The sequence below is a fragment of the Erwinia piriflorinigrans CFBP 5888 genome (genome assembly GCF_001050515.1).
Taxonomy (GTDB): Bacteria; Pseudomonadota; Gammaproteobacteria; order Enterobacterales; family Enterobacteriaceae; genus Erwinia; species Erwinia piriflorinigrans.
In genome coordinates this window covers 286,812-344,482 of record NZ_CAHS01000006.1, presented here as the reverse complement: position 1 = coordinate 344,482, position 57,671 = coordinate 286,812, and the positions used below count along the sequence as shown (strand labels likewise).

Here is a 57,671-nt window from a genome sequence, read left to right as displayed (position 1 = left end):
GCGGTTGGTGGGCAGACTGACAATCAGGCCGATAATCGCCAGTACGCCAATTACCGCCACGCCCCAGAAAGTAGCACGCCAGCCGAACATCTGGCCGAACCAGGTGCCCAACGGCACGCCGAGCACGTTAGCCAGGGTTAAGCCGGTAAACATTAGCGCCACCGCCGATGCCTGCTTGCCCGGCGCAACCAGGCTGGCCGCCACCACTGCGCCAATGCCGAAGAATGCGCCATGGCACAGTGCCGTGACCACGCGGGCCAGCATCAGCAGGTTATAGCTATAAGCCAACGCACAAAGAATATTGCCGACGATAAAGATCGCCATCAATAGCATCAGCGTGCCCTTACGCGGTAGCCTGGCGGTCAGCAGCGCCATAATTGGCGCACCGACGGCCACGCCGAGCGCGTATCCACTGATTAGCCAGCCCGCAGAGGGTAATGAAACCTGTAGGTCATTCGCCACTTCCGGTAACAATCCCATAATAACAAATTCGGTGGTGCCGATAGCAAAAGCACTCAGCGCCAACGCCAGTAATGAAACAGGCATCTCATACACTCCCAGGAAAATAGAAAACCCGCTTTCTGCGGGTAGAAGACAATAACAATCAAGAAAAATCCAGGCTTTTGCTGTGTCACAGCGTTGATAAAAAAATAACGTTACAACACAACAATATATTTAAACATAGCTGGTGGATGTCTGATAGTTCGAGGTCAGTTAATTCGCTACGGACAAGGGCCTGCTGCCCTATAAGGATGTGGTCAGGCCAATAACATGAAATCTTAAAAAAACATGCGACACAGGTCTCATATACCCTGATTTACCGCATGATACTTTAGCTTAACGTGCCATTTGTTGATGATTTCCTCACCTTCATTAACAAGTTTACTCTTTTTTTTAGCATGTAGGCGATGGCCACCTGCCATTGGCGTCATGTTGTTAGCTTGATGGGCTGCGCAGATTTATTAAAGTTATGCGGCTCACAACCGATTAATCATTACTGACAGCATGGCCCTCCCCTGTAGCCCCTGACCGACCACCGAGGAACACCTCATGAGATACATCCTTTGCCTATTAGCCCTCTGCCTGGGGGGGTGCTCCGTTGGCGACTATCATTACAGCCGCGAAGCTCAGCAACGGGTAGACATGACGGTGACCGGGATCCCCACGGTGTTAGGTATCGGGACGCTGGGAACCACCATTCCGTTGACGGCCGAATACAGCCTTACCGCCGCCCATGTGGCGAAGTATTCCCTGTACCGCGTTAAGGCGTACAACCCTGATTGCGATCTGGCGGTGGTCTATCACAAAAATTCGTCCAACACGCAGCCAAAATTCCGCAATGGCATGATCGGTGACAAGATCAATATGTATGGCTACAGTTTTATTTCAGCCATGCCGGTGGCTTCGAGCGGGACCAATTTGATCAATACCGACCTGATAAACAAATGGAATAAGCTTGGCTGTGTGGTCGTTGCCACCAATGCGGGCGCGGTGCAGGGAATGTCAGGGGGCGCGGTATATAACGCCTCCGATGATTCGATCGCCGGGGTGATTGTCGGGTACGCCAGTAGTATTAGCGATAAGAAATCCGGTAAGAAACTGTATAAGGACGTTTCGCTGTATGTTCCTTATGCTCGTTTTAAAGACTGGCTCGATAACACGCTAAAATCCTGAACCGGTCCGTGAGGATTTAACCGAACATAAATTTCACGGCTACAGCCGTATGGATTACGCGGGTATCACCTACCGATAGCCAACTGTCTGCTGCACTGAATAACAGCCCCATAAAGGCAAAAAAAAGGCCAGCTAAAAGCTGGCCGGATAATGCGGTGTGCGCTTACTTACTGCCTGGACGCAGCGCCGGGAACAGGATCACGTCGCGGATGGTATGGCTGTTGGTAAACAGCATCACCATACGGTCGATACCAATGCCCAAACCGGCGGTTGGCGGCAGGCCGTGCTCCAGCGCGGTGACATAATCTTCGTCGTAAAACATCGCTTCATCATCACCCGCATCTTTGGCATTCACCTGTTGCAGGAAACGTTCCGCCTGGTCCTGTGCATCGTTCAGCTCCGAGAAGCCGTTACCGATTTCACGGCCGCCGATAAAGAACTCAAAGCGATCGGTGATTTCCGGATCCGCATCGTTACGACGCGCCAGCGGTGAAACTTCAGCCGGGTATTCAGTAATAAAGGTAGGCTGGATCAAATGTGCTTCTGCGGTTTCTTCGAAGATTTCGGTCACCAGGCGGCCCAGCCCCCAGCTCTTCTCAACCTTGATACCCAGAGACTGGGCGATGGCGACTGATTTATCGAAGTCCGCAAGATCGGCCAGGTCGGTCTGTGGACGATATTTCAGAATCGCTTCTTTCATCGTCAGTTTTTCGAAAGGCTTACCGAAGTCAAACTGCTGGTCGCCGTAAGGCACCACGGTGCTGCCCAGCACATCCTGCGCCAGCGTACGGAACAAACTTTCGGTCAGTTCGATCAGGTCTTTATAGTCGGCATACGCCATATAGAGTTCCATCATGGTGAACTCTGGGTTATGACGTGGCGAAATACCTTCGTTACGGAAGTTGCGGTTGATTTCAAACACGCGGTCGAAACCACCCACCACCAGACGCTTGAGATACAGCTCCGGGGCAATGCGCAGATACATATCGAGATCCAGCGCATTGTGATGAGTGATAAACGGCCGGGCAGACGCGCCGCCCGGGATCGCCTGCATCATCGGGGTTTCCACTTCCATAAAGTCGCGATCCACCATGAAACTGCGGATACCGGCCATGATTTGCGAGCGGATTTTGAACGTCTTGCGTGAATCGTCGTTAGCAATCAGATCAAGATAACGCTGACGATAGCGAGTTTCCTGGTCGGCCAGACCGTGGAATTTATCCGGCAGCGGGCGCAGAGCTTTAGTCAGCAAACGCAGCTCGCTACAGTGGATCGACAGCTCGCCGGTTTTGGTCTTGAACAACTTACCGCGTGCGCCGAGGATATCGCCGAGATCCCACTTTTTGAACTGTTCGTTGTAGATCCCTTCTGCCAAATCGTCACGGGACACGTAAAGCTGTATACGGCCACCGACATCCTGCAAAGTGACAAAAGAGGCTTTGCCCATGATGCGGCGAGTCATCATTCGACCCGCAACGCTGACTTCAATGCCCAGCGCTTCCAGCTCTTCGTTCTCTTGGCCGTCAAACTCGGCGTGCAGCTGGTCAGAGGTGCGATCGCGGCGGAAGTCGTTCGGGAATGCCACGCCGGTTGTTCGCAGAGCCACCAGCTTTTCGCGCCGTGCTTTCAGTTCATTGTTCAGCTCAAGTGCGGCATCCGGGGCCTGCGGTTGTTGTTCAGACATGTGAGTTCCTTATAAACCTGCTTTCAAACTTGCTTCAATAAAACGATCCAGATCGCCGTCCAGAACCGCCTGAGTATTACGCGTCTCTACGCTTGTGCGCAGGTCCTTGATGCGGGAGTCGTCCAGCACGTAAGAACGGATCTGGCTTCCCCAGCCAATGTCAGACTTGTTATCTTCCGCCGTCTGCTTATCCGCATTTTTCTTCTGCATCTCGTACTCATACAGCTTGGCGCGCAGCTGCTTGAATGCCTGATCTTTGTTTTTATGCTGAGAACGGTCGTTCTGACACTGCACCACAATATTGGTCGGTAAGTGGGTAATACGCACCGCCGACTCGGTTTTGTTAACGTGCTGACCACCCGCACCAGAGGCGCGGTAAACGTCGATACGCAGGTCGGCCGGATTGATTTCGATGTCAATATTGTCATCAACTTCGGGATAGATAAACACTGAGCTGAACGAGGTATGGCGACGGCCACCGGAATCGAACGGGCTTTTGCGCACCAGGCGATGCACGCCGGTTTCAGTACGCAACCAGCCAAACGCATAATCACCGATGATCTTGATGGTGGCGGATTTTGTTCCGGCAACTTCCCCATCTGACTCTTCGATAATTTCGGTCTTAAAGCCTTTGGCCTCTGCCCATCGCAGGTACATACGCAGCAGCATACTGGCCCAGTCCTGCGCCTCGGTGCCGCCGGAACCTGCCTGAATGTCCATATAGCAGTCGGCGCTGTCGTACTCGCCGGAGAACATACGACGGAATTCCAGCTCGGCGAGCTTTTTGTCCAGCCCGTCAAGTTCAGCTACCGCCTCGTTGAAGGTATCTTCGTCTTCTGCTTCCACCGCCAGCTCCAGCAGACCGGAAACATCTTCCAGCCCCTGCGTCATCTGATCGAGAGTGTCGACCACGGCTTCTAATGCGGAGCGTTCTTTACCCAGTGCCTGTGCGCGCTCGGGTTCATTCCAGACGTCAGGCTGTTCTAGTTCAGCGTTAACTTCTTGCAGGCGTTCTTTCTTGGCATCATAGTCAAAGATACCCCCTGAGCACGGTGCTGCGCTCGGTGAGATCCTGAATACGGTTTTTTACCGGATTAATTTCAAACATGATTTTGAGATCTTTTTAGGTGATCGAAAAGGGCTTAAACGTAACCATGCAGTTTAACTGAAACAGCGCACGGTTTGTAGTATTCAACGCGCTTTGCTGGCCGTGCCACCATGAAATGGAGAACCTGAATGTCCATCACCGATGCCCTGCTGGCTTTTACCTTTTCTGCTGCACTGCTCACCCTGACACCAGGATTGGATACCGCCCTGATCTTGCGCACCTCGACGATTGAGGGGACACGGAAAGCAATTCAGACTCAGATAGGCATCAATGCGGGCTGTCTGGCGTGGGCCGCAGCCGTCGCTTGCGGGCTGGGCGCGCTGATAGCCGTCTCTGAACTGGGCTATAATCTGCTGAAGTGGACCGGTGCCGCGTATCTCGCTTGGCTGGGGGTAAAAATGCTGTTCAAGCCGCGCAGCCAAATGGGCGAAGTCAGGCTGGCGCAAGGTAAACAAAACTGCTTCCTACGCGGTTTTTTTGGCAACCTGCTTAATCCTAAAGTTGGCATCTTCTATGTTTCCTTCCTGCCGCAGTTTATTCCGACCGGACATTCGCCGGTGCTGTGGACATTTGGCCTGGTACTGATCCATTTACTGCTCGGCACCCTGTGGTCGGCTCTGCTGATTGGCTGCACGCGCCGCCTGTCCAGCGTGCTGAAACGTGGAAAGGTTGTGAAGTGGCTGGACCGCTCCACAGGTGCTGTGTTTCTACTGTTTGCAGCCAGGCTGGCGCTAAGCCGCCGGCCGGGGTAATCCCGAACGGTTAAGCTACAGCGCCCAGATATGGTCGACGATCAGCTGCACGTTGCGGTTGCCGCGGAACTCATTGACGTCGAGCTTGTATGCCAGCTCAACCTGCTTCACGCTCGGGTCCGGCCACAGCGCGGTATCAATATTAAACGCGATACCGTCCAGCAGCGGACCGCCGCCAATCGGCTCAATCATCACCTTCAGGTGGCGTTCACCCACCAGCCGCTGCTGTAGTAGCTTAAACTTGCCGTCGAAAGTCGGTTCCGGAAATGCCTGCCCCCAGGGACCGGCTTCACGCAGCAGTTCCGCAGTGGGCAGTGTTAACTCCTGCGCCATCAGTTCACCGTCAGACCACACCACGCCCTGTAGCGATTCCGCATCCAGCCAGTCGCCGACCAGGTCGGCAAAACGCTGGCGGAACTCGTCAAACTTGGCCTCTTCCAGCGATAAGCCGGCCGCCATCGCGTGGCCGCCGAATTTGACGATCAGCCCCGGATACAGCGTATCCAGCCGCTCCAGCGCATCGCGCATATGCAGCCCGGTAACGGAACGACCGGAGCCTTTCAGCATGCCGTCACCCGCCGGAGCGAAAGCAATCACCGGGCGGTGAAAGCGCTCCTTCAGCCGGGAGGCAAGAATACCCACCACGCCCTGATGCCATTCAGGATGGTACATAGCAATGCCGAGCGGCAGCGCTTCGCTGGTACTCTCCAGACGGTTGCACAGCGTCAGCGCTTCCGACTGCATGCCCTGCTCAATCTCTTTACGCGTTTGGTTGAGCGCATCCAGCTCGCTAGCCAGCATGCGTGCCTGTCCAAGATCCTCGCTGAGCAGCAGCGCCACCCCAACCGACATATCGTCCAGCCGGCCGGCGGCATTTAGCCGTGGCCCGAGGGCAAAGCCTAGATCACTGGCGGCCAGCTGCCGCGCATCACGATTGGCAATCTCCAGCAGGGCACGAATACCGGGACGGCACTTACCTGCGCGAATACGGCTTAGCCCCTGCCATACCAGGATTCGGTTGTTAGCATCCAGCGGCACCACATCGGCAACGGTGCCGAGCGCCACTAAATCCAGCAGTTCCGCCAGGTTCGGTAAACTGTTCACGCCGCTGTCGCGCAGCCGGGCGCGCAGTGCCAGCATCAGATAAAATGCCACCCCCACTCCCGCCAACGCACGAGAGGGGAAGGTGCAGTCAATGAGATTTGGATTCACAATGGCGTCCGCATCCGGCAGGATCTCGCCAGGCAGATGGTGATCGGTGACGATCACCGCAATGCCTTTTTGATGGGCCAGTGCGACGCCTGCAAGCGATGAGATACCGTTATCGACGGTTACAATCAGCTGCGCTCCGCGTGCCGCCGCCTGCTCCACCACTTCAGGACTCAGACCGTAGCCATCATCAAAGCGATTGGGCACCAGATATTTGACGTTTTGACCGCCCATCCCGCGCAGCGCGAGGACGGTCAGCGCGGTACTGGTCGCACCGTCAGCGTCAAAATCACCCACGATCATAATGCACAGGCTGTCTGCCAGCGCCTTTTGCAGGATGGCGACCGCCTTTTCAATCCCGCTTAGGGATTGAAAAGGATGCAGGTTTTTTGCCCCGCGCTCCAGTTCATTGGCACAGGAGACGCCGCGATGAGCGTACAGACGGCGTAATAACGGGTGCAAATCGGCGGGGAGTGCGGCAACGTCCGTCGCCTTTCGGCGACGGAGCTCGGTTTTACTGTTCACGAAGATCAGCCACCGTTTTTCTGACCGTCGAGGAATTTCTTCAGTTCCTGCGGCCCCTGGTAGCCAGGGATCAGGTTGCCGTCCTGCAACAGAATAGCCGGAGTACCCTGAATACCGTACTGGGCGCCCAGTTTAAACTGCTGAGCAAGGTCAATCTTGCAGTCGGCCGCTTTTACTTCTTCACCTTTCATTGCCGCATCAAGGGCCTTGTTACGATCGGCAGCACACCAGATCGATTTCATCTTTTTCGCTACCGGGCCTTCCATCCCTTCACGTGGGAAAGCCAGATAGCGCACGGTGATCCCCAGCGCATTATAGTCCGCCATCTGCTGATGCAGTTTATGGCAGTAGCCACAGGTGATATCGGTAAACACCGTCACCACATGCTGCTCTTTCGCCGCTTTGTAAACGATCATCTCTTTGCTCAGCGCGTCCACTTTCTTTTCCAGCAGCTGATTGGTGACGTTAACCGGGTGGCTGCCGCTGACATCGTACAGCGGCCCCTGAATGAAATGTTTGCCGTCGTCGGTGACGTACAGCACACCGCTTTCACTCAGCACGGTTTTAAAACCGGGCAGCGGCGCAGGCTGGATCTCGGTTTGCTGTAAACCCAGTTTGCTCAACGACTGCTTGATCGCGGCATCATCGGCGTTCGCCAGACCACTCACTGCGGCCAATATCACCGAGAGTAACAGGTAATGCTTTTTCATAACTATGTCCTTATCGCCTCACATACGGGCTGTTTTAATGCTGATTCAGGCGCGTGGATGGTGCTGCTGATGCAGCAGCCGCAGGCGCTCTGTCGCGACATGTGTATAAATCTGTGTCGTTGATAAATCGCTATGACCTAGCAACATCTGTACGACACGTAAATCTGCCCCGTGGTTCAGCAAATGGGTTGCAAAAGCATGGCGCAGGACGTGGGGTGACAGTTTGTCACTGTCGATGCCTGCCAGTGTGGCGTAATGTTTGATGCGATGCCAGAAGGTTTGACGCGTCATTTGTTTCGCACGGTTACTGGGGAACAGTACGTCAAGCGTCTGTCCATTGAGCAGCCACGGGCGGCCGTACTCAATAAACTGCTCGATCCAGTGCACCGCTTCTTCGCCCATCGGCACCAGGCGTTCTTTATTCCCTTTACCCATCACCCTGACCACCCCCTGGCGCAGACTGATATCACTCAGGGTCAGACCGACCAGTTCCGTAACGCGCAGGCCCGTGGCGTACAGCAGTTCCAGCATCGCCTTATCGCGCAATTCGATCGGCTGTTCCAGAGATGGTGCCTGTAATAGTCTTTCTACCTGGGCTTCTGACAGATCTTTCGGCAGACGCTGCGGCAGTTTAGGCGAGGAAAGCAGCGCGCTGGGATCATCTTCACGCAGCTTTTCCCGATACAGATACTGGAACAGGCGTCGCATGGCGCTAAGCAAACGTGCAGAACTGCTCGCCTTGTAGCCGCCTTCCAGGCGCTGCGCAAGAAACTCCTGCAGATTGACCACTTCTGCATTCAACAACGACAGCTGTTGGTGAGCCAGCCAGTCACAAAGTGAGCGCAAATCGAGGCGATAAGATACCACGGTATTTTGCGCCAGATTGCGCTCTATCCAAAGGGCATCAAGAAATTGCTCGATCAGATCGTTGTCCTGCACTCCTTTCCCCTTTTCAGCGACTTAATACAACAACAGGATATTGAGCACAATTATAACTCAATTTCTGTCCAGATATCAGGCAGTCATGCCGACCAGTGCCTATTATGCATGATTTATGTCTCTCTCTGAATATCGTTGCTGGAAGGCTATAAGGAAAATAAAGCAGGGGGATGAGGTTAAGTGAGTGATGCGAATCACAGTTGAATATCAATCAGTAGTGGTGATGGAACTCTCATCTGTTGACGACCGTAATGTGGAGAAAATGATGCACTCCGGCCGGGCCCGATCTCCGATATATGTTGCACTGCAACAAGTCAGTATATTACTCAACTTCGGCAGAATCAGAGTTTGCGGAATAAGAACTAACGAGCAAATTTGTTCGACAGAAAAACCATGCCAGCGTCACATAAAACATAAACTATGCTTAAAAATACAGATAAAAAGATATATTGCAGTTACATTTCTATGTACCCAACTTTTATTGCAAAGCCATTTGAACTTGTTTAGCCAGCTCAGAATGTCTCCCGAAACTCACCATGGATAAATATATGACTCAAGATATGGATATTGGAAGGAGTATGAATCAAGATACACCTGTTTTCTACCAACAGGATTCAGGTGCTAAAAGCATAATGACCCTGGCTAATTTCCCCGATGATATGTTGCCCTTACTGCAGATGGAGAACATAGCAACGTATGAAGCCATGGGGCATTTCCGCTGTAATACATTGGTGGAACTGGGGTGTTATGATGGTCGGGCATTAGAGATCGCTCGATTACTGAATGCGCGTTATCAAGGTATTGATCTCAACCCCCGGGCAATTAAAGTATTACGTGAACGAGTTAAACAGGAAGAAATAGAAGATCGCGTGGATACTATTGTTGGAGATGTACTAACGCATATGAGCCGGGGTCAGCTATCGGTTGGCTCACAAACTCTTTATCTTCTTCCTTTCAATTTTTTAGGTAATTTTCGCGATCCTTTGCCGTTGCTAAAAAAGTTAGCAAAACTGGATGTGATCTCGGTGATCTGTGTGTTTAGTAACAGTCCAGAGGCTATCCGGGTTCGACACGACTACTACCTCAGATGTGGTGTGCAGGCACTGGAACTCCATTCTCATGAGGACGGCACGTTATTTACTGGGGCCGATGGCTTCTATTCCCGCTCTTACACTCGATCATCTTTTCACTCTCTTCTAACTCGGTGTGGCTTGTCTGTCATCAAGACAAGCGAAAACTTGCTAGCTTATTGCGGGACGGTGACTTCAGCTACATTAAATGCAACCGCGCCGATTCACACAGACAAAATCATCAGGTACAACAGTAATCGTTGAGATAGCCGCGTTGAATTAATCATCCTTAAGTACAAAGGCTTAGAGTCAATGTAACTCAATCGTATGCTAAATGTTATGAGCTGATAATTTAAAAAGTTACAGTTCAATATACCTGACTTGGCAGTAGGCCAATTCTATTGATGGAGTAATTATGTATATTGGCGTTCTGTTTGCGCTGGCGGCAGGCATGATGTGGGGACTGATCTTCGTCGGCCCCGTCATTATACCGGATTATCCGGCAGCACTGCAGTCGACTGCCCGTTATTTGGCCTTTGGGCTTGTTGCCTTACCGCTGGCCTGGTTAGACCGCCGCCGGTTGCGGCGTTTAACTCATGCGGACTGGCTGGAGGCGTTGAAACTGACGGTTATTGGCAACCTGCTGTATTACTTCTGCCTGGCAAGCGCCATTCAACGTACGGGTGCACCGGTTTCAACCATGATTATTGGTACATTGCCGGTGGTTATATCCGTGGCGGGCAACCTGTTTTATGGTCAAGAAGAAGGGCGGCTCTGCTGGCGCAGGTTAACCCCGGCGCTGTTGGTCATTGCCCTCGGGCTGGTAATGGTCAATATTGCCGAGTTAAAGGCGAACCTGACTCCGGTTGATCCATGGCGTTACGGCAGTGGTTTGGCGCTGGCTGTCATCGCAGTGGCATGCTGGACATGGTTTCCGTTGCGTAACGCTCGCTGGCTGCGCAAAAATCCGGGAACCCGGCCTGCCACCTGGGCCACGGCACAGGGCGTGGTAACACTTCCGCTGGCGCTGCTGGGCTATGTGGCCATTTGCGGACAACTGAGCGTCACCGATAGCGCATTTTCCCTGCCATTTGGCCCACGGCCTGAGGTGTTTATTCCACTGATGATCGCCATTGGCGTACTCTGTTCGTGGATTGGTGCGCTCTGCTGGAACGAAGCCAGCCAGCGGTTGCCAACGGTTTTAGTTGGGCCATTGATAGTCTTCGAGATCCTGGCCGGGTTGGCATATACTTTTTTGCTGCGTCAGGCGTGGCCTCCGCTACTCACCCTGGCCGGGATTGCCTGTCTGGTTGCAGGTGTTGTCGCCGTAATGCGCATAAAACCGAGACAGTAGGGCGGAAGCCCGGATCTTGCTGCATCAGGTTATCGCGCATGCTGCCATGAAAATGGCCGATTGCATGACAAACAGCAAACGGTGAGTTTAGCCAATAAATGTTGTTATATTAGCGCCCTCCGATCGGTTCGTTAGCGAAAACGGCGGAACGGGGTTTCCCCAATTTAGCCAATTTGTTCTACAGGGTTCGGGTGCTGTAAAGTATCATGCATACGACATCTGGCTGATTTAATGCCATCTACTCATTGTTAGAAAACGAATATGAACATTGGTCTTTTTTACGGCTCCAGCACCTGCTACACCGAAATGGCAGCAGAGAAGATTCGCGATTTTATCGGCGAAGATCTGGTGACGCTGCATAATCTGAAAGATGACTCCCCGGCGCTGATGGAACAGTATGATTTGCTGATCCTCGGTATCCCTACCTGGGATTTTGGCGAGTTACAGGAAGACTGGGAGGCGATCTGGACCGATCTGCCTGAACTCAATCTGCAGGGCAAAATCGTGGCGCTGTATGGCATGGGCGACCAGGGGGAATACAGCGAATGGTTTCTCGATGCGCTGGGCATGCTGCACGAAGTGCTGACGCCTTCCGGCGTTCAGTTTGTCGGGTACTGGCCGCTGTCCGGCTATGAATTTACCAGTAAAAAGCCTCTTACCGCCGACGGTAAGCAGTTTGTCGGCCTTGCACTGGATGATATTAACCAGTTTGAGCAAACCGATGAGCGTATCGCCCAGTGGTGTGAGCAGATCCTGACCGAGATGGAACAACTGCTGTAAGCGCCCTGGTGCGGCTACCCGTCAGCCTACAATTCTAGTTACCCGCTGGACGATCTGCCAAACTCTCTCTGCCAGTCATGATTTGCCGCTACACAGGCTCGTCAGAGCCTGCCAAACGGCGGCATTATTATTGATTATCCGGTTCCTTATCAATCAGCAGCTGTAGGCGCAAACAACGCCAGCTGCTGCTCTCCATGCCGTCAGCAAACAGCCACAGCTGTTCACGCGCTCCTTTGGCATCACGAAGTGACAGCAGGATCGCATGCCGGGTTAGCCACGGGCGGGAAATAATACGCCACTCGCGCTGACGCCAACGTAGCGCATGTCCACCCAACAGGGCGATACCTCCCTGACGGCGGTGGATGCGCCGCAAACTGCCTAGGCAATCCAGCAGTACCAAAGCCAGTAGCAGCATTCGCACCGGGATTGCGCTGACAGGCCATGAGGCAAACAGCAGCGCCAGCATGACCACGCCATGCAGTATCAGCGAAAGCCGCTGTGCCAGCTTTGATTGCCGCAGTTCACATTGCCATAGGACCACGTTGTTTATTTCTCTGCTGGATGAGCAACACCATCCTTTTCAGCTCTGCATCTGCCGGCTCTCCGTGATTCATCAGCCAGTTAAACAGATCGGGATCGTCGCACTCCAGCAGTCGGACAAACAGACGCTTATCACCATCGTCCAGCGAGTCAAATTCGTACTGAAAAAACGGCATGATCGAGATATCCAGTTCACGCATGCCGCGACGGCATGCCCAGTGAATACGTGATTTATTTGTAATATCCATGTCACTCAGCAACGGTTAACCAAACATGGCGCGTAGTGTAGCGCTTTTTTGCTTTGCTGTTGATGCGGCAATGATCATCATGCGAGATAGCACGCAAACAGCATGAGAAGTTGTCGGGTTATCGCGCCTTTTGTGCCGCAGCCCCCGGAAACAGGTTGCAAAGCAGGGCCGCTCTTTTAACATGAGTCTCAGATTTCACTACATTGCTTAATTTAGGACTGAATCATGCCAAGTATTTCTTTCCCGCCTCGTCAACCGGTGGCATCGACTCGTCTGCCGCTGACGCTGATTTCACTGGAAGACTGGGCGCTGGTGAATGCCAGCGGTGCGGACCATATCAGCTATTTGCAAGGGCAGGTTACGCTGGACGTGGCAGCCCTGCCCCCCAATCAGCATCGCCCTGCCGCACACTGTGATGCCAAAGGCAAGATGTGGAGTAACCTGCGTCTGTTCCACCGCACAAACGGCCTGTCCTACATTGAACGCCGCAGCCTGCGGGACAACCAGCTAAGTGAACTGAAAAAGTATGCGGTGTTTGCCAAAATTACCCTGGTCGCCGATGATGAATCCGTCCTGTTGGGCGTAGCCGGTTTCCAGGCCAGGGCCGCGCTGGCAAACCTGTTCAGCGCGCTGCCGGATGCTGAATCGCCGGTAACACAGCAGGGTGACAGTACGCTACTGTGGTTCGATCTGCCTGCCGAGCGTTTTTTACTGGTGACAACAGCAGAAAAGGCCGCAGAGATCGCGGAAAAACTGGCGGGTGAAGCCCAGCTTAACGACAGCGCTCAATGGCTGGCGCTGGATATCGAAGCCGGGTGGCCAATTATTGATGCGACTACCAGTGCGCAGTTTATCCCGCAGGCCACCAATCTCCAGGCGCTGGAGGCAATCAGCTTTAAGAAAGGCTGTTACACCGGGCAAGAGATGGTGGCACGCGCTAAATTCCGAGGGGCGAATAAACGCGCACTCTACTGGCTGGCCGGTACAGCGGGAGTCGTACCGCAGGCAAATGATGCGCTGGAGATGAAAATGGGCGAAAACTGGCGGCGCACCGGCACGATTCTTGCCGCCTGCCAGCTCGATAATGGTGACGTCTGGGTACAGGCGGTGCTGAATAACGATCTCTCCGCCGATACCGTACTGCGTGTGCAGGGAGATGACGGCGGGCAGCTGGCGATTCAGGCGCTGCCCTACGACATCACCGCCGGGTAATCACCTCGGCGTGACGTACAGATAGATGGCAAAGAAGTGGCACAGTGAGCCGCCGAGTACAAAGCCATGCCAGATAGCGTGGTTATAGGGGATGCGCTTAGCGACATAGAAAATCACCCCGAGAGAATAAATCATCCCGCCGGCAGCCAGCAGCCAGACGCTGCCTGCCGGCAGGCGCATCACCATCTGATACAGCACGATCACCGACAGCCAGCCCATCAGGATGTAGGTTACCAGGGAAAGTGCCGCAAAACGGTGGGCAAACGCCAGCTTAAAGATAACCCCAATCAGTGCCAGCCCCCAGATTATCGCCATCAGCCAGTGTGCCAGCGGCGACTTCAGCCCAACCAGCAAAAACGGCGTATAGGTTCCAGCAATCAACAGATAAATGGCTGAATGGTCGAGTTTTTTTAGCCAAAACTTTGCTCGTTCACCGGGGATAGCGTGATACAGCGTAGAAGCCAGAAACAGCAGGATAATTGTGCCGCCATAAAGACTGTAGCTGGCGATGGCCAATGCACCAGCCCCGGCATCTATGGCCTGGTTCAGCATCAGCACTAAACCAACAATGCCTAACAGGCAGCCCACGCCATGGCTGATACTATTGGCAATCTCTTCCGCCAGTGAATAGCCCGTCGTCACGACTTTCTCTTTCATCATAGTTAACTCATATCCTTACTTACCAGCCTCCGTCACCGCAGAGTGCCGTAACGGAAAATGCAACGCCTCTATCCTGGCTGAGAATAGTTTCAGTGTACAGCTGTACGCTAAAATAGAGTATTTCACCGTTATGCACACATTCCTGCAAGAAATACGCAATCGTTTACTTTACAATATTGAGCACTATTTCAGGATGATAAGTGAGATTGGTAAATGTCTGACAGGCTGGCACCCTTAGATTTTGGCACGATGACAGAGGTGGTGCAGTTCCTGATGGAGCTGGATAAGCTTAAAACCGTGGAGCGTCGTACCCGCCTGCTAAGTAATGCACGCCAGGAAAACTCGGCAGAGCATAGCTGGCACCTGGCCATGGCCGCGATGAGTCTGGCCCCCTTTGCTCGTGAAGCGGTCAATGTCCAGCATGTGATACAGATGGCACTGCTGCATGACGTGGTGGAAATTGATGCCGGGGATGTGATGGTTTACGACATCGCCGCACGCGAGGCGATCCAACAGCAGGAAGTGGCTGCCGCTGAGCGGATTTTTGGCCTGCTGCCCGATGAGTTGAATCAGCGTTTTCGTGCGTTATGGGATGAGTATGAAGCGGGGGAAAGCGTTGATGCCCGCTTTGCCAATATGCTCGACCGTGCGTTACCGATCATACTTAACCTGCATAATGAGGGCCAGAGCTGGCGCGAAAATAGCATCCGCCTGGAACAGGTCGAAGCGCGGAATGTGCAGCTGGCCAGCCAGTGGCCAGAATTGTGGTGCCATCTGAAAAAACATCTTGATGACGCACAGGCTAAGGGCTGGCTGCTGTGACCTGCCCCTTCTCAGACAGAGAGCTGGCTGCGGCCAGCCCTTTGTCTGCTAACAGCGAGGCGCTGACGATCTCTGACGGCTGACCACCGCGCTGCATCGGCATGCATCCCGGTGCCAATAAATCCCGGCCGCACGCCATTCACCCGGATGCCCTGCGCTGGAAAATATGGCTGACAGTACAGAAGCTAATGTCGCTGAGCCGGAGTGAGTAGGCTCTGCCTTCAACTTACAAGGGGTAGCCTAGCCACCGCTCTAGCGCCTCCCGCGATTGACGCAACACCAGCAGACTCGTTTCTGGTGAGACCGGTTCCGCAGCGCGATGCGGATAAGTATCGCGCTGGCGATGCATCCGCAACGGGATTTCCAGGCTGCAAGGAATGGAATGCATCTCAAGCACCTTCAGCAGCGGACGGTAGTCTAGTTCCCCCTTCCCTATAGCCGGAAAAAAGTACTCTCCATGACGTTTTAACACATCCTTGATATGACAATAACGAGAGCCCGGCAACATAGCGATAGCTTCCTCTATGGCATTCGTCCCGGAACAGAGTGATACGATATTGCCAGCATCAACGTTGAACGCGACCGCAGGGCTATTAATCTCTTCCAGCAAGGCAAAACCGTCTTCAGCCAGGCGGAAAACGTCGTTGTCAGGATCCCCCCCATTCTCTATACAGATCACACATTGGTGGTCATTAGCGATGGGTGCCAACATTTTCAGGTTAGCCACAATGCGTTGACGGTCGGCCTTTTTCCCGATACACGCGGGTAAAAAAGTAGCACCGATCATTGCGGCGAAGCGGATGCGCTGCGTAAACTGCGCTACCGCATCTTGGGCGCCCAGATTCATGGTCGCCCCCATGGCCTGCGTACGCAACTGATGTTTATCTAACATATCGCGGATATAACGGGCGTTGTTCTCACTAAATAATGCCGGGCTAAGGTTACCGGCATATCCCTGGTTATAAGCCAATTCCACATAGTGAAAACCCGCCTCGCGGATAGAGTAAAAAGCCACATCTGCGTCGAGGCCATCGAACATTGCCGTATTTACCCCCACAACGAGCTTATTCATACCGGTTTACCTTGTGCAGTGAAGCCGAATGGCCAGCCTGTTAGTAAACAACCGCAAGAGACAGGAGATGCCCGATACCAATCTGATAAATCCGCTGACTTTGTCACAGTACAGCACCCGAAATAGCGTCAACGCCGTCGGTGCGATCCTGTGCTCCTTTCGCCATTCGCAACGTCAACAGGAATGCCTGCTCGAAGGCTGAAGGCGAAGCCAGGTTTTTCCCGTAAATATTATATGCTGTACCGTGGTTGGCGGTCGCGACCGGCACGGGTAACCCTCCCTGCACTGTTACACCGCGCTCAAAACCCAACATTTTCAGCGCAGTCGCAAACTGGTCATGGTACATCGACACAACAGCATCGAGCTTTTCCGTCTCCATCGCTTTCCAGGTGGTGTCGGCGGGGTAAGGGCCAAACACTGCGATCCCCCGTTTACGCGCTAACTCCATCGCCGGCTTGATGATGGTCTGTTCCTCGTCGCCAAACAGGCCATTTTCACCACCATGCGGATTCAACGCCTGGACAGCAATACGTGGTTGGGTAAAACCCGCCTGGCGTAAAGTGCGATCCATAAGGATGATCGTATCCAACACCCCCTCTAAGGAGAGGTTGGAGACAATGTCTTTGAACGGAATATGTGACGTAGCACGCCCTGCCCAGGTGTTATCCACGATATTCACTTCACAACAGAACGCTTTCCAATCCAACTGATGCGCAAACCAATGCAGTTCGTCGCTGTATTGCAGGCCGCCGAGGTGCATAGCCTGTTTGTTGAGAGGAGCAAAGCAAATAGCCTGTGCGATACCGCTTTGAGTCAAATCCAGCGCTTTGCGGAGTGTCTCGAGAATGTACACTCCACTTTGCTCTGTGGCTTCACCATATTTGAATGGTAGCGGATGGCTACAGCGATGATGCAGCAGAAGCGTTTCGCCTGGCTGGAACTGTGCATCCTGCGGGCCGAAGATCTCCCTCCACGGAAAACAGCAGCCAGCGATATCCATTCCTTTTTGCAATTCATCGCGATCGGCGACAATGATGATATTGGCCTGTTGACGCAGTTCATCGCGAGATAACACTTTGGCCACCAGTTCAGGTCCGACACCGGCAGGATCACCGAGGACGAGGGCAATGACGGGTAAAGGCATACAGACTCCTCAATTGACTTGTATAAAAGATGGTGTTGATTACAACCCGGACAAAGTGCCTTCCAGCGCGTGATTTGCCTGTAACGGGATATCCGGACGCATAAAGAAAGTCAGCACGATGCCAAACAGCAGCAATACGATGGAACCATAGAAAGGGAGGCTCCAGTCGCCAGTCTTATCTATAATAATACCAAACAGGATCGGTGAAATAATCCCGGCTACCGCTGACCCGGCATTCATTAGCCCGCTGGCAATACCGACATGCTTAGGGGTAATATCCATCGGTATCGCCCAAACAGGACCAATGGTAAGTTCAAGACAGAAGAAGGCAACCCCCAGACAGAGCGATATGACCGTCAAAGAAGATGAATTAATTACCGGAATTAATAACAACAGCGCACTAAGAAAACTGAAAATAATCACATTACGACGCGCCGCTACAACATTGCGCGTGCGTTTGTAAATATAATCACTGACTACTCCGCCAACCATATTTCCCAATACACCGAACAAAAACACACCGGAGGTGAAAAGTGCCGATGATTTAATATCCATTCCGCGCCCGTTCATAAAGAACATGGGTAACCAGGTGAAAAATAACCAACCGGTCCAGCCATAGCAGAAATACACCCCCATGGTCGGCCCCATTCGCTTCAATAATGCGCCCCATGGCGTCGGTTCAGTGGTTTTCTCTATAACCTGGCTATCAGCTGGCGGTATCTGTTCCAGTTCATCCTTACTCAAATCATTATATTGATGTGGCGTATCGCGGAACCAGAGGATCCATAATGCCAGCCACACCGCCGTTATCAAACCCATGGCGATGAAAGAGAACCTCCAGGAATGCGCCAACACCAACAAAGCCACAATAGAAGGTGTCACTGCATTGCCAAACCGCGAGAAAGCATGGGTGATCCCTTGTACAAAACCGCGCTTCTCTTTTTTGAACCAAAAGGTGATGGCTCGTGCCTGAGACGGTAGAGCGGCTCCTTCCCCGATCCCCAGCAACAGGCGGCTGAGGAACAACGAAATGAAACCTCCGGCAAAACCAGTGCAAATAGTGGCAATAATCCAAATGCTGCCGCAAATAATAATCGTGTTTCGTGCTCCAAAACGGTCGCAGAACCAACCGCCTATTATTTGAAACACCAGATAAGTATAAGCAAAAGCGGAAAAAACAATCCCTAACTCGGTATTATCCAGACCGATTTCCTCTTTGATCAGCGCGGCTGAAGCGGAAAGGTTAACCCGGTCGACATACATTAAAAAAGATAATGCACAAAATAACGCAAGAACTTTAGTACTTTTATTTTTCATCAGATTCATAAACGTATCCTGCAGTCATTATGGATGTCCGCCTGTTGGTGCCTCAACGGCACCAACGTTCGAAATATCCGCGAAGCTAATCTATTTTAAATGAGCGTCAATCGCATTCACTCAATTGACGTTATAAATGTCCGGAGAATGATATTCTTATTCCCAGCCCCTGGCGTTTCTGTCATTAGATGATATAGGCACCTTTATGGTGACCATGCAAGATAGCGATGATCTGCCCACACTCAGCAACCACGGTGGCAATTTTTAGTTTCTCGATAAACTGCCCGTTGGTTTAGCCTGTGATCAGGAATTCACACCAGCGTCTGGGTCAGCGATATTGTCGTAATAATCGATGCGCTGGACTTTATGCGCGGATCGGTTCGCTTCAAACTCAGCGTTTAGCCAGGTATCAACCAGCATCAACGCCAACTCGGTACCTATAACGCGTGCTCCCATCGTCATTATTTGCGCATTATTGCTTTTGCGGGCACGGTCGGCAGAGTAGGCGTCGTGGCACTGTGCTGCGCGCACGCCTTGTACTTTATTCGCTACAATCGCCATGCCAATACCGGTACCACATAGCAAAATACCGCGCTCAAACTGGCCCTTGCGGATCGCTGAAGCCAGTGTGAATGCAATATCAGGGTAGATCTGCTCATTGTCAGCAATGTCATGACTAAAGTCAGTGACGTCTATATTTTTTGTTCTCAGATGTGCCTTTATCTTATTTTTCATGTCAGTGGCGGCATCATCTGCGCCTATCGCTATCTTCAACATCTCATCTCCTCCCGTTCCCGAACCCGCTCACATGTTTAAAACACAATCATATGAACAAACATATGTGAAGCCAATACTATTATCATCGATCAATAAAGTAGCAACACACCCATAGCAACTATGTCTAACAAGAAAATATGCACCATAGAAGCTTTTTTTTTGGCTGGGATGACAAATTATCGAAAACAAAGAATGTGATCACATTTTCACTAAATGAACATTTGAACAATTCAGGTGATTGCATATACTCCGTTTGATCGGCTTACCAGCCACAACCGTGCCGGACTGATGTAACGAAGAAACTTTCGGAGAGCAAAAGAATGACCTGGATATTCAATGAGTCGTCAGAGTTTGCCCAAGAGATGGTATCGGGTTTTGTTAACGTGCATTCTGCGTTAGTACGCCAGGTATCTGGAGGTGTGGTGCGCAACACCAAAAGCAAGCCAGGCAGCGTAGCTGTCATCATAGGTGGTGGATCCGGGCACTATCCGGCGTTTGCCGGACTGGTGGGTCAGGGGCTGGCACACGGCGCAGTGCTGGGTAATGTGTTCGCATCACCCTCAGCACAACAGATTTATTCCGTCGCCCGTGCCGCCAATAACGGTGGCGGTGTCTTGTTGGCATTTGGCAACTATGCGGGTGATGTGCTGCATTTTGGCCGGGCTTGCGAGCGGCTACGCAGCGAAGGAATTCCGTGTGAAACCATTGCTATCACCGATGACATTTCCAGCGCTACGCCGGATGAAATGAGTCGTCGCCGAGGTGTTGCTGGCGATCTGGTGGTATTTAAAATAGCCGCCGCCGCCGCAGAACGGGGGGACTCACTGGCGGACGTATTAGCAGTAGCGCACGCAGCGAACCAACAAACCCGGACACTGGGAGTGGCCTTTTCCGGCTGTACTTTACCGGGAGCAAAACAGCCGTTGTTTAGTGTTCCAGCCGGTATGATGGCGCTGGGTATGGGGATGCACGGCGAGCCGGGGATCAGCGAAATTCCGCTGCCTTCGGCTAAAAACCTTGCCAATATGCTTGTAGAATCGCTGCTGACCGAACTTCCTGAGGGAGTTATGCAACCGCGAGGGGCACGCATTGGCGTAATCGTTAACGGCCTCGGTTCGGTAAAATACGAGGAACTCTTTGTTCTTTGGCACAATGTTCAACAGTGCTTAGTACCGAAAGGGGTAAAAATTGCCGACGTTCAGGTGGGAGAATTCGTCACCAGCTTCAATATGGCGGGTATATCACTCACCTTTATTTGGTTTAATGATGAGTCGCTCGAAAAGTTGTGGCTGGCTCCAGCCAACTCGCCGGCGTTCTGTCGCAGCTCTGTTCTGTCTTACCAGCCACTAACCGACTTCCATCAAAGTGCAGTGACGGAGCGGTCTGTCCCACGAGGTTCACCAGCCTCACGTCAAACGGCTAATTGCATCGTGGCCATCATTAATGCCCTGACGAAAACGCTCATCGACAACGCTGAAGAATTGGGCAGAATTGATGCTGTAGCAGGTGATGGCGATCACGGCATGACCATGAAGCGAGGAGCTATCGCTGCTCAACGTGCGGCTCTAAACGCGCTGCAACAACATGCCGGTGCCGGTTCAATGTTACAAATTGTAGGGGATGCCTGGGCTAATGATGCTGGCGGTACTTCCGGTGCCATTTGGGGGGTGATACTGAATACTATAGGTTCCGCCTTGGGTAATACTGACAAGCCGGATGCTGCTGGCATTTCAAATGCTATTGTTCAATCCTGCCATGAGGTTATGCATTTCGGTAAAGCCAGGCCCGGCGACAAGACATTGGTTGATGTGTTGCTGCCTTTCAGTCAGGCATTGGTGGAAAATGTGAATCGCAAAATGCCACTGGCAAAGGCGTGGAAAGCGGCAGCAGAGGTGGCACGTCAGAGCGCCCAGCAAACGGCGCAATTGCTGCCGCGTATCGGCCGGGCACGCCCGCTGGCTGAACGCAGCATCGGTTCGCCAGATGCAGGTGCCATCTCTTTAGCATTGATGGTAGAAACCGTTAGCACCTACCTCAGCGAATGCGCGGCCTTAGAGGAATAAATGTGAAAAAAACGGTGATCCTGGGCGTCTCTCACAAAATGTATTTCGGTTGGCAGCAGACGCTGGATTGGTGCAGCGAGGTTGCCTCGGCATTACCCCCCGGGTCTGAGTCCACGGGGTTGGAGTTGTTTACCTTGCCAATGACACCAGCGTTGTCGATAGCGATAAAGACGTTTGCCGGCACGCCGATGGGCGTGGGTGCGCAAAACATGTCCGAAGAACCACCAGGTGCCTGGACTGGGGAAACCAGTGCTTCTTTTCTTGAGGAAATGGGTTGCCGTTATATCGAACTGGGTCATGCCGAAAGGCGGCGCCATTTTGGTGAAACGGTTGAAACTATAGTACGAAAGTTGAAGCTGGCTCTCATCCACCATTTAACCCCAGTGATTTGCATCGGTGAGCTGGAGCAAGTTAGCGCACAACGGGCAGCCCACATCGCCATTGCCCAAAGCCAGGAATTGCTGAATACATTGGGCAAACCACTCGAGTCGCCGATTATCCTGGCCTGGGAGCCACAATGGGCCATTGGCGCGTCAGCGCCAGCCAGCGATGGTTACATTCGGGAAGTGTGCAGCACTCTGCGCCGCCATCTGCAACAGCAATATGATATGCAGGTGCGAGTGATATACGGTGGCAGTGCCGGTCCAGGACTGTTAAGCCGCCTATGGCCCGATGTCGATGGTCTTTTTCTCGGGCGGTTCGCTCATCAGCCCTCAGCCTTTTCAGCTATCCTGGATGAAGCACTGGCCATCACAGCTTCTGGCATGCCCTCGTCTTGTCATCCGGCAAACAGCTTGAAACACAGTTAAATGGTAATCTGTTATACTGCAGAACAAATATTCGTTACTTAATATAGTGTTAGTTTCGCGGAGATCGTAACCAGATGGCTAAAACCAACTCTTCTCAGGACTATGAGTTACTTACTGAGCTTGCTATCGCCTATTACTGCGATGAAGTGACTCAAGAAGAAATAGCCAACAGGTTTGGGATTTCTCGTATCAAAGTCGGGCGTCTTCTTAAGAAAGCTAAAGAAGAAGGTATTGTTGAAATTAACGTTCGCTATCACCCGGTATTTAGCACAAACCTTGAAAAACAACTAAAAGAACGTTTTCCCGTCAGCCGGGCGTTAATTGCCCTGGACAATCAGGATGAAGAAGAGCAGCGACGCCAGGTTGCCGCACTGGTGTCTAATTATTTAGCTAATGTGCTGCGGGATAATATCGTGATCGCCGTTGGTCAAGGCAGAAATGTGGCGGCGGTGGCGGAATACTCAGGCTTAATTCAACCTAAAAACTGTCGTTTTATCTGCGGTATTGGCGGTACTCACCGACCCGGTGATGTCATTAATGCCGATCATATCAGCCGATTATTAGCAAAAAAGTTTGGTGGCAGTAGCGAATCACTCTATGCACCGGCCTATGTCGAAGATATTAACTTGAAAAAAGTTTTGCTTCAAAATGGCACTATCAATGAAACTCTGGAACGGGGCCGTAAAGCAGATATCGCGCTGGTAGGCATTGGCGATATGAATGAGGACAGCTATATGGTCAAGTTGGGGTGGTTTACACCGCAAGAAATAAACGATGCCAGCCTTAATCAAGGTGTGATTGGCGATATTGCCGGTTATGATTTTTTCAATGCTCATGGAAAACATGTCAATACTGTAATGGATAATCGCGTGATTGGATTAAATATAGAAGAGCTACGTCATATCCCTTGCGTCATTGCCATAGCGTCTGAAAACACCAAAGCCCTGGCAATTACTGGCGCACTACGAACAGGGGTAATTGATATTATAGCCACTAGCGCACGGAATGTCCGCACAATATTAAACTTCAGCCAATAATATAGCGTGATTTTTAATGCGTGACCGCCCATCGCTTTTTATATATTTCAATCAATGAGGTGCAACCCTGATTTTTAATATCATTAACACGTTACGGGCGAGCGCTGCTTTTCATCGTCCTCCCGCAGCATCAACGATCGACCCGGTAATATAAGAGGCGTTATCACTCAGCAGCCAGGCGATGGCGTGGGCGACCTCTGACGGCTGACCACCGCGCTGCATCGGAATAGCAGCCGCAACGCGATCTACCCGCTGCGGCTCTCCGCCATCGGCATGCATCTCGGTGTAAATAAATCCCGGTCGCACGCCATTAACCCGGACGCCCTGCGCCGCGACCTCCAGTGATAACCCTTTAGTCAGGGTATCCATTGCACCTTTCGAGGCGGCATAGTCGACATACTCACCAGGCGCACCCAGCCTCGCGGCGGCCGAAGAGACGTTGACAATCGCCCCGCCTCTGCCGCCGTGATGGTACGCCATACGCTTCACCGCCTCGCGGCAACAGATAAAACTGCCGGTGACGTTAGTCGCAAACACCTGGTTGATACGCGCGGCGCTTAGCTGCTCCAGCGTGGCCTGCTGAAACAGTATCCCGGCATTATTCACCAGTGCGGTAAGTCGTCCCGGCTGGCGGTCAATGCTGGCAAACATCGCCACCACTTCGTCCTCGTTGGAGATATCGGCCTGAATGGCAAACGCGCTGCCGCCCTGCCGTTCAATCTCCTGTACGACTTCATCAGCTGCGTCAGCACGCCGGGCGAAATTGACCGCAACATGCCAGCCCTGTTTCGCCAGCAGTATTGCGGTCGCCCGGCCTATGCCGCGACTGCCCCCGGTGACCAAAGCAATATTCATATCAGTACCTCACTAAGAAAAGGGTTGAGCGTAAAAATCGCTCAACCCTTATACCGCAGTTTGCATCAGCAACGATTACTGATATTCGCTTAGCGGCACACAGGAGCAGAACAGATTGCGGTCACCGTAAACATCATCCAGGCGTTTCACCGTCGGCCAGTATTTATTTGCACTGCCTGCGGGGAACACGGCAAGCTCACGCGTATAGGGATGGCTCCACTCGCCGACAATATCCTTCTGGGTGTGCGGCGCATTGACCAACGGGTTATCGGCAGCGGGCCATTCGCCGTTCGCCACGCGATCGATCTCACTACGGATCGCCAGCATGGCATCAATAAAGCGGTCAAGTTCGACTTTGCTTTCGGATTCAGTCGGCTCCACCATCAGGGTGCCCGCTACCGGGAATGACATGGTTGGCGCATGAAAACCGTAGTCGATCAGGCGCTTGGCAATATCCAGTTCGCTGATACCGGTCTGCTCTTTGATCGGGCGGATATCGAGAATGCATTCGTGCGCCACGTGTCCATCGCGCCCGGCATACAAAATCGGATACGCCGACTGCAAACGGCGGGCAATATAGTTGGCGTTAAGGATGGCCACCGAGCTGGCCTGCTTCAACCCTTCCGCGCCCATCATGCGGATATACATCCAGCTGATGGGCAGTATCGAGGCGCTACCGAACGGTGCGGCGGATACTGCGCCCTGCGCGGTCAGTACGCCTTCCAGCTGCACCACGCTGTGCCCCGGCACAAACGGCGCCAGGTGCGCTTTGACCCCGATTGGCCCCATGCCCGGCCCGCCACCGCCGTGAGGAATGCAGAAGGTCTTATGCAGGTTAAGGTGCGACACGTCTGCGCCAATATAACCCGGCGTGGTGATACCCACCTGAGCATTCATATTGGCACCGTCCAGATAAACCTGGCCGCCGAACTGGTGGACGATCTGGCAGACCTCACGAATGGTCTCTTCGTACACGCCGTGAGTTGACGGGTAGGTGACCATGATGCAGGAGAGCGCCTCTCCCGCCTGCCCGGCCTTATTGCGCAGATCGTGCAGGTCAATATTGCCCTGTTTATCACAGGCGACAACCACCACCGTCATCCCTGCCATCTGCGCCGAAGCCGGGTTTGTCCCGTGGGCCGAAGCGGGGATCAGGCAGATATGGCGAGAGGATTCATGACGACTTTCGTGATAACGACGAATAGCCAGCAGCCCGGCATATTCGCCCTGAGCGCCGGAATTTGGCTGCATGCAGAGCGCATCGTAGCCGGTCAGCTGTATAAGCCATTGAGAGAGCTGGCCGATCATTTGCAGATATCCACCCGCCTGCTCTGCCGGGCAGAACGGGTGCAGCTCGGCGAATTCTGGCCAGGTGATCGGGATCATCTCTGCCGCCGCGTTGAGTTTCATCGTGCAGGAGCCCAGCGGGATCATCGCCTGATTCAGCGCCAGGTCTTTACGTTCCAGGCTGTGCATATAACGCATCATCTCGGTTTCGCTATGATGGCGGTTAAACACCGGATGGGTGAGGATCTCGTCCTGACGTAGCATGTCCGCCGGGATGGCGTTCGCATCGGCATCCAGCGCCTCAATGCTTAACCCGTGCTGCGCGCCGAGCAGGATGGAAAACAGCGCCATCACGTCCTCACGGGTGGTGGTTTCATCCAGCGTAATGCCGACCGCATTGAGCAGATCGCTGCGCAGATTGACGCCAAAACCGTGTGCGCAGTCGAGTACCGCCGCTTTATCCGCCACCTCTACCGTCAGGGTATCAAACCAGCTGCTATGACGCAGCTTCAGCCCAGCCTGCTGCAACCCTGTGGCGAGAATATCGGTGAGACGGTGAATGCGGCTGGCAATACGCTTCAGGCCAGCCGGACCATGAAATACCGCGTACAGGCTGGCGATATTGGCTAACAGCACCTGCGAGGTACAAATATTGGAATTGGCCTTCTCACGGCGAATATGCTGTTCACGCGTCTGCATCGCCATACGCAATGCGCTGTTGCCCGCCGCATCACGCGAGACGCCGATAATACGTCCCGGCATCGAGCGTTTATGTTCATCACGCGCGGCAAAGAAGGCCGCGTGCGGGCCGCCGTAGCCCATCGGTACGCCGAAGCGCTGCGCGGAGCCGAAAACAATATCAGCCCCCTGACTGCCCGGTGACCGTAATAGCACCAACGTCATAACGTCGGCGGCCACGCTCACCACCACTTTGCGGCTTTTCAGCGCGGCAATCAGCACGCCGTAATCATGCACTTCACCACCGGTTCCCACCTGCTGCAACAGCACGCCGAAAACGTCTTCCAGCTCCAGCACTTTCTCCGCTTTATCCACCAGCACCTCAAAACCGAAGGTCTGCGCACGGGTACGCACCACGTCCAGCGTCTGCGGGTGAATATCATCAGCCACAAAGAAACGGTTGGCGTTTTTCAGCTTGCTGACGCGCTTCGCCATCGCCATTGCTTCGGCGGCAGCGGTAGCTTCGTCTAACAGTGAAGCGGAGGCGATATCCAACCCGGTCAGATCCAGGGTTAGCTGCTGGAAGTTGAGCAGCGCCTCAAGGCGCCCCTGTGAAACTTCAGGTTGATAAGGCGTATAGGCGGTGTACCAGCCGGGATTTTCCAGCATATTGCGCAGGATCACCGGCGGCGTCAGAACCGGGGTGTAACCCATGCCAATGTGGGATTTATAGCGCTGATTTTGTGCAGCAATCGCCTTTAACTCGGCCAGCGCCAGATGCTCGGTCAACGCTTCGCCAATCGGTGGTGGGCCGGGAAGCTGGATGTCGGCAGGCACAATCGAGCTAATCAAATCGGTCAGAGACGCAGCACCAATGGCGTGCAGCATAGCCGCCTGCTGCTCCTGCGACGGTCCGATATGGCGTTCGATAAAGGCTCCGTGGTGTTCAAGCTGGCTGAGTTTCTGGTTCATGGGCGGTCAATCCTGCATGGGACGGGTGAAACGGAGCGCGGGGTTCGAGCCGCGCCGTGGTGACAAAGCTATTCAGCGATCGCTGTCTGGTAAGCCGCAGCGTCCAGCAGGGTTGCCAGCTCGCTCTCATCGCTGGCCTTCATACGGAACAGCCAGCCGTCACCGTACGGGGCGCTGTTGACCCGCTCCGGCTCCGATGCCAGCGCACTGTTGACCTCGATGATTTCGCCACTGAGCGGGGCATAAATATCCGAGGCCGCTTTTACCGATTCTGCTACAGCACAGTCGTCGCCCTGGCTGTAGTGATTGCCCACTTCAGGCAAATCGACAAACACCATGTCGCCAAGCAGCTCCTGTGCATGCTCGGTAATGCCTACGCTGTAGCTGCCATCCGCTTCTTTGCGCACCCATTCGTGGCTGTCGCGGTATTTGAGTTCATTCGGTACATTGCTCATTGAAATATCTCCGGGAGACAAAATTAGTGCGTAACCGGTTTACCGGCGCGGACAAAAACAGGTTTGGTCACGGTTACCGGCATGGCGCGGTTGCGGATTTGTACCACCGCCTGTTCGCCAATACCGGCCGGGACACGGGCCAGGGCAATGCTGCACCCCAGTGTCGGAGAGAACGAACCGCTGGTGATTACGCCTTCAACCATGTTGCCGTCTGCATCGCTGAAGCGCACCGGAAGCGCGTTACGCAGCACCCCTTTTTCAGTCATAATCAGACCGACCAGCCGTTCCGTCCCTTTGGCGCGCTGCATCTCCAGCATCTCGCGTCCGATAAACTGGCGGTCTGACGGTTCCCAGCCGATGGTCCAGCCCATATTGGCGGCCAGCGGGGAAACCGTCTCGTCCATCTCCTGACCGTACAGATTCATACCGGCTTCAAGGCGCAGCGTATCGCGTGCGCCAAGCCCGGCGGGCTTGACTCCGGCGGCCAGCAGCTGCTGCCAGAGTTCCGCCGCCTGCTCATTCGGCAGGGCGATTTCATAACCCGGTTCTCCGGTATAACCGGTGGTGGCGATAAACAGTTCACCCGCCTGCACGCCAAAGAAGGGTTTCATCCCACTGACGACATCACGTTGGGCATCATCAAATACCCTTTGCGCTTTTTGCTGCGCGTTAGGCCCCTGCACCGCGATCAGCGACAGATCGTTGCGCTCAGTCAACTCAACGCCGTATGCCGCCGCATGCTGTGCGATCCACGCCAAGTCCTTCTCACGCGTGGCAGAGTTCACCACCAGACGGAAAAAATCTTCGTGGATAAAGTAGACGATAAGATCGTCGATCACCCCGGCAGAGGCGTTCAGCATCGCGGTATACAGGGCTTTGCCTGGCTGGGTCAGTTTGGCGACATCATTTGCCAGCAGATAACGCAGAAACTCACGGGTGCGTGCGCCATGCAGATCGACAATGGTCATATGAGAGACGTCGAACATACCGGCATCACGGCGTACCGCATGGTGTTCATCCATTTGCGAACCGTAGTGCAACGGCATCATCCATCCATGAAAATCCACCATCCTTGCGCCGCTGGCCTGGTGCTGTGCGAATAACGGGGTTTGCTGGGTCATATTCTTCCTGTGGCTGATATCCGGTTGCTGGCAGCGCCTGTTACCGCCATCGGCGGCCGGGCGCAAACGTTATCCTTACGCTGAACTTATCACCGAATTTGCCCATTAACCATAAGGTAAACGAGGTTGAATCCAGGTGAAGGCAAAATGCACCGCCGTTGAGTTTCTAGTTTTTTTTCACTGGAAAAACGCGAATTGACGCACATAAATGGCAAATATCCCTTTAAAAAGCAGTTCAAAAACAAAGGATTTATGCGTACCTAATAAAAAATGACTGCATGGAGGCGCTTATGACATTATTTAAACTAATGCGAATAATCAGGTAAGATTAGAATATTTCAAACGATGCTCGAAAATGGGGCTCGGATTGCACCATGTTGATTAAAGGGACGTGCGGCAATAAAAAAAGGGGCCGAAGCCCCCATTAACACGTCTGGCGCTAGCGCAGCCAGTCGGGCAAATCGTGCAGGCCCATCGCCTGTTTTAACAGCCGTGGCTTAACCCCCGGCAGGTTATCAGCCAGCGCCAGGCCGATATCACGCAGCATTTTTTTCGCCGGATGATTGCCGTCAAACAGTTCGCGGAACCCCTGCATGCTGGCCAGCATCACTGCGGCGCTATGTTTACGGCTGCGCTCGTAGCGGCGCAGATAGAGGTGCTGACCGATATCTTTGCCCTGCTGGTGCAGGCGGCGTACTTCACCGATTAATTCAGCCGCATCCATAAAGCCGAGGTTAACCCCCTGCCCCGCCAGCGGATGAATGGTGTGGGCGGCATCGCCGACCAGCGCCAGACGATGGGCAGCAAAGCTGCGCGCGTAACGCCCCATCAATGGGAAAGTTTTACGCTCGCTGGCCAGCTCACACAAACCGAGGCGCAGATCAAAGCTCACCGACAGCTGTTGATTAAACAGTGCTTCCGGCATCTCCTTCAGACGTGACGATTCCTGTGGCGGCAGCGACCAGACGATGGAGCTGAGATGCGGATCGCTAAGTGGCAGAAAGGCGAGGATACCGTCACCGTGAAACACCTGGCGTGCGACAGACTGATGCGGTTTCTCCGTGCGGATATTGGCGACCAGCGCATGATGCTGGTAATCCCAGAAGGTGAGTGGGATATCAGCTTTGTTGCGCAGCCAGGAATTGGCTCCGTCTGCCGCTACCAGCAGGCGGGCGGTCATCATGCTGCCATCCTGTAAGGTGACAAAGGCTTCTTTATCGCCAAAGGCCACCTGCTGTAGCTCGGCGGGAGCAAGCAGCGTGATATCACTTAGCTGCTGCGCACGCTGCCACAGCGCCTGATGGATCACATTATTTTCAATAATATGACCGAGATGCGCCAGGCCCTGCTGCTCATCGTCAAAGGCGATATGACCGAAACTGTCGCGATCCCAAACTTCCATACCGTGATAGGCGCTGGCGCGCATACCCAGGATCTGGCTCCACACGCCAAGATGCTGGAGCAAACGTTCGCTGGCCGCGTTAATTGCCGAAACACGCAGCGCATGCGGCGCATCGTTGGCTGGCGTGACCGGTTGTTCACGCTCCAGCACCGCCACGCGCAGTCCGCTGCCCTGTAAACCACAGGCCACCGCCAGTCCAACCATGCCGCCACCGGCGATGATCACATCATAGCTTTGCATTACTGCTTTCTCCTCAACGCTTAACCCAGCCCAGAGTGCGCTCGGCAAGCAAATTACGTAACGGCGGCAGGTTGTCCATCGCCATCAGTCCCAGATTGCGCCCAATCACCAGCGGCGCATAGCGGTTGGCAAACATTCTGACCAGCCCATCCGTAATGCCGATAGTGGCCCTTGCGTCCGGCCGGCGACGCTGCTGATAGTGTTGCAGCGTGGCATAATCACCCACGCCCCGCTGGCTGCGCCAGGCCGCTGCCAGCGTTTCCGCCAGTGACATGACGTCACGTATACCAAGGTTAAATCCCTGACCCGCAATAGGGTGCAGGGTCTGCGCGGCATTGCCGACCAGCGCCAGACGATGGGAAATATGCTGAGTGGCGGTCTGTAACTGCAACGGATAGCTGTGCCGTTGCCCAACCTGCTTCAGCCGCCCAAGCCGCCAGCCAAAAGCGCGTTGTAGACGCGCAAGGAACTCCTCATTGCTCCAGCCGTCCACCGCCGCTTTCTCTGCCAGCGGATGGCACCACACCAGCGAGCTGCGACCCTCTGACATCGGCAGCAGCGCCAGCGGCCCGTGCCGGGTAAAACGTTCAAAGGCCCGCCCCTGATGCGCCAGCTCGCTGGACACATTGGCAATCACCGCCAGCTGCTGGTAATCCGCGCTTTGCCACTGCATACCGCAGGCGGCGGCAACCTGTGAGCGTGCGCCGTCCGCCGCCACCAGCAATTCACCATCAAGTCGTTTGCCGCTGGTCAGCGTGACGCTGACGCTATCCTGCGAGCGTTCGACCCCGGCGACCTTATCCGGGCAGCACAGGGTGATGCCGGGTGACTGCTGTAAACGAGCAAACAATCTTTGCCCGACATCATGCAGTTCGACCACCTGCCCTAATGCCGATACGCCGTAATCAGCAGCATCGAGTGAGACAAAGCTGGCGTGGCCGCGATCGCTAACGTGAACCTGGGTAATGGCGGTAGCGACCGGAGCCAGTAACGGCCAGAGATCAATCGCCGCCAGCTGCTGACGGGTGCCTTCCGCCAGGGCGATAGCGCGCCCGTCGTAACCCGGATGGGCACGACCGGCAGGCTCGTTGGCTTCCACCAGCGTCACCGCCAGTTTTCCCTGGGTTAAATGAGAAATAGCCAGCGCCAGCGTGGCGCCGGCCATCCCTCCTCCTGCGATAATGATGCTCATGGACGTTTCGCTGCCGCCATCAGGGCTTCAATGTCATCGGCATCTTTGACCACCGAATCAGTCAGGTTCTCATTGCCATCGACGGTGATAATAATGTCATCTTCAATACGAATGCCGATACCGCGATACTCAGGCGGTACATCAGCATCCGGGGCAATATACAGACCGGGTTCTATGGTCAGCACCATGCCCGGTTGCAGGATGCGGTCACGATCGACACCGTAGTGACCCACGTCATGGACGTCCAGCCCAAGCCAGTGACTTAACCCGTGCATAAAGAACTGGCGGTGGGCATTTTCAGCAATCAGGATGTCAGGATCGCCCTGCATTATCCCTAGTTTAACCAGTCCACTAACCATAATTTCCAGCACTTGCGCCGTCACCTCACGGATGCTGGTGCCGGGGCGATACAGTTCCAGCGCACGGTTGAGCGAGGCCAGCACAATATCGTAGACGGCGCGCTGCGGAGCGCTGAACTTGCCGCCTACCGGAAAAGTGCGTGTAATATCTCCGGCATAGCCTTGCAATTCACAGCCAGCGTCTATCAGTACCAGCTGGCCATCGCGCATCTGACTTTCGTTTTCGGTGTAGTGCAGGATGCAGGCGTTTTCACCCGACCCGACAATGGTGTTATAGGAGGGGAAACGCGCGCCGTGGCGATTGAATTCGTGTTGGATTTCCCCCTCCAGCTGATACTCAAACATACCGGGACGCGACTGCTGCATGGCTCGCGTATGGGCCAACGCGCTGATACGTCCAGCTTCACGCAGTACGGCCTGTTCTTCAGGAGATTTAATCAGACGCAGTTCATGTACCCACGGCCGCCAGTCGGTGAGCGTGGCAGGTGCAGAGAGATTCTGGCGTGAACCCTGACGCAGTTTCTCTAACGCGCTAAAAACGATGCCGTCAGCAAAGGCATACTGCCCCTGCGCGTGATAAACAACATCCAGCCCGTTCAGCAACAGATGGAGCTGATCTGCCATATCATCCCACGGTAATGCCCGGTCCACCGCCAGCGTTTCAGGCGCGGCGTCCTGCCCGAGGCGACGTCCAAACCAGATTTCAGCGGTCAGGTCACGCACACGGTTGAATAACACGCTGTGACTGTGATTATCTGCGCTTTTTATCAGCAGCAGCACGGCTTCCGGCTCGTTAAAGCCGGTGAAGTACCAGAAATCACTGTTCTGCCGATAAGGATATTCGCTGTCGTTGCTGCGCGTGACTTCCGGGGCGGCAAAAATTAACGCCGCACTGGCCGGGGCCATTTTCATTAACAGCGCCTGGCGGCGACGCAAAAACTCTTGCTGGGTCATTCAACCTCCTGAATGCAAATCCGTTAAATCACCACTGTCGGGGGATTTCCCTTAATGCAGCGTCGGTTTTTTCATTTCGACGTTGGTGGGCGCTACCACTCGGGTAAAGGTATCGTGGCACAGTAATGCGGCTACGCGCACATACTCCACGACCTCTTCCAGAGACTGCTCCAACTCTTCCTGATCTTCATCTTCATCATAACCGAGCTGGGCAATAGTGCGTAAATCGTCGATCGCTTCGCCGGTCTCTCCCTTCACCTTGTCGAGTTTTGGCTGCGTGACGCCTAATCCCAACAAGAAGTGGTTGACCCAGCCAGCAAGGGCATCGGCGCGGTCAAATACGCTGATGTCATCATCATCCGGCAGGTAAAGCTGAAACAGGAAGCCGTCATCTTCCAGCGCATTGCCCGTGGCGTCGTGCAGCTCTTGCAGAGGCAGAGCCAGCACCTGTGACCAGGCCATCCCCTCGTTGGTTAGATCGTGCACTTGGGTCTGCCAGCGGTCACCGCTGCCGCCGCAGATTAATCCGCTGATCAGACCATGCATTTCGGCAGGAGTCATGGCAACACCCTGCTGGGTAAGTACTGAGGCCAGAGCGTTGTAGCCCGGCATGATATTAGTTAGTGACATACGTTTTGGCCGTCGTTGGCTGAATAAGTTCATGTTATGCTACCACCAGGTGCCTCGATGATTCCAGAAAGGGGTTGTTTCTTATATTTGGGGTAGTTATAGTGACGCCCGTTCCAAGCCCTTGAGCGGTAAGGATGATTGCGGGTACAGTAATCAGTCAGGATGGTGACATGTCTGCACAACCGGTAGATCTTCAAATTTTTGGCCGTTCATTACGAGTAAATTGTCCGCCGGAACAGCAAGATGCGCTGAACCTGGCTGCTGAAGACCTCAATCAACGGTTGCAAGACTTAAAAGTTCGCACTAGAGTCACGAATACCGAGCAGTTAGTTTTTATTGCTGCCCTGAATATTTGCCATGAGTTGGCGCAGGAAAAATCTAAAACTCGTGACTATGCGTCAAATATGGAGCAGCGTATCCGGATGCTGCAACAGACCATCGAACAGGCATTGCTTGAACAGGGTCGCATTACTGAACGTACCGGAACGAACTTCGAATAACACTTTACCGTTAGCTATGATAGAGTGACGTTGAAGGACAAAATTCTCTGAGGTGTTTGCAAGCGGGCCAGTCCCCTGAGCCGATATTTCATACCAAACAGAGTGTGGCGCTCTGTAACCTGTGTGTATGCTCGGTCCGTCCGAGAAACCTGATGGTTACGACGGCATGCTCATCTTGAACCAAGGGTTCAAGGGTTACAGCCTGCGGCGGCATCTCGGAGATCCCTCTTTTATTCCTGCTCTACCCAGCCATTGACTGTCCCTTCGCCTCCCCGTCACCTACACTCACTGCAACAAGATTTTGCGTTACGCTCATCCAGCACATCGAATCGGGTGTTCAGGTAAGGCGTGATGTCTAACCGCAGACTGCACCTGTACCGGGAGACGCTGCTTTTATGAACCTCAACCTGCGCGATCGTCAGGATATCCGTCACCACATCCGCCAGCTGCGCCGCCAAATCAGCGACGAACAGCAGCAGCTTGCCGCCGTGCAGGCCGCCGAACGGGCGCTAAATTTTGCCCCGTTACAGCAAGCGAAAAACATTGCGCTGTTCCTTTCCGTCGATGGTGAACTCAATACACGCCCACTCATCGCCCGCCTCTGGCAACGTAAGCAAAATGTGTATTTGCCGGTGCTGCATCCGTTCTCACCGGGCAATCTGCTGTTTATGCGCTATGACCAACAAACCGCTCTGACAATCAACCGTCTGCGCATCCCAGAGCCACCGCTGGATATTCGTCATATTCTGCCACTCTCCGAGCTGGACGTGATGATGGTGCCGCTGGTGGCCTTTGATAAGGCAGGGCAACGACTGGGTATGGGCGGAGGATTTTACGACAGAACGTTGCAGAACTGGCCACAGCACGGTTTTTTACCGGTGGGGCTGGCGCATGACTGTCAGCAGGTGGAGCAGTTACCGATGGCGGAGTGGGATGTGCCGCTACCAGCGCTGATCACGCCGTCAAAGATTTGGCAATGGTCATTGCGGCGTTAATCAGCTGGCTCAACCCCCCGACGCTTTCGCCGGGGGGTTGAGCCAGCGGAACGTTAGTAAAGCAGACGGGCGCGGACGGTTCCCGGGATCGCCTTCATCAGCTGCAACGCTTTATCGGCAATTTCCTGCGGTGCTTCGACATCAATCACCACATATCCCATCTGCGGGGTCGTTTGCAGATACTGAGCGAGGATATTAATGCCCTGCTCGGCAAAGATCTGGTTAATCGCCGTCAGTACGCCGGGACGGTTTTCATGAATATGCATCAGGCGGCTGGCGTTGGCCCCATGCATAGGCAGTGAAGCCTCAGGGAAATTAACCGCTGACAGCGTAGAGCCGTTATCGGAGTATTTCGCCAGTTTCCCCGCCACTTCAATACCGATATTCTCCTGCGCTTCCTGAGTAGAACCGCCGATATGTGGCGTCAGGATGACGTTATCAAACTCACACAGCGGTGAATTGAAAGGATCGCTGTTGGTAGCCGGCTCTACCGGGAATACGTCAATTGCCGCGCCCGCCAGATGCTTAGACGCCAGAGCATTGCACAAAGCAGGAATATCTACCACCGTGCCGCGTGAGGCGTTGATCAGCAGTGCGCCTGGCTTCATCTGCGACAGCTGTTCTGCGCCAATCATATCTTGGGTGGACGGAGTTTCCGGCACATGCAGGCTTACCACATCGCTCATATTCAGCAGGTCAGAAAGATGTTGAACCTGGGTAGCATTACCGAGCGGCAGCTTGCTTTCGATATCATAGAAGAAAACGTGCATGCCGAGGCTTTCCGCCAGTACGCCCAGCTGCATACCAATATGACCGTAGCCGATGATACCCAGCTTCTTGCCACGCGCTTCATAGGAGCCAACCGCCAGCTTGTGCCACTGACCACGGTGCGCTTTGGCGTTTGCCGCAGGAACACCGCGCAACATCAACAGCAGCTCCCCGATAACCAGCTCAGCGACGGAGCGAGTATTAGAGAATGGCGCATTGAATACCGGAATACCGCGTATCGCCGCAGCGTCCAAATCAACCTGGTTAGTCCCAATGCAGAAGCAGCCAACGGCCACCAGTTTCTCCGCCGCAGCGAAGATCTCTTCGGTGAGGTGGGTACGCGAACGCAGTCCAATAAAGTGCGCATCGCGGATAGATTCTTTCAGCGATTCGCTATCCAGTGCGCCCTTATGAAATTCGATGTTGGTGTAGCCCGCCGAGCGCAGATTATCAACTGCACTCTGATGCACGCCTTCCACCAACAGGAATTTAATCTTGTCTTTCTCCAGTGATACTTTTGCCATTTCGCGTTCCCGACCTTGTTTTGCAGACCTCAGATGTGGCTGGATCCTCATCATCCCGCCTGTTGTCGAGGCGCTGTACGCTGCGCCAGGCTAAGCCAGCAGGTAAAGCGGCACCATGCTGCAACAGGCGTTCTGGTGAGGATATAAGATAGCCTTCTGCCAAAATAACAAAATTTACGCCAGCAGCAATACAAACGATTGCCTGCGGTTCAGCACGGCTGGCCCAACATGCAGCACAAATCAATAGAAAATCGCGGCGCAATCCCTGACATCAGGAGGATCGCACAGCTGGAGAGCACAATGTGACATAAGTCACTAAATTTTAGTCATGAAAAAATTGTTTTTTTTATGCCGAAATATCAGGTGCCGACACGACACCTGACAGATCATTTTTTAATGGTCTGCACACCACGGGCAGTGCCAATCAGCGCCACATCGGCACCACGGGCGGCAAACAGGCCCACTGTCACCACGCCAGTCAGGGCGTTGATCGCTGTTTCCAGCCTGATGGGGTCAATAATGCTGAGATTATGCACGTCGAGAATAATATTACCGTTGTCGGTCACCACATCCTGACGGTATTCCGGCAGGCCGCCGAGCTTTACCAGCTCGCGCGCGACATAGGCGCGTGCCATCGGGATCACTTCCACAGGCAGTGGAAAATGTCCTAACACATCAACCTGCTTCGACTCATCAGCAATGCAGATAAAGCGATCGGCGACCGCAGCAATGATCTTCTCACGCGTCAGCGCGGCACCACCGCCTTTGATCATTTGCATCTGCCCGTTGATCTCATCAGCGCCGTCAACATAGAGCGAGAGGGCGTCGATTTCGTTGAGGTCGAAAACGGGGATGCCGTAAGCCTTCAGTCTGGCGGTAGAAATCTCCGAGCTGGAAACCGTTCCCTCGATTTGGTGTTTGATCGACGCCAGCGCATCAATAAAATGCGCGGCGGTCGAACCGGTGCCAACCCCAACGATAGTCCCCGGCGTGACGTAATCAAGCGCGGCCCAGCCTACAGCCTTTTTCAGTTCATCCTGCGTCATGGTATGTTTAAAACCCGTGCTGCCACTCTGTGCGCGTAGTATAAAGCAAGCTCATTAAAAAAAACCGTTCTGTACCACGTTGATTGGCAAGAATGGAATCTGGCACGCAAAGTACTGAATTCATAATGTGGCATTCGCTCGGCGCAAGTTGCAGAATATATGGCATAGTGACCTACCACACCTGAAAGAGAGTGCAAAAATTAATGAAACGCCCGGATTACCGAACGCTTCAGGCGCTGGATGCAGTGATCCGTGAACGCGGCTTTGAACGCGCGGCACAAAAGCTGTGTATCACCCAGTCTGCGGTCTCACAGCGCATTAAACAGCTGGAGAACATGTTCGGTCAGCCGCTGCTGGTGCGAACCGTACCGCCGCGCCCTACGGAGCAAGGACAAAAACTGCTGGCGCTGTTGCATCAGGTTGAGCTGCTGGAAGAAGAGTGGCTGGGTGATGATAACAGCGGCACAACCCCGCTGCTGCTGTCGCTGGCGGTCAACGCCGACAGCCTGGCGACCTGGCTGCTGCCCGCGCTGAAAACCGTACTGACCGACTCGCCGGTGCGTTTGAATATTCAGGTGGAAGATGAAACCCGAACTCAGGAACGCCTGCGCCGTGGTGAAGTGGTCGGCGCGGTCAGTATCCAGCCGCAGCCGCTGCCCAGCTGTCTGGTCGATCGGCTGGGAGCGCTTGATTATCTGTTTGTCGGCTCAAAAGAGTTTGCTGCCCGCTACTTCCCGAATGGCGTGACGCGCTCCGCCTTGCTGAAAGCTCCGGCGGTCGCTTTTGACCATCTGGATGACATGCACCAGGCCTTCTTGCAGCAGAATTTCGATCTGTCGCCCGGCAGCGTACCCTGCCATATCGTTAACTCATCGGAAGCATTTGTGCAGCTGGCACGACAAGGAACCACCTGCTGTATGATCCCGCACTTGCAGATAGAGCGGGAGCTGGCGGAGGGAGAATTGATCGATTTAACGCCGGGGCTGTTGCAACGCCGTATGCTCTACTGGCACCGTTTTTCCCCGGAGAGCCGCCTGATGCGTAAAGTGACGGATGCCCTTCTGGCACATGGCCACCGCGTGCTGCGTCAGGATACGGCATAGTGGGTTTTGCGGGGCGGCCAACAAGCAAGCGGCCGCCCGCAGAACTCGCGTTACGGATTACGCTGTAGTTCAAACACCACATCAACCTGATCGTCAAAGTGAATACTCTGCTGCTCGTAGGTTTGCCCGGCAGAGGTCGATACGGCGGCATCAGCGGTTTTGTACATCCGCGCCATCGGCATGGGCTGGTAGTTGGCAACATGATAGCGAATGCTATAGATCGGCCCAAGCTTAGTGCCAAAGCCCTGCGCCAGTTCACCGGCCTGCTTAGTCGCATCCTCGATCGCCGCTTTTCGCGCCCGATCGCGGTACTGCTCTGGGTTAGCGACGCCTAGTTCAACCCCACTGATTTCATTGAGGCCTGATTTCAGCGCTCCATCCAACAGCTCGTTCAGTTTTTCAAGATGGCGCAGCGTAACCTGTACCTGACGCACCGCACGATAGCCTTTCAGCACTGACTTACCGTCTTTCTGATAGTCGTATTCTGGCTGAGTACGCAGATTCGCTGCGTTAACATCTTTCTTATCGATGCCGTTTTTGTTCAGGAAATCAAAATATTGCTGTACGCGGCTATCGGCCTGCTTTTTGGCTTCTCCGGCATCTTTAGCGGAAACGTTAACTTCAATAGCGAGGGTGGCAATATCCGGTGTGGCATCCACGCTGGATTTCCCAGAGGTAACGATATGCGGCCTGTTTGGTAGTTCATCCGCCTGCACTGCCAGTGGCAAAGTACCTAATCCCAATATAGCGGCCAGGGCCAGTTTAGTCAGCTTCACTGCGTTCTCCATGTGGTCTGTCTTCAAATTGATTCAAAAGGCTGGCGAACCTTGTCATCATGTCGCCAACCCGTTTTGCTGCGCAAATACACGTCATACTATGACCCCGGCTTCGCCAGCGAGTTCCCCTCATCAGGTGGAGATAGCCTGCCATGCCAGTTTGATGGCAATCGCCCACATCATCAGCCCTACAAGCAGATTAATTATGCGCTGAGCGCGTGTGGTATTGAGTCGCGGAGCTAACCACGCGGCCAGCAACGCCAGGCCAAAAAACCACAGCAGCGAGGCGCTGGCAGTGCCGAGAGCAAACCAGCGTCGTGCCTCTGGCGGCAGCTGACCACCGAGACTGCCGAGCACAACAAACGTATCCAGATAGACATGCGGATTCAGCCAGGTCACCGCTATGATGGTGATCACGATGCGCCATCGCCCGTGCTGCAACGCAGCCGCTGATGCCAGTTGGACATTTCCACCGCAGGCAATACGCAGCGCCCCCCAGCCGTACCACAGCAGAAAAGCCACCCCACCCCAGGTGACCAGGCTAAGCAGCAGCACCGACTGATTCAACAGGGCGCTACCGCCAAAAATACCGCCGCAAATCAGTAGAATATCACTCAGCGTACAGAGCGCCGCCGTCATCAGATGAAACTGGCGACGTATCCCCTGATTCAATACGAATGCATTCTGCGGCCCCAGCGGCAGGATCAGGGCTGCCCCCATAGCAACACCTTGAAAATAAACAGATAACATAATAAAACCTCGCCGGTTATTTTTTTCGGCAAGTGTATAGAGGTGGGATGATCAGGGGAAATTTAAAAATTTAATGGTCAATCAGAAATGCTAATAAAAGGAGGGAATGAACAGGGCTGACCGCTAAGGTCAACCCAGGTACAGCAAGGTCGGCATTGCGCTTAAAAACGGGCTAGCGCGTAATGCGATTATTCCGGCTGGGCGGTTTTTTCCGTCGCTTCGCCAGATGTAGTCTGATGAAAATGCACATCCATCTGCGGATAAGGAATACCGATTTTGTTCTCATCCAATGCGATCTTGAAGTTTTTCATCAGATCCCAATAGACGTTTTGCATATCGTCCAGCTTGCTCCAGCAGCGCACGATGACATTAACGGATGAACCGGCAAGTTCATTAACCCCTATCTGTACGCCACGTTCCTGCACCACACGCGGCTCGGCATCGACCACCTCACGCAGTACCTTAAATACCCGATCGATATCCGCATCGTAGGCAACGCCAATAATAAATTCATTACGGCGCTCAGGCTCACGCGAATAGTTGATGATATTGCCGCCGATAATTTTACCGTTTGGCACGACGATAATCTTGCCATCGGTGCTTCGCAGCGTGCTGGAGAAGATCTGTACCTGTAGTACCGTACCGCTCACACCACCGAGGTCAACAAACTCCCCCGCACGGAATGGACGGAAGGTCACCAGCAGTACGCCTGCCGCAAGGTTACCCAGGGAGCCCTGTAGCGCCATCGCAAAGGCTAAGCTGGCAGCAGCCAGTGCGGCAATGACAGATGCGGTTTCAACTCCCACTCGCCCCAGAGCCGCTATCAGCGTAAAGGCAATAATACCGTAACGAACCAGCCCGGAAAGAAAATCAGCTACGGTAGGATCGATATGTCGTGCTACCAGCAACCTGTTGACGGTTTTAGCAATAAGGCGCGCCGCAACCATACCAACAGTAATGATAACAATTGCCGCGACGATATTGACCACGTAACCAAGCAGCAGCGCCTGATTACGCACCAGCCAGCCACCGGCGCTGTTGATGCCATCTACCACATTCAAATTATCCATTTCCCTATCCTGTTGTTAGCCCAAGGGGCGTTCAAATTCTTGCCGTGATCACGGCAACCGCTGGAGTAAGGGTAAAACAATAAAGTGAGATGTGCCAAGTAAGTGGCGAGATTGCTTATATTTTCTGCAAAAAGCGCGAAAAAAAAGGCCCGTGCGGGCCTTTTTTGTACAAAAGCGTAATTACAGTACGTCGACGGCGTTCAACTCTTTAAATGCCTGCTCCAGACGAACAATCATTGAAGCCTGGGAAGCACGCAGCCATACGCGCGGATCGTAAAACTTTTTGTTCGGCTTATCTGCGCCTTCCGGGTTGCCCAGCTGCGCCTGAAGATAGCCTTCATTCTTTTTGTAGTACTGCAGGATGCCGTCCCAGGTTGCCCATTGGGTATCGGTATCGATGTTCATTTTGATCACACCGTAGCTGATTGATTCCTGAATCTCAGCAGCGGATGAACCAGAACCACCGTGGAACACGAAGTCCAGTGAGTTGTGCTCAAGGTTGTGTTTCTTGCTGACGTACTGCTGGGAGTCACGCAGAATAGTCGGGGTCAGTTTCACGTTACCTGGCTTGTATACGCCATGCACGTTACCGAAAGAGGCCGCAATGGTGAAACGCGGGCTGATTTTGCTTAGCTCTGTGTAAGCATAATCCACATCTTCTGGCTGGGTGTAGAGTGCAGAAGCGTCCATATGGCTGTTGTCAACGCCATCTTCTTCACCACCGGTGCAGCCCAGTTCAATTTCCAGGGTCATGTCGATTTTCGCCATGCGCGCCAGGTATTTGCTGGAAATTTCGATGTTCTCTTCCAGAGACTCTTCAGACAGGTCAATCATGTGAGAAGAGAACAGTGGCTTACCGGTTTTAGCGAAGTGTGCTTCGCCCGCATCCAGCAGACCGTCGATCCACGGCAACAGTTTCTTCGCGCAGTGGTCAGTATGCAGGATCACCGGCACGCCGTAGTGCTCGGCCATCAGGTGTACGTGATGTGCGCCAGAGATAGCACCGAAGATGGCAGCGGCCTGCGGCTGGTCTGATTTCAGACCTTTGCCCGCGATAAAGCCCGCACCGCCGTTAGAGAACTGGATAATGACCGGCGCTTTCACTTTCGCGGCGGTTTCCAGTACGGCATTGATAGAGTCAGTCCCTACGCAGTTAACAGCAGGCAGGGCGAACTTGTTCTCTTTCGCCACTTTGAAAATCTTCTGCACGTCGTCACCGGTGACAACGCCTGGTTTTACGAAATCAAAAATTTTAGACATGTTTGCTTGTCCTGTTTTTGTCGGCCGTTTAATCGGAATCTGTGAAATCAATCAGGCGGGGAACGTCCCCGCCACAGGGTTTACTGTTTTGCACGCTCTTCCAGCATGGCAACCGCTGGCAGAACTTTGCCCTCTACGAATTCGAGGAAGGCACCGCCACCGGTAGAGATATAAGAAATTTTATCTTCGATACCAAACAGGTCGATGGCTGCCAGCGTATCACCACCGCCAGCAATGGAAAATGCATCGCTGTCTGCAATCGCGTTAGCAACGATTTCAGTTCCTTTGCGGAAGTTAGGGAATTCGAACACGCCTACCGGGCCGTTCCACAAAATAGTTTTGGCATCTTTCAGCAGCTTAGCCATTGCCAGTGCGGTTTCGTCACCGAAGTCCATGATCTCTTCGTTATCCTGAACTTCAGACACTTTCTTCACGGTAGATGGCGCAGTTTCAGAGAATTCCGTGCCTACGCGAGAGTCAACCGGAACCGGGATCCCGTACTCATCACGCAGTTTTTTCGCCGCATCAACGAAATCTGGCTCGTACAGGGATTTACCGACGTTGTTCTCAATGGCCACAAAGGTATTGGCGATGCCACCGCCGACGATAACGGTGTCAGCAATCTTAACCAGCGAATTGAGCACATCAAACTTGGTGGAAACTTTCGATCCCCCCACCACTGCCACCATTGGGCGCGCAGGGCTTTTCAGCGCTTTGCCTAAGGCTTCAAGTTCAGCTGACAGCAGCGGACCCGCACAAGCAACCGGAGCAAACTTGCCCACGCCGTGGGTAGAAGCCTGTGCGCGGTGCGCGGTGCCGAAGGCATCCATCACAAAGATGTCGCACAGCGCTGCATATTTTTTGGAGAGGGTTTCGTCGTCTTTCTTTTCGCCTTTGTTAAAGCGCACGTTTTCCAACACCACCAGCTTACCAGCGGCCAGCTCAACACCATCGAGGTAGTCTTTTGCCAGGGAGACGTTGTCTGCTCCCAGTTTCTCTTTCAGGTAGTTAACGACCGGCAGCAGAGAGAACTCTTCGCTGTATTCACCTTCGGTCGGGCGGCCCAGGTGGGAGGTCACCATCACTTTGGCGCCCTGCTTCAGCGCCGCTTCGATGGTCGGCAGAGAAGCGCGAATACGTGCATCAGACGTCACTTTCCCTTCTTTTACCGGCACGTTCAGATCTGCACGGATCAGAACACGTTTACCAGCAAGATCCAGATCGGTCATCTTAATTACAGACATGGTGAACCCTCTCGTTGATTCTCAAAGTTTTATTGACGCAGCCGCGTCCAGGCTGAAACCGCTGGAGGCCATGGCTAACGTGGTATCGATCATGCGGTTAGCAAAGCCCCATTCGTTGTCACACCAGACTAAAGTCTTAATCAGGTGTTGACCACTGACCCGAGTCTGCGTGCCATCCACAATGGCACTGTGCGGATCGTGATTAAAATCAATAGAGACTAACGGTAATTCCGTGTAGTCGACTATACCATTAAACGCTCCTGATGAAGCACTTTGCAGCAGGGCATTGACCTCGCAGGCTTTTACAGCATCGCGTACGCTGACGCTAAGATCGATAGCCGTGACGTTAATGGTCGGTACACGCACCGCAATCGCTTCAAAGCGGTCATTAAATTTCGGGAATATGCGCGTAATCCCGGCGGCCAGCCGCGTATCGACCGGGATAATCGACTGGCTGGCGGCGCGGGTGCGGCGCAGATCCGGGTGATAAGCATCTATCACCTGCTGGTCGTGCATTGCCGAGTGAATGGTGGTCACCGTACCCGATTCAATACCCCAGGCATCATCCAATAGTTTGATTATCGGAATAATACAGTTGGTGGTACAGGAGGCGTTCGATACCAGCAAATGCTCTGGCAGCAGCTCCTTTTCATTGACGCCATACACCACCGTTGCATCCAGATCGTGATCGCCCGGATGCGAGAACAACACTTTCCTGGCACCGGCCTGCAAATGGGCTACACCATCGGCACGGCTGCCGTAAACTCCGGTGCAGTCCAGCACGATATCAACATTCAGCTCGCGCCACGGCAGAGCGTTAATCTCCGGGATATGCAGCAGGCGAATAGTGTCATCTCCGACCGTCAGCAGATCACGCTCCTGACGCACGTCCCAGGCAAAACGACCGTGGCTGGTATCATATTTCAGCAGGTGCGCCATCCCGGCCGCATCAGCCAGTTCATTGATCGCCACCACCGTGATCTCAGCCCGTCGCCCGGTTTCATATAGCGCACGTAAAACGTTGCGCCCAATGCGACCAAAACCATTAATGGCAATGCGAACGGTCATAGCACTCCAAATCTGAATTCATCTTGAAATCGGACAATTAGCCTGAGCCAGCAGTTGGAATTTGTACAGAACATTCTGCGCGAAAACATGGCGCACTGACGCCAATGACCCGTAAACAAAAACAAACTGAAACGCTTCAGCTAGAGTAATAGAAGTGAGGAATAATGGGAATGATTGGGATCAATTGTGGCGCGTAACTTTCGATCTGCGTCACAAAAATAGCAATTACCGTGAGGAAATGGGCGGATCGTCGATCCGCCCATTTATGCCGTGTTACAGCAGCTCTTTCGCTTTGGCAACCACGTTATCAACGGTGAAGCCAAACAGCTCAAACAGTTTTTCTGCCGGAGCCGACTCGCCGAAGCTGGTCATGGCAACAATGGCACCGTTCAGACCAGTATATTTGAACCAGTAATCGGCGATACCTGCCTCAATCGCCACGCGGGCGCTGACAGCTTTCGGCAATACGGATTCACGGTAAGCCGCGTCCTGCTTGTCGAAGGCATCGGTAGACGGCATGGAAACCACACGCGCTTTGCGCCCTTCAGCAGTCAGCTTGTCGTAAGCCCCCACCGCCAGCTCAACTTCAGAACCGGTAGCGATAAAGATCACTTCCGGCGTTCCCGCGCAATCTTTCAGTACGTAAGCACCACGGGCAACGTTCGCCAACTGCTCGGCGGTACGCTCCTGCTGCGCCAGGTTCTGGCGAGAGAGGATCAGTGCCGTTGGGCCGTCATGACGTTCAATGGCATATTTCCACGCAATCGCGGATTCAACCTGGTCACACGGACGCCAGGTGCTCATGTTTGGCGTCACGCGCAGGCTCGCCAGCTGTTCGACCGGCTGGTGAGTAGGGCCATCTTCACCCAGTCCGATTGAGTCATGGGTATACACCATGACCTGACGAATTTTCATCAGTGCAGCCATACGCACAGCGTTACGTGCGTACTCAACAAACATCAGGAAGGTCGCGGTATACGGCAGGAAACCGCCGTGCAGAGTGATGCCGTTAGCGATTGCGGTCATACCGAATTCGCGCACGCCGTAGTGGATATAGTTACCCGCTGCGTCTTCGTTAATAGGCTTAGAGCCAGACCACATGGTCAGGTTGCTAGGGGCCAGATCGGCGGAACCGCCCAGGTACTCTGGCAGCAATTTACCAAAAGCTTCAATGGCATTCTGCGAGGCTTTACGGCTGGCGATTTTCGCCGGGTTAGCCTGTAGTTGCTCAACGAACTTCTGCGATTCAGCAGCCCAGTTAGCCGGCAATTCATTTTTGGTACGACGTTTGAACTCTTCAGCCAGCTCCGGGAAGGCCTGTGCATAGGCTGCAAACTTGTCGTTCCAGGCCGCTTCTTTGGCCTGACCGGCTTCTTTCGCATCCCACTGCGCGTAGATATTCTGTGGGATCTCAAACGGCGCGTGGTTCCAGCCCAGCTGCTTACGGGTCAGTGCGATTTCTTCATCGCCCAGCGGTGCGCCGTGAGAATCATGCGTACCGGCCTTGTTAGGTGAACCGAAACCGATCACGGTTTTGCACATCAGCAGGGAAGGCTTATCGCTAACCGCTTTGGCTTCTTCAACCGCTTTTTTGATCGCGTCCGCATCGTGGCCGTCCACGCCGCGCACGACGTGCCAGCCGTAGGATTCAAAGCGTTGCGCCGTATCGTCGGTGAACCAGCCATCAATGTGGCCGTCAATGGAGATACCGTTGTCGTCATAGAAAGCCACCAGCTTGCCCAGCTTGAGCGTTCCCGCCAGCGAGCAGACTTCGTGGGAGATACCTTCCATCATGCAGCCGTCACCCATAAACACATAAGTGTTATGGTCAACAACGTCATGGCCCGGACGGTTAAACTGCGCCGCCAGCGTACGTTCCGCAATCGCAAAACCTACCGCGTTAGCGATGCCCTGTCCCAGTGGTCCGGTGGTGGTTTCGACGCCCACGGTGTAGCCATATTCCGGGTGACCTGGGGTTTTGGAGTGCAGCTGACGGAAGTTAGCCAGCTCGCCGATCGGCAAATCGTAGCCGCTGAGATGCAGCAGGCTGTAAATCAGCATAGAGCCATGACCGTTTGACAGCACGAAGCGATCGCGGTCAGCCCACAGCGGGTTGGTTGGGTTATGATTAAGGAATTCACGCCACAGCACTTCGGCGATATCAGCCATGCCCATTGGTGCGCCAGGGTGGCCGGATTTGGCTTTTTGCACCGCATCCATACTTAATGCGCGAATGGCGTTGGCAAGCTCTTTGCGAGAAGACATTTTCTGCTCCAGGTCGGATTTAACGCTTCGCCGTACTTAACCTATTGTAATGAATGAGTTATAGGGCAAAGCCGAAGGGAAGTCGATCATCAATGTACATGAAATACGGGTAACATGTACATGGCGCTGGCGGTAAAAAAAATCACATAACTTGCAGTTTAGCCCTAAGCCGACTATGCAACCGGCTTAACAAACGTTATAACCGCCTCTCGCAGAGAGGCTAATCCTCCGACGAGTCATAACAACGATTTGTTTTTACTCACTTGTTACCATTAATGGATAAAAATGGAATGAAGAAACGTATCTCTTTCATCGCGCTGGCACTGACTGGCTTACTTTCCGGCTGTCAGAATTTTGACAGCAATGCCCTGATGCAGTCTGGCTCCCAAGCCTGGCAGGCTGCGACCCTTAGCGATGCGCAGGTTAAAGAGCTGAGCGACAAATCCTGCCAGCAGATGGACAGCGAGGCACAAATTGCCCCTGACAGCAGTCCTTATGCACAACGCTTGAAAAAAATCTCTGCTGCGCTGGGAGATAACATCAACGGCACCCCGGCCAACTATAAGGTTTATCTGACTAAGGACGTCAACGCATGGGCGATGGCGAACGGCTGCATCCGCGTATATAGCGGCCTGATGGATTTAATGAGCGATAACGAGGTTGAAGGCGTGCTGGGCCACGAAATGGGCCACGTTGCTCTGGGTCACTCGCGCAAAGCCATGCAGCTGGCATGGGCGACTACCGCCGCGCGCAGCGCTGCCGCATCCGTGGGCGGGGTTACCGCTTCGCTGTCGCAGTCCCAGTTAGGCGATCTGGGTGAGAAGCTGGTGAACGCGCAGTTTTCGCAGGGCCAGGAATCCCAGGCTGATGACTACTCTTTCGACCTGCTGAAAAAACGCGATATCAATCCACAGGGGCTGGTCACCAGCTTTGAAAAACTGGCGAAGATGGAAGGCACCCACGCCAGCAGCATGTTTGACTCGCACCCCGCCTCACAGGCGCGTGCTGATCATATCAAGCAGCGTATTGCCGCAGGTAAGTAACATCGGTCAGAGGGCGGGTAAAACCGCCCGGTATAGTCATTAAAAATAATAAACGCATTTTCGAAAAGTATTTTACTCATACACTAACCAAACATTGAAAACATTGACTTAATAATAAAAATAACACCTATAATTAAAAGCAAAGAACCGGTTAAAAACTCAATCCTGTTGCGAATACTTTCATCTTTGGCTAATTTATAGAGTTTTCCAATCAAACTAACAAACGCGACCCACCAAACAACACCAACCAAGATATCAATGATACCTAAAGTAATAACCTGAGAGATAATATTGCCTTTTTCACTGACGAATTGAGGCAGTATACTAATAAAGAAGATAGCCACCTTGGGATTCAAAATATTCGCAGTCAGTCCACTAAGAAAAGCTCCATTATTAACTTTTTGAGGAGAACCCTCCTCAGCATTCTTATCACGATTAGAATGCAATTCTTTTAAAGATGAAAACCCAATCCATACAATATATAGCCCACCAAGCATCTGGATAATATAAAATGCATTCTTCGATGCGAGAAAAATAGCTGAAGCACCAATGACAGCAAGAATCATGTGAAAGAAGAGGCCACACTGAACGCCCAATGCTGAAAGCATACCCTCTCTTTTACTTCTAAAAGTATTCTTAGATACTATCAACCAGTCAGGGCCAGGCGTTACGTAAGACAATAAAGCCACGAAAATATAAATAAAATAAACAGACATACTCAACCCTCTTTTTAAAATTCCCTGCAAATCATTCTTGGGTTATCTTCCGTTGATACAGACTCTAATTTCACCCTATCTTCTAAAACACATGCCCGGAGCAGCCAACGATCAAAGCCATCATATCGGGGTGTAAACCTGGTTCTTCCATGTATTGCTCTGTTATTGTCAATAATAAGTAAATCACCAGACTCAAGAGAGACATAACACTTAGAATGGTTAGCTGCTTTTGATAAATTTTTTAAGACTTCGTTAGCTTCACTATCAATACCCTCCATAAGATCTAAATCGTAACAAATATAGTCATGGTTATTTTTTTTAAACACAGAAACTATACGTCCATTTCCTTTTTCACCATTACTACCCCCAAAAGAGTAGTCTACGCCCGTTTTAAATTTTTTTTCTGAAAGAATAGATATATCCCTATTACTTAAATAAGATTTAATCCTTCTTGTACTGGATGTAAATGTCTTCGCTTTTTTATCATGATCGGGCCTGATGCAAAGTAAGATGATATAATCAGGCTTCTCATAATGAAAAGCTATTTCCGTATGAAAATCAAGAAGAGACTTGGAGCTTTCTGATGAAAGGTGATACTCATGTTCTTTTGATGGGATTATATTTTGGAAAATAACACCTTTTTTCTCCTGCTTATATGAAACTAAATACCCTAACTGTTCGCCAATCATGGAAATAACACGCTCTCGGTAAAAATTAAAAGTGTCAGGAATAGAAAAATTATCCTTAGGTGTTAATATGTGGTCAGGAAGGACACTAAAACCACGAATAAGAAGTGCGCCATAGTCATTGCTATGGTTTCTGAAATCATATAAAGCTTCAATGATTTTATTGGGAAGCTGACAGGAGTATAAGTAGGACTCTTTAATAAATTTACAGGGGTAAACATAAGGAGAATAGGCAGATATTCCCAATGTTTTATCAATGTGAGTAGAGTTAAGTTCTAGAAAGTGTTTGCCCGATATTTTGGATATGTCCATATAACCACCTGCATTGTTAAGAGATTAAAAATACAAAGATGAGATATAAAGATAGGTCAAGCTGAATTCCTTTTACCATAGGCTCCGCCTTCTGTCGAGTATTACAGAAACAACCGTTTACGATATCTAAATCAACAGGCACACGATCCGATATGGCTATAAAGATGTGAGATGGGATAGCCAGTATTAATAAGGAAAATGGTACGCGAATACCTATTACAACCAAAAAAATTTGTTCAATAAAAAGCAATAACAGATTGTTTGATATTTACGTTGTGATCGTAATATCTGAAACGTATGTAAGCGTATACAAATTTGCAACTACCTCATTGAACGGCACCGATGGTCACGGGGATAGTTTCGTGCAACGCCAGCCCTGTGTTTTATGGCTATTGTGGATGATATCGTTATCCACGATACAAATCTCTGTTAATAAATAAACGATCTTTTTACGATGCGATATCTAAAATTAGATCCACATCACCAAATGGTGACCCAATTAGCCTATATTGTGCATTCAACTTGCCATCATGGAGAGATGGTTATCAACAATTTCAATATCATCCACACCATATTTGTCCTTTACTACATCGGCATTTTTCATCTTCTCACGTCGAAGAGACTTTTTCTGCAATGAAAACGCAAATACCAAAATCTATTATAAAAAACAGAAAATTTCTTCCCTGCCAGACACAAACGGACGGCAAGTACGAGTACAAATGTTACCAATAAGGTAAAATGAGTAAGGGCGGGTTGCCCCGCCCTTACGGCTTATTTGATCTTGTTGGCAGCCTGGACGTGCAGCATATCCAATGCCAGACTGGCAGCCGCCAGCGCGGTGATCTCAGACTGGTCGTAACCCGGAGCCACTTCAACCAGATCCATGCCAACGATGTTCATGCCTTGCAGGCCACGGATCAGTTTGCTGGCTTTATCGCTGGTCAGGCCGCCGATCACCGGCGTACCGGTTCCCGGCGCATGGGCCGGATCGAGGCAGTCGATATCAAAGGTCAGATAGATGGGCAGATCGCCGACTACCTGTTTCACCTGCGCCAGAATATCATCCACGCTACGATCGTTAACCTGCGCCGCATCCAGCACGTTAAAGCCCAGAGAGGGATCGAATTCGGTACGAATACCAATCTGCACGGAGTGTTCCGGGGAGATCAGACCTTCTTTCGGAGCCGTATAGAACATGGTGCCGTGATCGAAGGTTGGGCCGTTGGAATACGTGTCCGTATGCGCATCAAAATGCACCAGCGCCATCTTACCAAAGGTTTTCGCATGGGCGCGCAGCAGCGGCAGACTGATGTAGTGGTCGCCGCCAAAGGTCAGCATGCGCTTACCCTTCGCCAGCAGTTTTTCAGCATGTGCCTGCAATTTGTCGCTGAAATCCTGCGCATCACCAAAAGCATAGACCAGATCGCCACAGTCAATCACCTTCAGGTGCTGACGCAGATCGAACTGCCACGGCCAGCGACAGCCTTCCCAGGCCAGATTGGTGGAGATCTGCCGAATAGCGCCAGGGCCAAGACGGCTGCCGGGGCGGCCAGAAGTGGCAGCATCAAAAGGCACGCCGGTGATCACCCACTCCGCATCGCTGTCGTAGGGCTGGAAATTGAGTGGAAAACGCATAAAGCCAAAGGCGTTGGAAACCAGAGAGTTGTCATACTCATGGTTTAAGGTGTTGTTCATAGCAAATCCTCGTTAAACGGCGGCATCTTAATGCTTGCTCTGCCCGTTTACCCGGTATAGAAAAAATCCCTTCTGCGTCATATTCGACGCAGAAGGGATCGGAAATTAACTCATCGTCAAAGCGTTACTTTTTAGCAAAAATACCGTCAACGAACTTACCCAAATCATTACCATCGGCATTATTCAGGTTTTGCTCCGCTTCCGGCTTCAGCTCACCGTCTGGCGATGCATGATCGAAAAACTGTGGTAAGAACTGCTGCAATTTGCTCACCGCATCTTCCGGGGTAGTACCCAGTTTGTCAGCCAGCGATTGCAGCTCATCGTGACCAAAAGCAGACTGTAACTGGCTGGTGGCAACAGGTTGATTCTCACCGCTGCCGAGCCAGCTTTCGGCAAGACCGCCCAGGCCACCCTGTTGCAGCTTAGCCAGCACAGCCTGAAAACCACCCTGTGATTGCACCCATTGTAGGATCGCCATCATCGCCAGGCTGCCTAACTTGCCACCCATGCCCGACTCGCTGCCAGAGTTCTGCTCTTTGTCACCGCCGCCGAGTGCATTATTAATTAAACTGTCTAATAAACCCATGTCTCGCTCCTTAATCATCCATTTCAGGGACTGTCGATCGTCAAAAACATCGCCATCAGGCTTTAACGTTACTCATCTTCAAGATAAGTATAGCCGTAGAGTCCCGCTTCGAACTCTTCAAGGAACTGCGCGCGCAGCTCGTCATCCAGATCGCTTTGTTTGATCTGATTACGGAAGTGCGTCAGCAGCTCCGCCGGGTTGAGCTGCACATACTCCAGCATATCGGCGACGGTATCCCCTTCATCCGACAGCTGAACCTCAACGCGACCATCAGCAAAGGCAAAGACGTCCACCGCTTCAGTGTCACCAAACAGGTTGTGCATATTGCCGAGGATCTCTTGGTAAGCACCGACCATAAAGAAGCCGAGCATCGGAGGATTCTCCACATCGTACTCCGGCATCGGCATGGTGGTGGCAATACCGTCGCCGTCGATGTAATGATCGATGGTGCCGTCGGAGTCACAGGTAATATCCAGCAATACTGCCCGACGCTCAGGCACTTTGTTCAGCCCTTCCAGCGGCAGCACCGGGAACAGCTGATCGATGCCCCAGGCATCCGGCATCGACTGGAACAGCGAGAAGTTGACGTAGATTTTATCCGCCATACGCTCCTGCAACTCGTCGATAATCGGGCGATGCGCGCGGTTGCTCGGATCCAGATGCAGCTGAATATAGTGGCAGATGCTCAGATAAAGCTGTTCAGCCCAGGCGCGCTGGGTCAGGTCATAGGTTCCCTGCGAGTAGCCGGTATGGATATCAAACAGATCCATCTGGCTGTCGTGCAACCATTCACGCAGCGAGCGACGATTATTCGGCTCGTGCATCTCCTGCCAAGTGTCCCACATGCTGACGATAGGGCGCGGTGCATCTTCAACCGGCGGCTGGGGTTCGCTGAATTCGTTGCGCTCCACGCCGATAATGTTGGAGACCAGCACCGTATGATGCGCGGTCACGGCGCGCCCGGATTCGGTGATCACCGTCGGATGCGGCAGCTCGTTCTCATCACAGGCTGCGCCAATCGCCCAGATCACGTTGTTTGCATATTCGTTCAGACCATAGTTTACCGAGCAGTCGCTTTGTGAACGCGTGCCCTCGTAATCCACGCCCAGACCGCCGCCGACGTCAAAGCACTGAATGTTAACGCCAAGTTTTGCCAGTTCGACGTAGAAACGCGCCGATTCCCGCACGCCGGTAGCGATATCACGAATATTCGCCATCTGTGAACCGAGGTGGAAATGCAGCAGTTGCAGGCTTTCCATCCGGCCCGCCTCACGCATAATTTCTACCAGCTTCAATACCTGAGTCGCAGACAGGCCAAACTTCGATTTTTCACCGCCGCTGGACTGCCATTTACCGGAACCCTGGGAAGCAAGGCGCGCGCGGATACCGAGACGAGGTATCACGTTTAGCCGCTCGGCTTCTTCAAGCACCAGTTTCACTTCGGTCATCTTTTCCAGCACCAGATAGACCTTGTGGCCCATCTTCTCGCCAATCAGGGCAAGGCGGATATATTCACGATCCTTATAGCCGTTACAGACAATCACCGAACGCGTCATGCCCGCATGTGCCAGCACGGCCATCAGCTCGGCTTTGGAACCGGCTTCCAGCCCCAGCGGTTCGCCGGAATTAATCAGCGACTCAATAACACGTTTATGCTGGTTAACCTTGATCGGATAAACCAGGAAGTAGTCGCCGTTGTAGCCATAGGATTCGCGCGCGCGCTTAAAGGCGGCGTTAATTGAACGCAGGCGGTGTTGCAAAATTTGTGGGAAGCAGAACAGGGCCGGCAGACGTTGACCTTCTGCCTCGCGCTCTTTGACCAGTTTTGCCAAATCGACGCGGGCTTCCGGCACGTCAGGATCGGGACAGACGCTGATATGGCCCAGCTCGTTAACGTCGTAGTAGTTGTTACCCCACCAGGCAATGTTGTAGGTGCGCAGCATTCTGCTGGCATCCTGGTCGCTGATGGCGACCTCCTGCATGGAGCGTAATCCACTCTGCTCGCCTGCTGACGAACCCATAATTTTCTTCATGTCGTCAGACATCGCAAACCTCAAGTTGTAATGAAGCAAAACGGCTGGCAGCTACAGGAACATCCTGTAGCAAGAATTTATCGATTAACGGCCGGTTCGGCCACGCACGCGAAAGTGGTGCTGAAATCGTTTTTTGCAGTGTTACATTGTAAGACAAGTCGCAGACTCCGTGTAGCGGGCCAGAGAACTTATGAGGAAAACTCTCAGGATAATCCGAGAGAACCGCACCCAATTTATACGTTATCTCATGCAAATTATAGCCAGTCTGCGGATCAAGGGGCCGGGAAATTAGCCATCGTGATGCAGCAGAGTAAACAGGCTGTGGCAAGGTCAATGTTAACCCGCGATGCTGTCAGCATTATGACCAACACGCGGATAACTTCGCTGCAATTGACTGGCATGGATGATGAAATCAGGGAGACTGAACACGCCAGGATGGCGCAATTGGGCGGATAAAGCGAACTGGTGGTTCATTACCGTTATCACCTCCACACCTGCCTTCTCGGCACGCGGATAAAGCTGAAAATGAGGCTAAAAGCCAGCATATGACCCTCGCCACGGATGGGGTCTTTAGCGGCGTTTTATACAGCTCTGAAGGTTAAAATGCAAAATCTAAATGAGCTAAACAGGTGCTGTGACAGGATATTTTATTGCCCATTACCTTGAGTCACATTGATCCGGCAAAAAATGCTGGCAATCCGCTTAACGAGTAACCTAAAATAGACGTCCAGAAGTTAATCCGTCTATACAGGTCAACTTCTCACCGTCTTACTACTGCTCATGGCTTTGCCTGTGGGGGCGTAAAGTCTGAGTTTACCGACTCGTGACCAGTCTTCGCGCTATGCAGTTGATTTTTAACCCGTTAAATTCAAGGTAAAGAATAAAATGGCTAAACACCTTTTTACATCCGAGTCCGTATCAGAAGGACATCCTGATAAAATCGCCGATCAGATCTCTGATGCCGTGCTTGATGCTATCCTCGAGCAGGATCCTAAAGCCCGTGTGGCTTGCGAAACCTATGTGAAAACCGGCATGGTTCTGGTTGGCGGTGAAATCACCACCAGCGCATGGGTAGATATCGAAGAGATCACTCGACAGACCGTGCGTGATATCGGCTATGTCCATTCCGATATGGGCTTTGATGCCAACTCTTGCGCGGTGTTGAGCGCCATTGGTAAACAGTCACCGGATATCAACCAAGGCGTTGACCGTACCGACCCGCTGGAGCAGGGTGCTGGCGACCAGGGCCTGATGTTTGGCTATGCCACCAACGAAACTGACGTGTTGATGCCTGCGCCAGTGACTTATGCTCACCGTCTGGTACAGCGCCAGTCCGAAGTGCGTAAGAGCGGGACACTGCCGTGGCTGCGTCCGGATGCGAAAAGTCAGATCACCTTCCAGTACGACGACGGCAAGATCGTCGGTATTGATGCGGTGGTCCTGTCTACCCAGCATGCTGAAGACATCTCGCAAAAAGATTTGCAGGAAGCGGTGATGGAAGAGATCATCAAGCCGGTACTGCCGACAGAATGGATCAACGCCAATACCAAATACCATATCAACCCAACCGGCCGTTTTGTCATCGGTGGCCCAATGGGCGACTGCGGCCTGACCGGTCGCAAAATCATCGTTGATACTTACGGCGGCATGGCTCGTCACGGCGGTGGCGCATTCTCGGGTAAAGATCCGTCAAAAGTCGATCGCTCTGCGGCTTACGCGGCACGCTATGTAGCAAAAAATATCGTTGCTGCTGGCCTGGCCGATCGCTGTGAAATCCAGGTTTCCTATGCTATCGGCGTGGCAGAACCCACTTCCATCATGGTAGAAACGTTTGGTACAGAGAAAATCTCTACCGAAACGCTGACTCTGCTGGTGCGCGAATTCTTTGACCTGCGTCCTCACGGTCTGATCCAGATGCTGGATCTGCTGCACCCCATCTACCGCGAGACCGCTGCTTATGGTCACTTTGGTCGTGAACACTTCCCGTGGGAAAAAACCGACAAAGCAGCGCAGCTGCGCGAGGCCGCCGGCCTGAAATAATTTTCTACGTTGAACTTCAGGGGCATCCGTGGATGCCCCTCGATAGGCTTGCAGTTTACTTATTTTTTTTACCGAAGATGGTAACCACTACCCTCACTCCTGATTAGAGCATCCTTGGTGTTTTAAAGCAGAGCCTTATCATCAGTCTCATTCCTAACTTTGATAGGTTGGATTTGATGTCAATGAAGCTTTTGAGTTACCACCGTGCGTTACGTAAACGTTCATTACCCGCACTGTAATTCTGCTCCCTTTTTATTCGAATGCTACATCGATGCAAAGAAAAGTAACCCTAACATGTCATGATTGCTATCGTGATCGTCGTATTTATTAATGTCTCCTTGCATTCCCTGATTAACTTGCATACTTGCAAGATATTTAACAAGAACTATGAACGTATCGGCATTATTCATCATCAAATTAGCCATTAACATTGGCGTTTTTTTTATTACAGCAAGTGAACTCTCTTCACTTAAAATTTTAGGGGTTCCAAGATAGTTGAATATTTCAGCGGTAAAATCCTGAAAGAATTTATTATTTGTCACTATCCCATTATCCAGTGCAATATTAAATTCACGTTTTACTGCGCGAGTATCACCGGGTAAATAATAATCCTCAAACCGGGCTGCATGGCAAACTTCTGTAATACAGGATGTCAAGTGATACTCCTCACGGACTATGGCAGGTTCAAGAATGGTAATATTCAGATTTGAAGTCAGATTGCCACGGTGAGCTGGAGAATCTGGATTGGACTCCAGCATTATAAATATTCTTTTTACGGGATCTTCTTTCAATGTAAAACCCATCATAAAACGTTTAAGATGTTCTCCGCCTGCAATTGTAGTATGAAAAAAATCGGTATCCTGCGAGTAAAGCCTTCGTTTTGCTGAAACAAAAATGATATTTCTATACGAAATAGCTTTAGAACTATTAAGAAATATTTTCACTCGTGACATTTGATGACTAAGCCTTTTTATAGCCTCATCGAGTACTCTCTCATTGTTCGTATTAATGATTTTACAAAAAAGGCGCTTAATATTACCCTCTAAATCATGGTTATGAGCTGCTCGTGAGGCAGCATCGAGAATTTTCTCTGCTGAAATATATGCCGTTTTGTATTTCTTACATCCGACTTGAAGATATGCATGATCACGAATATTAGGAAGAAAACCATAATGAAGACGGTAGGGATGATTGAGTATTTCTGTACTGATAACAGAGTGTATAACTTCGTTTATCCGATACAAATCAATGACTACTGGTGTTTTTACAGGTAAAAACCTGTCTATAGCTCGAATTCTATCGTTAATTTCAGCCGAGCATTCAATTGGTTTCAGTATCTCTTGATAGATGCCATTCAGCGCTGGGGAATTTGGTTTGATAGCAATCTCTTTCTCTAATTTAACGCCTCTGGTTACCCCATCTATAAAATCATATCCCTCTTCAGAAGATAAATTTATTGCCGTATTCATGATGACTATAGCTATAATGTTGACCTCATCATAAATAATATGATTCCACTCCTGTAACTGTTTATGATCAC

The 57,671-nt window shown here is 52.4% G+C and carries 53 protein-coding genes and 1 other RNA gene (2 of these 54 cut by a window edge); 17 read left to right on the top strand and 37 right to left on the bottom strand.

The window, feature by feature from the left end; translation table 11 throughout:
* A protein-coding gene (locus tag EPIR_RS03540; RefSeq protein ID WP_023653935.1) for an MFS transporter crosses the window boundary here: on the bottom strand, nucleotides 1-546 show its 5' portion. Its footprint begins 618 nt before the window's first position; 546 of the gene's 1,164 nt are visible here — the first part of the coding sequence; its start codon is at nucleotides 544-546; its stop codon lies beyond the left edge, outside the window.
* Between the two features lie 504 nt (nucleotides 547-1,050).
* Between EPIR_RS03540 and EPIR_RS03535 the strand changes: the two genes are divergently transcribed.
* Complete coding sequence (locus tag EPIR_RS03535; protein ID WP_023653933.1) at nucleotides 1,051-1,674, top strand: hypothetical protein; 624 nt, start codon at nucleotides 1,051-1,053, stop codon at nucleotides 1,672-1,674.
* Nucleotides 1,675-1,837: 163 nt separating this feature from the next.
* Here EPIR_RS03535 and lysS read toward each other — a convergent pair whose 3' ends face one another.
* Nucleotides 1,838-3,358, bottom strand: coding sequence for a lysine--tRNA ligase (gene lysS, locus EPIR_RS03530; protein ID WP_023653931.1), 1,521 nt, complete (start codon nucleotides 3,356-3,358; stop codon nucleotides 1,838-1,840).
* 9 nt (nucleotides 3,359-3,367) lie between these two features.
* Nucleotides 3,368-4,466 (bottom strand): peptide chain release factor 2 gene (gene prfB / locus EPIR_RS03525; RefSeq protein WP_157037491.1). Its coding sequence is split into 2 segments (ribosomal slippage): nucleotides 3,368-4,390 and nucleotides 4,392-4,466, totalling 1,098 coding nucleotides; the frame shifts between segments, so codons are not numbered across the junction.
* A gap of 128 nt (nucleotides 4,467-4,594) precedes the next feature.
* Between prfB and EPIR_RS03520 the strand changes: the two genes are divergently transcribed.
* Nucleotides 4,595-5,218 carry a LysE family translocator gene (locus EPIR_RS03520; RefSeq protein ID WP_023653929.1) on the top strand — a complete coding sequence of 208 codons (624 nt, stop codon included), beginning with the start codon at nucleotides 4,595-4,597 and terminating at the stop codon, nucleotides 5,216-5,218.
* Nucleotides 5,219-5,233: 15 nt separating this feature from the next.
* Here EPIR_RS03520 and recJ read toward each other — a convergent pair whose 3' ends face one another.
* The 3 genes from recJ to xerD are packed head-to-tail and all read right to left on the bottom strand — an operon-like array spanning nucleotide 5,234 to nucleotide 8,601.
* Nucleotides 5,234-6,952, bottom strand: a complete 1,719-nt coding sequence (gene recJ, locus EPIR_RS03515) for a single-stranded-DNA-specific exonuclease RecJ (RefSeq protein WP_023653928.1) — start codon at nucleotides 6,950-6,952, stop codon at nucleotides 5,234-5,236.
* A 5-nt stretch (nucleotides 6,953-6,957) separates the two neighbouring features.
* The gene (gene dsbC, locus EPIR_RS03510) at nucleotides 6,958-7,662 is read right to left on the bottom strand and encodes a bifunctional protein-disulfide isomerase/oxidoreductase DsbC (RefSeq protein ID WP_023653927.1); all 705 of its coding nucleotides are present in this window, start codon (nucleotides 7,660-7,662) and stop codon (nucleotides 6,958-6,960) included.
* A 45-nt stretch (nucleotides 7,663-7,707) separates the two neighbouring features.
* On the bottom strand, nucleotides 7,708-8,601 hold the full coding sequence (gene xerD / locus EPIR_RS03505) for a site-specific tyrosine recombinase XerD (RefSeq protein ID WP_023653926.1): 894 nt from the start codon (nucleotides 8,599-8,601) through the stop codon (nucleotides 7,708-7,710).
* A gap of 536 nt (nucleotides 8,602-9,137) precedes the next feature.
* On the opposite strand from xerD, the gene EPIR_RS03500 reads away from it, so the two are divergent.
* From EPIR_RS03500 to fldB, 3 genes are all read left to right on the top strand, one after another.
* The gene (locus EPIR_RS03500; protein WP_202813327.1) at nucleotides 9,138-9,935 is read left to right on the top strand and encodes a class I SAM-dependent methyltransferase; all 798 of its coding nucleotides are present in this window, start codon (nucleotides 9,138-9,140) and stop codon (nucleotides 9,933-9,935) included.
* Nucleotides 9,936-10,086: 151 nt separating this feature from the next.
* Nucleotides 10,087-11,025: a DMT family transporter gene (locus EPIR_RS03495; protein ID WP_023653924.1), complete on the top strand. Its 939-nt coding sequence runs from the start codon at nucleotides 10,087-10,089 to the stop codon at nucleotides 11,023-11,025.
* A gap of 261 nt (nucleotides 11,026-11,286) precedes the next feature.
* Nucleotides 11,287-11,805 (top strand): flavodoxin FldB, encoded by a 519-nt coding sequence (gene fldB, locus EPIR_RS03490; RefSeq protein ID WP_023653923.1) that lies wholly within the window; start codon nucleotides 11,287-11,289, stop codon nucleotides 11,803-11,805.
* Nucleotides 11,806-11,932: 127 nt separating this feature from the next.
* Here fldB and EPIR_RS03485 read toward each other — a convergent pair whose 3' ends face one another.
* Nucleotides 11,933-12,346, bottom strand: coding sequence for a protein YgfX (locus tag EPIR_RS03485; RefSeq protein WP_023653922.1), 414 nt, complete (start codon nucleotides 12,344-12,346; stop codon nucleotides 11,933-11,935).
* Nucleotides 12,327-12,593 (bottom strand): FAD assembly factor SdhE, encoded by a 267-nt coding sequence (gene sdhE, locus EPIR_RS03480; RefSeq protein ID WP_023653921.1) that lies wholly within the window; start codon nucleotides 12,591-12,593, stop codon nucleotides 12,327-12,329. Before sdhE ends, EPIR_RS03485 begins: the two co-directional genes overlap by 20 nt.
* A gap of 225 nt (nucleotides 12,594-12,818) precedes the next feature.
* Here sdhE and ygfZ point away from each other — a divergent pair, with 225 nt between their 5' ends.
* Complete coding sequence (gene ygfZ, locus EPIR_RS03475) at nucleotides 12,819-13,805, top strand: tRNA-modifying protein YgfZ (protein ID WP_023653920.1); 987 nt, start codon at nucleotides 12,819-12,821, stop codon at nucleotides 13,803-13,805.
* Here the strand turns inward: ygfZ and trhA are convergent, their stop codons facing one another.
* Entirely contained in the window at nucleotides 13,806-14,465 is a 660-nt protein-coding gene (trhA, locus tag EPIR_RS03470; RefSeq protein WP_023653919.1) for a PAQR family membrane homeostasis protein TrhA, read from the bottom strand.
* A 213-nt stretch (nucleotides 14,466-14,678) separates the two neighbouring features.
* On the opposite strand from trhA, the gene EPIR_RS03465 reads away from it, so the two are divergent.
* The gene (locus EPIR_RS03465) at nucleotides 14,679-15,287 is read left to right on the top strand and encodes an HD domain-containing protein (RefSeq protein WP_023653917.1); all 609 of its coding nucleotides are present in this window, start codon (nucleotides 14,679-14,681) and stop codon (nucleotides 15,285-15,287) included.
* Here EPIR_RS03465 and EPIR_RS18840 read toward each other — a convergent pair.
* From EPIR_RS18840 to rpiB, 5 genes are all read right to left on the bottom strand, one after another.
* Nucleotides 15,268-15,426, bottom strand: a complete 159-nt coding sequence (locus EPIR_RS18840; protein WP_167337178.1) for a hypothetical protein — start codon at nucleotides 15,424-15,426, stop codon at nucleotides 15,268-15,270. The genes EPIR_RS03465 and EPIR_RS18840 overlap by 20 nt on opposite strands.
* Nucleotides 15,427-15,513: 87 nt before the next feature.
* A complete protein-coding gene (locus EPIR_RS03460; protein ID WP_023653914.1) occupies nucleotides 15,514-16,359 on the bottom strand; it encodes a sugar phosphate isomerase/epimerase family protein in 846 nt (281 codons plus the stop codon).
* A 103-nt stretch (nucleotides 16,360-16,462) separates the two neighbouring features.
* Nucleotides 16,463-17,503 carry a 4-hydroxythreonine-4-phosphate dehydrogenase PdxA gene (locus EPIR_RS03455; protein ID WP_023653913.1) on the bottom strand — a complete coding sequence of 347 codons (1,041 nt, stop codon included), beginning with the start codon at nucleotides 17,501-17,503 and terminating at the stop codon, nucleotides 16,463-16,465.
* Between the two features lie 39 nt (nucleotides 17,504-17,542).
* A complete protein-coding gene (locus EPIR_RS03450) occupies nucleotides 17,543-18,829 on the bottom strand; it encodes an MFS transporter (RefSeq protein ID WP_023653912.1) in 1,287 nt (428 codons plus the stop codon).
* A gap of 294 nt (nucleotides 18,830-19,123) precedes the next feature.
* Nucleotides 19,124-19,597 carry a ribose 5-phosphate isomerase B gene (gene rpiB / locus EPIR_RS03445; protein ID WP_023653911.1) on the bottom strand — a complete coding sequence of 158 codons (474 nt, stop codon included), beginning with the start codon at nucleotides 19,595-19,597 and terminating at the stop codon, nucleotides 19,124-19,126.
* Between the two features lie 320 nt (nucleotides 19,598-19,917).
* On the opposite strand from rpiB, the gene EPIR_RS03440 reads away from it, so the two are divergent.
* The 3 genes from EPIR_RS03440 (at nucleotide 19,918) to EPIR_RS03430 (ending at nucleotide 23,506) form a co-directional block, all read left to right on the top strand.
* A complete protein-coding gene (locus tag EPIR_RS03440; protein WP_023653910.1) occupies nucleotides 19,918-21,660 on the top strand; it encodes a dihydroxyacetone kinase family protein in 1,743 nt (580 codons plus the stop codon).
* Between the two features lie 2 nt (nucleotides 21,661-21,662).
* Nucleotides 21,663-22,469, top strand: a complete 807-nt coding sequence (locus tag EPIR_RS03435) for a triose-phosphate isomerase family protein (RefSeq protein ID WP_157037490.1) — start codon at nucleotides 21,663-21,665, stop codon at nucleotides 22,467-22,469.
* 74 nt (nucleotides 22,470-22,543) lie between these two features.
* Nucleotides 22,544-23,506: a sugar-binding transcriptional regulator gene (locus EPIR_RS03430; protein ID WP_023653908.1), complete on the top strand. Its 963-nt coding sequence runs from the start codon at nucleotides 22,544-22,546 to the stop codon at nucleotides 23,504-23,506.
* A 111-nt stretch (nucleotides 23,507-23,617) separates the two neighbouring features.
* On the opposite strand, the gene EPIR_RS03425 is transcribed toward EPIR_RS03430, so the two are convergent.
* The 8 genes from EPIR_RS03425 to EPIR_RS03390 form a co-directional block, all read right to left on the bottom strand.
* A complete protein-coding gene (locus EPIR_RS03425) occupies nucleotides 23,618-24,361 on the bottom strand; it encodes an SDR family oxidoreductase (protein ID WP_023653907.1) in 744 nt (247 codons plus the stop codon).
* Between the two features lie 75 nt (nucleotides 24,362-24,436).
* Complete coding sequence (gene gcvP, locus EPIR_RS03420) at nucleotides 24,437-27,298, bottom strand: aminomethyl-transferring glycine dehydrogenase (RefSeq protein WP_048696798.1); 2,862 nt, start codon at nucleotides 27,296-27,298, stop codon at nucleotides 24,437-24,439.
* Between the two features lie 68 nt (nucleotides 27,299-27,366).
* Complete coding sequence (gene gcvH / locus EPIR_RS03415; protein WP_023653905.1) at nucleotides 27,367-27,753, bottom strand: glycine cleavage system protein GcvH; 387 nt, start codon at nucleotides 27,751-27,753, stop codon at nucleotides 27,367-27,369.
* Nucleotides 27,754-27,776: 23 nt separating this feature from the next.
* Nucleotides 27,777-28,874: a glycine cleavage system aminomethyltransferase GcvT gene (gene gcvT, locus EPIR_RS03410; RefSeq protein ID WP_023653904.1), complete on the bottom strand. Its 1,098-nt coding sequence runs from the start codon at nucleotides 28,872-28,874 to the stop codon at nucleotides 27,777-27,779.
* Nucleotides 28,875-29,313: 439 nt separating this feature from the next.
* Entirely contained in the window at nucleotides 29,314-30,516 is a 1,203-nt protein-coding gene (ubiI, locus tag EPIR_RS03405; protein WP_023653903.1) for an FAD-dependent 2-octaprenylphenol hydroxylase, read from the bottom strand.
* Nucleotides 30,517-30,529: 13 nt separating this feature from the next.
* Nucleotides 30,530-31,708 carry a 2-octaprenyl-6-methoxyphenyl hydroxylase gene (ubiH, locus tag EPIR_RS03400; protein ID WP_023653902.1) on the bottom strand — a complete coding sequence of 393 codons (1,179 nt, stop codon included), beginning with the start codon at nucleotides 31,706-31,708 and terminating at the stop codon, nucleotides 30,530-30,532.
* Nucleotides 31,705-33,021 carry a Xaa-Pro aminopeptidase gene (gene pepP / locus EPIR_RS03395; protein ID WP_023653901.1) on the bottom strand — a complete coding sequence of 439 codons (1,317 nt, stop codon included), beginning with the start codon at nucleotides 33,019-33,021 and terminating at the stop codon, nucleotides 31,705-31,707. The genes ubiH and pepP overlap by 4 nt, the downstream gene beginning before the upstream one ends.
* A 51-nt stretch (nucleotides 33,022-33,072) precedes the next feature.
* A complete protein-coding gene (locus EPIR_RS03390; protein WP_048696834.1) occupies nucleotides 33,073-33,651 on the bottom strand; it encodes a YecA/YgfB family protein in 579 nt (192 codons plus the stop codon).
* Nucleotides 33,652-33,821: 170 nt separating this feature from the next.
* Here EPIR_RS03390 and zapA point away from each other — a divergent pair, with 170 nt between their 5' ends.
* The 3 genes from zapA (at nucleotide 33,822) to EPIR_RS03380 (ending at nucleotide 35,146) form a co-directional block, all read left to right on the top strand.
* Nucleotides 33,822-34,151, top strand: coding sequence for a cell division protein ZapA (gene zapA / locus EPIR_RS03385; protein ID WP_012442508.1), 330 nt, complete (start codon nucleotides 33,822-33,824; stop codon nucleotides 34,149-34,151).
* A 41-nt stretch (nucleotides 34,152-34,192) separates the two neighbouring features.
* Nucleotides 34,193-34,377: non-coding RNA, 6S RNA (ssrS, locus tag EPIR_RS17995), on the top strand.
* Between the two features lie 169 nt (nucleotides 34,378-34,546).
* Nucleotides 34,547-35,146, top strand: a complete 600-nt coding sequence (locus tag EPIR_RS03380; protein ID WP_023653899.1) for a 5-formyltetrahydrofolate cyclo-ligase — start codon at nucleotides 34,547-34,549, stop codon at nucleotides 35,144-35,146.
* Between the two features lie 53 nt (nucleotides 35,147-35,199).
* On the opposite strand, the gene serA is transcribed toward EPIR_RS03380, so the two are convergent.
* Entirely contained in the window at nucleotides 35,200-36,438 is a 1,239-nt protein-coding gene (gene serA / locus EPIR_RS03375; RefSeq protein ID WP_023653898.1) for a phosphoglycerate dehydrogenase, read from the bottom strand.
* 386 nt (nucleotides 36,439-36,824) lie between these two features.
* On the bottom strand, nucleotides 36,825-37,484 hold the full coding sequence (gene rpiA, locus EPIR_RS03370; RefSeq protein WP_023653897.1) for a ribose-5-phosphate isomerase RpiA: 660 nt from the start codon (nucleotides 37,482-37,484) through the stop codon (nucleotides 36,825-36,827).
* 203 nt (nucleotides 37,485-37,687) lie between these two features.
* Here rpiA and EPIR_RS03365 point away from each other — a divergent pair, with 203 nt between their 5' ends.
* Nucleotides 37,688-38,587 carry a LysR family transcriptional regulator ArgP gene (locus tag EPIR_RS03365; protein WP_012442512.1) on the top strand — a complete coding sequence of 300 codons (900 nt, stop codon included), beginning with the start codon at nucleotides 37,688-37,690 and terminating at the stop codon, nucleotides 38,585-38,587.
* A 50-nt stretch (nucleotides 38,588-38,637) separates the two neighbouring features.
* Here EPIR_RS03365 and EPIR_RS03360 read toward each other — a convergent pair whose 3' ends face one another.
* From EPIR_RS03360 to tkt, 7 genes are all read right to left on the bottom strand, one after another.
* A complete protein-coding gene (locus EPIR_RS03360; protein WP_048696795.1) occupies nucleotides 38,638-39,375 on the bottom strand; it encodes an oxidative stress defense protein in 738 nt (245 codons plus the stop codon).
* A 120-nt stretch (nucleotides 39,376-39,495) separates the two neighbouring features.
* On the bottom strand, nucleotides 39,496-40,113 hold the full coding sequence (argO, locus tag EPIR_RS03355) for an arginine exporter ArgO (protein WP_023653895.1): 618 nt from the start codon (nucleotides 40,111-40,113) through the stop codon (nucleotides 39,496-39,498).
* Nucleotides 40,114-40,301: 188 nt separating this feature from the next.
* Nucleotides 40,302-41,183, bottom strand: a complete 882-nt coding sequence (gene mscS / locus EPIR_RS03350; protein ID WP_023653894.1) for a small-conductance mechanosensitive channel MscS — start codon at nucleotides 41,181-41,183, stop codon at nucleotides 40,302-40,304.
* A gap of 180 nt (nucleotides 41,184-41,363) precedes the next feature.
* Nucleotides 41,364-42,443 (bottom strand): class II fructose-bisphosphate aldolase, encoded by a 1,080-nt coding sequence (fbaA, locus tag EPIR_RS03345; protein ID WP_023653893.1) that lies wholly within the window; start codon nucleotides 42,441-42,443, stop codon nucleotides 41,364-41,366.
* A gap of 80 nt (nucleotides 42,444-42,523) precedes the next feature.
* A complete protein-coding gene (gene pgk / locus EPIR_RS03340; RefSeq protein WP_023653892.1) occupies nucleotides 42,524-43,687 on the bottom strand; it encodes a phosphoglycerate kinase in 1,164 nt (387 codons plus the stop codon).
* A 21-nt stretch (nucleotides 43,688-43,708) separates the two neighbouring features.
* Nucleotides 43,709-44,755: an erythrose-4-phosphate dehydrogenase gene (gene epd, locus EPIR_RS03335; protein ID WP_023653891.1), complete on the bottom strand. Its 1,047-nt coding sequence runs from the start codon at nucleotides 44,753-44,755 to the stop codon at nucleotides 43,709-43,711.
* A gap of 273 nt (nucleotides 44,756-45,028) precedes the next feature.
* A complete protein-coding gene (tkt, locus tag EPIR_RS03330) occupies nucleotides 45,029-47,020 on the bottom strand; it encodes a transketolase (RefSeq protein WP_023653890.1) in 1,992 nt (663 codons plus the stop codon).
* Between the two features lie 290 nt (nucleotides 47,021-47,310).
* Between tkt and loiP the strand changes: the two genes are divergently transcribed.
* Nucleotides 47,311-48,063: a metalloprotease LoiP gene (gene loiP, locus EPIR_RS03325; protein WP_048696792.1), complete on the top strand. Its 753-nt coding sequence runs from the start codon at nucleotides 47,311-47,313 to the stop codon at nucleotides 48,061-48,063.
* 83 nt (nucleotides 48,064-48,146) lie between these two features.
* Here the strand turns inward: loiP and EPIR_RS03320 are convergent, their stop codons facing one another.
* The 5 genes from EPIR_RS03320 to speA all read right to left on the bottom strand — a co-directional run bounded on the left by EPIR_RS03320 (nucleotide 48,147) and on the right by speA (nucleotide 54,103).
* Nucleotides 48,147-48,779: a LysE family translocator gene (locus EPIR_RS03320; RefSeq protein WP_023653888.1), complete on the bottom strand. Its 633-nt coding sequence runs from the start codon at nucleotides 48,777-48,779 to the stop codon at nucleotides 48,147-48,149.
* 14 nt (nucleotides 48,780-48,793) lie between these two features.
* On the bottom strand, nucleotides 48,794-49,777 hold the full coding sequence (locus EPIR_RS03315; protein ID WP_023653887.1) for a TauD/TfdA family dioxygenase: 984 nt from the start codon (nucleotides 49,775-49,777) through the stop codon (nucleotides 48,794-48,796).
* A gap of 771 nt (nucleotides 49,778-50,548) precedes the next feature.
* On the bottom strand, nucleotides 50,549-51,472 hold the full coding sequence (speB, locus tag EPIR_RS03310; protein ID WP_023653885.1) for an agmatinase: 924 nt from the start codon (nucleotides 51,470-51,472) through the stop codon (nucleotides 50,549-50,551).
* Between the two features lie 124 nt (nucleotides 51,473-51,596).
* On the bottom strand, nucleotides 51,597-52,058 hold the full coding sequence (locus EPIR_RS03305) for a YidB family protein (protein ID WP_023653884.1): 462 nt from the start codon (nucleotides 52,056-52,058) through the stop codon (nucleotides 51,597-51,599).
* A 68-nt stretch (nucleotides 52,059-52,126) separates the two neighbouring features.
* Complete coding sequence (gene speA / locus EPIR_RS03300; protein WP_023653883.1) at nucleotides 52,127-54,103, bottom strand: biosynthetic arginine decarboxylase; 1,977 nt, start codon at nucleotides 54,101-54,103, stop codon at nucleotides 52,127-52,129.
* Nucleotides 54,104-54,121: 18 nt separating this feature from the next.
* Between speA and EPIR_RS03295 the strand changes: the two genes are divergently transcribed.
* Entirely contained in the window at nucleotides 54,122-54,547 is a 426-nt protein-coding gene (locus EPIR_RS03295) for a hypothetical protein (RefSeq protein WP_048696790.1), read from the top strand.
* A 429-nt stretch (nucleotides 54,548-54,976) separates the two neighbouring features.
* A complete protein-coding gene (metK, locus tag EPIR_RS03290) occupies nucleotides 54,977-56,131 on the top strand; it encodes a methionine adenosyltransferase (RefSeq protein ID WP_023653882.1) in 1,155 nt (384 codons plus the stop codon).
* Nucleotides 56,132-56,394: 263 nt separating this feature from the next.
* Here the strand turns inward: metK and EPIR_RS03285 are convergent, their stop codons facing one another.
* Nucleotides 56,395-57,671, bottom strand: the end of a protein-coding gene (locus EPIR_RS03285; RefSeq protein WP_023653881.1) for a dermonecrotic toxin domain-containing protein. The gene runs 1,813 nt beyond the window's last position; 1,277 of the gene's 3,090 nt are visible here — the last part of the coding sequence; its start codon lies off the right edge, out of view — the gene reads right to left on this strand; it ends in the stop codon at nucleotides 56,395-56,397.

Coding starts and splice junctions, on each gene's coding strand:
- EPIR_RS03535 (WP_023653933.1), top strand. CDS start 1,051: ATGAGATACATCCTTTGCCTATTAGCCCTCTGCCTGGGGGGGTGCTCC.
- lysS (WP_023653931.1), bottom strand. CDS start 3,358: ATGTCTGAACAACAACCGCAGGCCCCGGATGCCGCACTTGAGCTGAAC.
- EPIR_RS03520 (WP_023653929.1), top strand. CDS start 4,595: ATGTCCATCACCGATGCCCTGCTGGCTTTTACCTTTTCTGCTGCACTG.
- dsbC (WP_023653927.1), bottom strand. CDS start 7,662: ATGAAAAAGCATTACCTGTTACTCTCGGTGATATTGGCCGCAGTGAGT.
- EPIR_RS03500 (WP_202813327.1), top strand. CDS start 9,138: ATGGATAAATATATGACTCAAGATATGGATATTGGAAGGAGTATGAAT.
- EPIR_RS03495 (WP_023653924.1), top strand. CDS start 10,087: ATGTATATTGGCGTTCTGTTTGCGCTGGCGGCAGGCATGATGTGGGGA.
- fldB (WP_023653923.1), top strand. CDS start 11,287: ATGAACATTGGTCTTTTTTACGGCTCCAGCACCTGCTACACCGAAATG.
- sdhE (WP_023653921.1), bottom strand. CDS start 12,593: ATGGATATTACAAATAAATCACGTATTCACTGGGCATGCCGTCGCGGC.
- ygfZ (WP_023653920.1), top strand. CDS start 12,819: ATGCCAAGTATTTCTTTCCCGCCTCGTCAACCGGTGGCATCGACTCGT.
- trhA (WP_023653919.1), bottom strand. CDS start 14,465: ATGATGAAAGAGAAAGTCGTGACGACGGGCTATTCACTGGCGGAAGAG.
- EPIR_RS03465 (WP_023653917.1), top strand. CDS start 14,679: ATGTCTGACAGGCTGGCACCCTTAGATTTTGGCACGATGACAGAGGTG.
- EPIR_RS18840 (WP_167337178.1), bottom strand. CDS start 15,426: ATGGCGTGCGGCCGGGATTTATTGGCACCGGGATGCATGCCGATGCAG.
- EPIR_RS03460 (WP_023653914.1), bottom strand. CDS start 16,359: ATGAATAAGCTCGTTGTGGGGGTAAATACGGCAATGTTCGATGGCCTC.
- EPIR_RS03455 (WP_023653913.1), bottom strand. CDS start 17,503: ATGCCTTTACCCGTCATTGCCCTCGTCCTCGGTGATCCTGCCGGTGTC.
- EPIR_RS03450 (WP_023653912.1), bottom strand. CDS start 18,829: ATGAATCTGATGAAAAATAAAAGTACTAAAGTTCTTGCGTTATTTTGT.
- rpiB (WP_023653911.1), bottom strand. CDS start 19,597: ATGTTGAAGATAGCGATAGGCGCAGATGATGCCGCCACTGACATGAAA.
- EPIR_RS03440 (WP_023653910.1), top strand. CDS start 19,918: ATGACCTGGATATTCAATGAGTCGTCAGAGTTTGCCCAAGAGATGGTA.
- EPIR_RS03430 (WP_023653908.1), top strand. CDS start 22,544: ATGGCTAAAACCAACTCTTCTCAGGACTATGAGTTACTTACTGAGCTT.
- EPIR_RS03425 (WP_023653907.1), bottom strand. CDS start 24,361: ATGAATATTGCTTTGGTCACCGGGGGCAGTCGCGGCATAGGCCGGGCG.
- gcvP (WP_048696798.1), bottom strand. CDS start 27,298: ATGAACCAGAAACTCAGCCAGCTTGAACACCACGGAGCCTTTATCGAA.
- gcvH (WP_023653905.1), bottom strand. CDS start 27,753: ATGAGCAATGTACCGAATGAACTCAAATACCGCGACAGCCACGAATGG.
- gcvT (WP_023653904.1), bottom strand. CDS start 28,874: ATGACCCAGCAAACCCCGTTATTCGCACAGCACCAGGCCAGCGGCGCA.
- ubiI (WP_023653903.1), bottom strand. CDS start 30,516: ATGCAAAGCTATGATGTGATCATCGCCGGTGGCGGCATGGTTGGACTG.
- ubiH (WP_023653902.1), bottom strand. CDS start 31,708: ATGAGCATCATTATCGCAGGAGGAGGGATGGCCGGCGCCACGCTGGCG.
- pepP (WP_023653901.1), bottom strand. CDS start 33,021: ATGACCCAGCAAGAGTTTTTGCGTCGCCGCCAGGCGCTGTTAATGAAA.
- EPIR_RS03390 (WP_048696834.1), bottom strand. CDS start 33,651: ATGTCACTAACTAATATCATGCCGGGCTACAACGCTCTGGCCTCAGTA.
- zapA (WP_012442508.1), top strand. CDS start 33,822: ATGTCTGCACAACCGGTAGATCTTCAAATTTTTGGCCGTTCATTACGA.
- EPIR_RS03380 (WP_023653899.1), top strand. CDS start 34,547: ATGAACCTCAACCTGCGCGATCGTCAGGATATCCGTCACCACATCCGC.
- serA (WP_023653898.1), bottom strand. CDS start 36,438: ATGGCAAAAGTATCACTGGAGAAAGACAAGATTAAATTCCTGTTGGTG.
- rpiA (WP_023653897.1), bottom strand. CDS start 37,484: ATGACGCAGGATGAACTGAAAAAGGCTGTAGGCTGGGCCGCGCTTGAT.
- EPIR_RS03365 (WP_012442512.1), top strand. CDS start 37,688: ATGAAACGCCCGGATTACCGAACGCTTCAGGCGCTGGATGCAGTGATC.
- EPIR_RS03360 (WP_048696795.1), bottom strand. CDS start 39,375: ATGGAGAACGCAGTGAAGCTGACTAAACTGGCCCTGGCCGCTATATTG.
- argO (WP_023653895.1), bottom strand. CDS start 40,113: ATGTTATCTGTTTATTTTCAAGGTGTTGCTATGGGGGCAGCCCTGATC.
- mscS (WP_023653894.1), bottom strand. CDS start 41,183: ATGGATAATTTGAATGTGGTAGATGGCATCAACAGCGCCGGTGGCTGG.
- fbaA (WP_023653893.1), bottom strand. CDS start 42,443: ATGTCTAAAATTTTTGATTTCGTAAAACCAGGCGTTGTCACCGGTGAC.
- pgk (WP_023653892.1), bottom strand. CDS start 43,687: ATGTCTGTAATTAAGATGACCGATCTGGATCTTGCTGGTAAACGTGTT.
- epd (WP_023653891.1), bottom strand. CDS start 44,755: ATGACCGTTCGCATTGCCATTAATGGTTTTGGTCGCATTGGGCGCAAC.
- tkt (WP_023653890.1), bottom strand. CDS start 47,020: ATGTCTTCTCGCAAAGAGCTTGCCAACGCCATTCGCGCATTAAGTATG.
- loiP (WP_048696792.1), top strand. CDS start 47,311: ATGAAGAAACGTATCTCTTTCATCGCGCTGGCACTGACTGGCTTACTT.
- EPIR_RS03320 (WP_023653888.1), bottom strand. CDS start 48,779: ATGTCTGTTTATTTTATTTATATTTTCGTGGCTTTATTGTCTTACGTA.
- EPIR_RS03315 (WP_023653887.1), bottom strand. CDS start 49,777: ATGGACATATCCAAAATATCGGGCAAACACTTTCTAGAACTTAACTCT.
- speB (WP_023653885.1), bottom strand. CDS start 51,472: ATGAACAACACCTTAAACCATGAGTATGACAACTCTCTGGTTTCCAAC.
- EPIR_RS03305 (WP_023653884.1), bottom strand. CDS start 52,058: ATGGGTTTATTAGACAGTTTAATTAATAATGCACTCGGCGGCGGTGAC.
- speA (WP_023653883.1), bottom strand. CDS start 54,103: ATGTCTGACGACATGAAGAAAATTATGGGTTCGTCAGCAGGCGAGCAG.
- EPIR_RS03295 (WP_048696790.1), top strand. CDS start 54,122: ATGAAGCAAAACGGCTGGCAGCTACAGGAACATCCTGTAGCAAGAATT.
- metK (WP_023653882.1), top strand. CDS start 54,977: ATGGCTAAACACCTTTTTACATCCGAGTCCGTATCAGAAGGACATCCT.